General features: G+C 57.8%; 44 protein-coding genes, 1 tRNA gene and 1 pseudogene. 28 read left to right on the top strand and 18 right to left on the bottom strand.

Features of this window, described 5'->3' with window-relative positions:
• Nucleotides 1-114: 114 nt before the first annotated feature.
• From CKW19_RS12410 to CKW19_RS12390, 5 genes are read right to left on the bottom strand one after another with little or no spacing between them, the layout of a single operon-like run.
• The gene (locus CKW19_RS12410) at nucleotides 115-888 is read right to left on the bottom strand and encodes an L-iditol 2-dehydrogenase (RefSeq protein ID WP_013692788.1); all 774 of its coding nucleotides are present in this window, start codon (nucleotides 886-888) and stop codon (nucleotides 115-117) included.
• Between the two features lie 57 nt (nucleotides 889-945).
• Nucleotides 946-2,043, bottom strand: a complete 1,098-nt coding sequence (locus tag CKW19_RS12405) for an ABC transporter ATP-binding protein (RefSeq protein WP_095058131.1) — start codon at nucleotides 2,041-2,043, stop codon at nucleotides 946-948.
• Between the two features lie 57 nt (nucleotides 2,044-2,100).
• Nucleotides 2,101-2,934 (bottom strand): carbohydrate ABC transporter permease, encoded by an 834-nt coding sequence (locus tag CKW19_RS12400; RefSeq protein WP_013692786.1) that lies wholly within the window; start codon nucleotides 2,932-2,934, stop codon nucleotides 2,101-2,103.
• Nucleotides 2,935-2,944: 10 nt separating this feature from the next.
• Complete coding sequence (locus CKW19_RS12395; protein WP_013692785.1) at nucleotides 2,945-3,871, bottom strand: carbohydrate ABC transporter permease; 927 nt, start codon at nucleotides 3,869-3,871, stop codon at nucleotides 2,945-2,947.
• 59 nt (nucleotides 3,872-3,930) lie between these two features.
• Complete coding sequence (locus tag CKW19_RS12390) at nucleotides 3,931-5,241, bottom strand: sugar ABC transporter substrate-binding protein (RefSeq protein ID WP_013692784.1); 1,311 nt, start codon at nucleotides 5,239-5,241, stop codon at nucleotides 3,931-3,933.
• Between the two features lie 292 nt (nucleotides 5,242-5,533).
• Between CKW19_RS12390 and CKW19_RS12385 the strand changes: the two genes are divergently transcribed.
• The 4 genes from CKW19_RS12385 to CKW19_RS12370 all read left to right on the top strand — a co-directional run bounded on the left by CKW19_RS12385 (nucleotide 5,534) and on the right by CKW19_RS12370 (nucleotide 9,646).
• Nucleotides 5,534-6,484, top strand: a complete 951-nt coding sequence (locus tag CKW19_RS12385) for an AraC family transcriptional regulator (RefSeq protein WP_013692783.1) — start codon at nucleotides 5,534-5,536, stop codon at nucleotides 6,482-6,484.
• Nucleotides 6,485-6,545: 61 nt separating this feature from the next.
• The gene (locus CKW19_RS12380; protein ID WP_095058130.1) at nucleotides 6,546-7,454 is read left to right on the top strand and encodes a carbohydrate kinase; all 909 of its coding nucleotides are present in this window, start codon (nucleotides 6,546-6,548) and stop codon (nucleotides 7,452-7,454) included.
• A 731-nt stretch (nucleotides 7,455-8,185) separates the two neighbouring features.
• On the top strand, nucleotides 8,186-8,866 hold the full coding sequence (locus CKW19_RS12375) for a class I SAM-dependent methyltransferase (RefSeq protein ID WP_048392867.1): 681 nt from the start codon (nucleotides 8,186-8,188) through the stop codon (nucleotides 8,864-8,866).
• A gap of 48 nt (nucleotides 8,867-8,914) precedes the next feature.
• The gene (locus tag CKW19_RS12370; RefSeq protein ID WP_095058129.1) at nucleotides 8,915-9,646 is read left to right on the top strand and encodes a RibD family protein; all 732 of its coding nucleotides are present in this window, start codon (nucleotides 8,915-8,917) and stop codon (nucleotides 9,644-9,646) included.
• 81 nt (nucleotides 9,647-9,727) lie between these two features.
• Here CKW19_RS12370 and CKW19_RS12365 read toward each other — a convergent pair whose 3' ends face one another.
• Complete coding sequence (locus CKW19_RS12365; RefSeq protein ID WP_256580330.1) at nucleotides 9,728-10,177, bottom strand: LysR substrate-binding domain-containing protein; 450 nt, start codon at nucleotides 10,175-10,177, stop codon at nucleotides 9,728-9,730.
• On the opposite strand from CKW19_RS12365, the gene istA reads away from it, so the two are divergent.
• The 4 genes from istA to CKW19_RS12350 are packed head-to-tail and all read left to right on the top strand — an operon-like array spanning nucleotide 10,121 to nucleotide 15,202.
• Nucleotides 10,121-11,620, top strand: coding sequence for an IS21 family transposase (gene istA / locus CKW19_RS12360; protein WP_177336958.1), 1,500 nt, complete (start codon nucleotides 10,121-10,123; stop codon nucleotides 11,618-11,620). The genes CKW19_RS12365 and istA overlap by 57 nt on opposite strands.
• Nucleotides 11,613-12,416, top strand: coding sequence for an IS21-like element helper ATPase IstB (istB, locus tag CKW19_RS12355; protein ID WP_060540902.1), 804 nt, complete (start codon nucleotides 11,613-11,615; stop codon nucleotides 12,414-12,416). Before istA ends, istB begins: the two co-directional genes overlap by 8 nt.
• The gene (locus CKW19_RS28430) at nucleotides 12,403-12,864 is read left to right on the top strand and encodes a hypothetical protein (protein WP_143500345.1); all 462 of its coding nucleotides are present in this window, start codon (nucleotides 12,403-12,405) and stop codon (nucleotides 12,862-12,864) included. Before istB ends, CKW19_RS28430 begins: the two co-directional genes overlap by 14 nt.
• Nucleotides 12,854-15,202, top strand: coding sequence for a lipopolysaccharide assembly protein LapB (locus CKW19_RS12350; RefSeq protein ID WP_143500343.1), 2,349 nt, complete (start codon nucleotides 12,854-12,856; stop codon nucleotides 15,200-15,202). Before CKW19_RS28430 ends, CKW19_RS12350 begins: the two co-directional genes overlap by 11 nt.
• A 617-nt stretch (nucleotides 15,203-15,819) precedes the next feature.
• On the opposite strand, the gene CKW19_RS12345 is transcribed toward CKW19_RS12350, so the two are convergent.
• From CKW19_RS12345 to CKW19_RS12335, 3 genes are all read right to left on the bottom strand, one after another.
• Nucleotides 15,820-16,926 (bottom strand): hypothetical protein, encoded by a 1,107-nt coding sequence (locus CKW19_RS12345; protein ID WP_095058127.1) that lies wholly within the window; start codon nucleotides 16,924-16,926, stop codon nucleotides 15,820-15,822.
• A 55-nt stretch (nucleotides 16,927-16,981) separates the two neighbouring features.
• On the bottom strand, nucleotides 16,982-17,878 hold the full coding sequence (locus tag CKW19_RS12340) for an abortive infection family protein (RefSeq protein WP_256580329.1): 897 nt from the start codon (nucleotides 17,876-17,878) through the stop codon (nucleotides 16,982-16,984).
• A gap of 67 nt (nucleotides 17,879-17,945) precedes the next feature.
• Nucleotides 17,946-18,566: a hypothetical protein gene (locus CKW19_RS12335; protein WP_095058126.1), complete on the bottom strand. Its 621-nt coding sequence runs from the start codon at nucleotides 18,564-18,566 to the stop codon at nucleotides 17,946-17,948.
• Between the two features lie 202 nt (nucleotides 18,567-18,768).
• Here CKW19_RS12335 and CKW19_RS28850 point away from each other — a divergent pair, with 202 nt between their 5' ends.
• Nucleotides 18,769-19,509, top strand: a complete 741-nt coding sequence (locus CKW19_RS28850) for a hypothetical protein (RefSeq protein ID WP_177408805.1) — start codon at nucleotides 18,769-18,771, stop codon at nucleotides 19,507-19,509.
• Nucleotides 19,510-20,279: 770 nt separating this feature from the next.
• Here the strand turns inward: CKW19_RS28850 and CKW19_RS12325 are convergent.
• The 5 genes from CKW19_RS12325 to uvrY form a co-directional block, all read right to left on the bottom strand.
• Nucleotides 20,280-22,121 (bottom strand): integrase arm-type DNA-binding domain-containing protein, encoded by a 1,842-nt coding sequence (locus CKW19_RS12325; RefSeq protein ID WP_095058125.1) that lies wholly within the window; start codon nucleotides 22,119-22,121, stop codon nucleotides 20,280-20,282.
• 222 nt (nucleotides 22,122-22,343) lie between these two features.
• A tRNA-Gly gene (locus CKW19_RS12320) sits at nucleotides 22,344-22,419 on the bottom strand.
• Nucleotides 22,420-22,482: 63 nt separating this feature from the next.
• Complete coding sequence (pgsA, locus tag CKW19_RS12315) at nucleotides 22,483-23,043, bottom strand: CDP-diacylglycerol--glycerol-3-phosphate 3-phosphatidyltransferase (RefSeq protein WP_095058124.1); 561 nt, start codon at nucleotides 23,041-23,043, stop codon at nucleotides 22,483-22,485.
• Between the two features lie 33 nt (nucleotides 23,044-23,076).
• Nucleotides 23,077-24,900: an excinuclease ABC subunit UvrC gene (gene uvrC, locus CKW19_RS12310; RefSeq protein WP_095058123.1), complete on the bottom strand. Its 1,824-nt coding sequence runs from the start codon at nucleotides 24,898-24,900 to the stop codon at nucleotides 23,077-23,079.
• Between the two features lie 2 nt (nucleotides 24,901-24,902).
• Nucleotides 24,903-25,544, bottom strand: coding sequence for a UvrY/SirA/GacA family response regulator transcription factor (uvrY, locus tag CKW19_RS12305; RefSeq protein ID WP_032829778.1), 642 nt, complete (start codon nucleotides 25,542-25,544; stop codon nucleotides 24,903-24,905).
• A gap of 714 nt (nucleotides 25,545-26,258) precedes the next feature.
• Here uvrY and CKW19_RS12300 point away from each other — a divergent pair.
• Nucleotides 26,259-27,323, top strand: a complete 1,065-nt coding sequence (locus CKW19_RS12300; protein ID WP_095058122.1) for a 3-deoxy-7-phosphoheptulonate synthase — start codon at nucleotides 26,259-26,261, stop codon at nucleotides 27,321-27,323.
• Nucleotides 27,324-27,380: 57 nt separating this feature from the next.
• Here the strand turns inward: CKW19_RS12300 and CKW19_RS12295 are convergent, their stop codons facing one another.
• A complete protein-coding gene (locus CKW19_RS12295) occupies nucleotides 27,381-28,442 on the bottom strand; it encodes a hypothetical protein (RefSeq protein ID WP_095058121.1) in 1,062 nt (353 codons plus the stop codon).
• A 338-nt stretch (nucleotides 28,443-28,780) separates the two neighbouring features.
• Here CKW19_RS12295 and CKW19_RS12290 point away from each other — a divergent pair, with 338 nt between their 5' ends.
• The 12 genes from CKW19_RS12290 to CKW19_RS12235 all read left to right on the top strand — a co-directional run bounded on the left by CKW19_RS12290 (nucleotide 28,781) and on the right by CKW19_RS12235 (nucleotide 44,782).
• Nucleotides 28,781-29,662 carry a triacylglycerol lipase gene (locus tag CKW19_RS12290; protein WP_095058120.1) on the top strand — a complete coding sequence of 294 codons (882 nt, stop codon included), beginning with the start codon at nucleotides 28,781-28,783 and terminating at the stop codon, nucleotides 29,660-29,662.
• Nucleotides 29,663-29,770: 108 nt separating this feature from the next.
• Complete coding sequence (locus CKW19_RS12285) at nucleotides 29,771-30,052, top strand: peptidylprolyl isomerase (RefSeq protein WP_095058119.1); 282 nt, start codon at nucleotides 29,771-29,773, stop codon at nucleotides 30,050-30,052.
• Nucleotides 30,053-30,186: 134 nt separating this feature from the next.
• On the top strand, nucleotides 30,187-32,055 hold the full coding sequence (locus CKW19_RS12280) for an extracellular solute-binding protein (protein WP_095058118.1): 1,869 nt from the start codon (nucleotides 30,187-30,189) through the stop codon (nucleotides 32,053-32,055).
• Nucleotides 32,055-33,116, top strand: a complete 1,062-nt coding sequence (locus CKW19_RS12275; RefSeq protein WP_095058117.1) for a microcin C ABC transporter permease YejB — start codon at nucleotides 32,055-32,057, stop codon at nucleotides 33,114-33,116. Before CKW19_RS12280 ends, CKW19_RS12275 begins: the two co-directional genes overlap by 1 nt.
• Nucleotides 33,116-34,138 (top strand): ABC transporter permease, encoded by a 1,023-nt coding sequence (locus CKW19_RS12270; protein WP_095058116.1) that lies wholly within the window; start codon nucleotides 33,116-33,118, stop codon nucleotides 34,136-34,138. The genes CKW19_RS12275 and CKW19_RS12270 overlap by 1 nt, the downstream gene beginning before the upstream one ends.
• Nucleotides 34,139-34,152: 14 nt before the next feature.
• Nucleotides 34,153-35,730, top strand: coding sequence for an ABC transporter ATP-binding protein (locus CKW19_RS12265; RefSeq protein WP_095058115.1), 1,578 nt, complete (start codon nucleotides 34,153-34,155; stop codon nucleotides 35,728-35,730).
• Between the two features lie 104 nt (nucleotides 35,731-35,834).
• The gene (locus tag CKW19_RS12260) at nucleotides 35,835-37,250 is read left to right on the top strand and encodes a sigma-54-dependent Fis family transcriptional regulator (protein ID WP_095058114.1); all 1,416 of its coding nucleotides are present in this window, start codon (nucleotides 35,835-35,837) and stop codon (nucleotides 37,248-37,250) included.
• A 287-nt stretch (nucleotides 37,251-37,537) separates the two neighbouring features.
• Entirely contained in the window at nucleotides 37,538-38,929 is a 1,392-nt protein-coding gene (locus tag CKW19_RS12255) for a GntP family permease (protein WP_095058113.1), read from the top strand.
• A 7-nt stretch (nucleotides 38,930-38,936) separates the two neighbouring features.
• Complete coding sequence (locus CKW19_RS12250) at nucleotides 38,937-39,710, top strand: 3-hydroxybutyrate dehydrogenase (protein ID WP_095058112.1); 774 nt, start codon at nucleotides 38,937-38,939, stop codon at nucleotides 39,708-39,710.
• A gap of 44 nt (nucleotides 39,711-39,754) precedes the next feature.
• Complete coding sequence (locus CKW19_RS12245; RefSeq protein ID WP_095058111.1) at nucleotides 39,755-41,710, top strand: acetoacetate--CoA ligase; 1,956 nt, start codon at nucleotides 39,755-39,757, stop codon at nucleotides 41,708-41,710.
• A 190-nt stretch (nucleotides 41,711-41,900) separates the two neighbouring features.
• Nucleotides 41,901-44,438: a PAS domain-containing protein gene (locus CKW19_RS12240; protein WP_095058110.1), complete on the top strand. Its 2,538-nt coding sequence runs from the start codon at nucleotides 41,901-41,903 to the stop codon at nucleotides 44,436-44,438.
• Between the two features lie 68 nt (nucleotides 44,439-44,506).
• On the top strand, nucleotides 44,507-44,782 hold the full coding sequence (locus CKW19_RS12235; RefSeq protein WP_007898282.1) for a peptidylprolyl isomerase: 276 nt from the start codon (nucleotides 44,507-44,509) through the stop codon (nucleotides 44,780-44,782).
• Nucleotides 44,783-44,879: 97 nt separating this feature from the next.
• Here the strand turns inward: CKW19_RS12235 and CKW19_RS12230 are convergent, their stop codons facing one another.
• The 3 genes from CKW19_RS12230 to CKW19_RS12220 all read right to left on the bottom strand — a co-directional run bounded on the left by CKW19_RS12230 (nucleotide 44,880) and on the right by CKW19_RS12220 (nucleotide 47,435).
• On the bottom strand, nucleotides 44,880-46,097 hold the full coding sequence (locus CKW19_RS12230; protein ID WP_095058109.1) for an amino acid deaminase: 1,218 nt from the start codon (nucleotides 46,095-46,097) through the stop codon (nucleotides 44,880-44,882).
• Nucleotides 46,098-46,136: 39 nt separating this feature from the next.
• A complete protein-coding gene (locus CKW19_RS12225) occupies nucleotides 46,137-46,901 on the bottom strand; it encodes an IclR family transcriptional regulator (protein WP_095058108.1) in 765 nt (254 codons plus the stop codon).
• A gap of 144 nt (nucleotides 46,902-47,045) precedes the next feature.
• Complete coding sequence (locus CKW19_RS12220) at nucleotides 47,046-47,435, bottom strand: RidA family protein (RefSeq protein WP_095058107.1); 390 nt, start codon at nucleotides 47,433-47,435, stop codon at nucleotides 47,046-47,048.
• Between the two features lie 333 nt (nucleotides 47,436-47,768).
• Between CKW19_RS12220 and wecB the strand changes: the two genes are divergently transcribed.
• From wecB to CKW19_RS12190, 6 genes and pseudogenes are all read left to right on the top strand, one after another.
• On the top strand, nucleotides 47,769-48,923 hold the full coding sequence (wecB, locus tag CKW19_RS12215; protein WP_095058106.1) for a non-hydrolyzing UDP-N-acetylglucosamine 2-epimerase: 1,155 nt from the start codon (nucleotides 47,769-47,771) through the stop codon (nucleotides 48,921-48,923).
• On the top strand, nucleotides 48,920-51,094 hold the full coding sequence (gene nrfB, locus CKW19_RS12210; RefSeq protein ID WP_095058105.1) for a cyclic di-3',5'-guanylate-activated glycosyltransferase NrfB: 2,175 nt from the start codon (nucleotides 48,920-48,922) through the stop codon (nucleotides 51,092-51,094). Before wecB ends, nrfB begins: the two co-directional genes overlap by 4 nt.
• Entirely contained in the window at nucleotides 51,091-54,255 is a 3,165-nt protein-coding gene (locus CKW19_RS12205; protein WP_095058104.1) for a phage receptor, read from the top strand. Before nrfB ends, CKW19_RS12205 begins: the two co-directional genes overlap by 4 nt.
• Entirely contained in the window at nucleotides 54,255-55,133 is an 879-nt protein-coding gene (locus CKW19_RS12200) for a DUF4434 family protein (RefSeq protein ID WP_095058103.1), read from the top strand. The genes CKW19_RS12205 and CKW19_RS12200 overlap by 1 nt, the downstream gene beginning before the upstream one ends.
• Nucleotides 55,134-55,457, top strand: a pseudogene (locus tag CKW19_RS12195) (diguanylate cyclase domain-containing protein); the annotation flags it as partial.
• A gap of 53 nt (nucleotides 55,458-55,510) precedes the next feature.
• Nucleotides 55,511-56,734 carry an NADH:flavin oxidoreductase/NADH oxidase family protein gene (locus tag CKW19_RS12190; protein WP_095058102.1) on the top strand — a complete coding sequence of 408 codons (1,224 nt, stop codon included), beginning with the start codon at nucleotides 55,511-55,513 and terminating at the stop codon, nucleotides 56,732-56,734.
• Nucleotides 56,735-57,671 lie beyond the last annotated feature (937 nt).

Raw genomic sequence — 57,671 nt, 5'->3', positions numbered from 1 at the left:
ATCAAACTGTCAGGCTCTCATGAGTCGGGCAGCGTGATCGCGAGGAAGCTGAATCTAACCGCCGGGTGATCGGAAAATGTGCCGCTCTCCTGTCACCCGCCCCCCCTCCTGCACTCAGCTCATCCAGTTCCCGCCATCAACGTTGTACGTTTGTGCAACGATGTAATCGCTCTCCGAGCCCGCCAGGAAAATTGCCATTCCTACCAGATCCTCTGCCGTCCCCATTCTTCCATACGGAACCTCAAGGCCGACGAGCCGCTTCTTCTCACCCAGGGGTCGGTTCTCGTGTTTGGCAAAGAGCGCGTCGACACCGTCCCAGTGTTCGCCATCGACAACCCCCGGGGCAATCGCATTGACATTGATTTTGTGCTTGATGAGGTTAAGGCCAGCAGACTGTGTAAGGCTGATGACGGCCGCCTTGGTGGCGCAGTAGACGCCTACCAACGCCTCACCGCGGCGACCCGCCTGGCTGGCCATGTTGATGATCTTACCGCCATGCCCCTGACTGATCATCTGCTTCGCCGCTGCCTGAAGCGTGAACAGCGTCCCGCTGACATTGATTGCAAAAAGCTTGTCGTAGCTTTCCCGAGTGATCTCGGTGATCGGTGCAAGATCGAACAACGCCGCATTGTTCACAAGGATGTCCAGCTTTCCTGCGTGGGCAACGACCTCCGCGATCGCTGCATCAATGGACGCCTGGCGGGTAACGTCCATCTCCACCGCGTAAGCTTGCGGCCCAAGCTCGGAGGCCGTCGCTTGAGCTCTTTCCAAATTGATGTCGGCGATAGCGACCGTAGCGCCTTCACCGATATAGGCCTGGGCAAACGAGCGTCCAATACCGCGCGCGGAACCAGTGATCAAAGCGCTTTTACCTTCGAGACGTTTCATTGAATCTACCTTTGTGGTTCGTGGCGCGCTTCATCGAAAGAGCGCGCGTGATGGAAGTCAGGCCGCGCGTGATGCCGCAGGGCTTACCGAAAGACCGCTCTCATCAAATAGATGGCAATGAGCGACATCGAGGGTGAGATAACGCCGGGCGGCGTACGGCACTTCGCAATCCCCCTGGACACGTACCGTCAGGTTTTCTCCTGAATCGACATTCACGTGGCAGAAGGTATCGCTGCCCAGGCGCTCGGTGACATCCGTCGTGACCGGCACTTGGCCTTCAGCGCCCAGGGTCAAATGCTCCGGCCGTATCCCGATCGTCACGGATTGCCCAACCGACAACGCACTGCTGTCGCGTGGAATGAGCAAAGTGGTTCCAGAGGCGAATCTAACCTCCACCCCCGATGCATGCACGGCATGCACAGTCGCCTGCAAGAATCCCATTTTTGGTGTCCCAAGGAAGCCGGCAACGAACAGGTTGGCAGGGTGATGGTAGAGCTCGAGCGGCGAACCAATCTGCTCGATCCGCCCAGCGTTAAGCACAACGACCTTGGTGGCGAGCGTCATGGCTTCGACCTGGTCATGGGTCACGTAGATCATGGTCGCCTGCAGCTCCTTATGCAGTCGGGACAGCTCCAAGCGCGTCTGTACACGCAGCGCAGCATCAAGGTTCGACAGTGGCTCATCGAAAAGGAAAATCTTCGGGTTTCGGACAATCGCACGCCCAATAGCGACTCGTTGGCGCTGACCACCTGACAACTGCTTAGGCTTGCGGTCGAGCAGAGAACCAAGTTCGAGAATCCTTGCAGCCTCGGCGACCTTCCTTTCCACATCCGGCTTCTTCTCACCTGCCAGATCCAAGGCAAATGACAAATTCTTGCGTACCGTCATGTGCGGATACAGAGCATAGGTCTGGAATACCATGGCCAGGTCTCGTTTGGCAGGAGTCACCTCAGTGATGTCTCGGCCGTCGAGCTCGATCGTGCCGCTCGTGACGTCTTCCAAACCTGCAATCAGGCGCAACAGGGTCGACTTTCCACACCCCGACGGCCCTACGAACACCACAAATTCCTTGTCCTTAACCTCGAGATTGATGCCCTTGATGATGGACAGTCCCTCGAAACCTTTCTTGAGATTTTCTATTTTCAAAGTGGCCATGCGTAAAGTCCTGTATGAAATTGGAGCCTTCGCGAAATCATTGAATGCTCGACGTCGTCATTTGACGGCGCCAAAGGACAGCCCACGAACCAATTGCTTCTGACTGATCCAGCCGAAGATCAAGATAGGTGCGCAGGCCAATGTGGAAACTGCGGAAAGCTTCGCCCAGAACAGACCCTCAGGGCTCGAGTAGGAAGCGATCAGCGCGGTCAGAGGTGCGGCGCTGGAGCTCGTCAGGTTGAGCGACCAGAAGGCCTCGTTCCAGCACAGGATCATCGACAGCAGCATGGTCGACGCCAGCCCACCCTTGCTGATGGGCAGCAGCACGCGCAGCATCTCCTGCCCCAGGGTCGCGCCGTCCAGCCTGGCCGCCTCCAGAATCTCCCGGGGGATGTCTTTGAAGTACGTGTAAATCATCCATACCACGATGGGCAGGTTGATCAGGGTGTAGATCACGATCAGCGCGATCCGGGTGTCCAGCAACCCCGCCCCCTTCGCCAGAAGGTAGATAGGCATGAGCACCCCAACTGGAGGAAGCATCTTGGTCGATAGCATCCAAAGCAGCGTCTGCTTAGTGCGCTTGGTCTCATAGAACGCCATCGAGTAGGCCGCCGGCACCGCGATCAGCATGCACAACGCTGTAGCGGAGAAGGAAATCAGCACCGAGTTCCACGCGAAGTGGAAGTAGTCACTGCGCTCCTGGATGTGCAAGTAATTCTCCAGCGTAGGCATGAAGATGAACTGTGGCGGCGTAGCGAAGGCGTCGATCTCGGTCTTGAAACTGGTAAGCACCATCCAAAAGATCGGAAAGAACAACAGCAAAGCGGTGACCCAGGCCAAGGTGCCGAGCAGTACGCTTTGCAGAGACCGGGATTGTTTAAGCGTCATCATGGCGTTGTCCTCAGGCTTTGTCGGTCAGGTTCTTGCCAATCATGCGCACCAGCACAATCGCCGCGATGTTGGCGATCACCACCGCAATCAGACCACCGGCCGAGGCCATGCCCACATCGAACTGCACCAGTGCCTGGTTGTAGATCAGATAGGCGAGGTTGGTCGAAGCGAACCCAGGTCCGCCATTTGTCGTGGTGAAGATTTCTGCAAATACCGACAGCAGGAAAATCGTCTCGATCATCACCACCACCGCGATGGGCCTGGCCAAATGTGGCAGGGTCAAATGCCAGAAGATGGCCAGGGCACCCGCCCCATCCAATCGAGCGGCCTCTTTCTGCTCTTGATCGAGCGACTGCATGGCTGTCATCAGCAACAAGATCGCAAAAGGCAGCCACTGCCAGGAAACGATGACGATGATCGAGAAGAGTGGGTAATGAGCTAGCCAATCGACAGGCTGTGCCCCGAAGAACTTCCATACCGCCGCGAGGATCCCGGAGACAGGGTGGAAGATCAGGTTCTTGAAGATCAGCGAACCCACGGTCGGCATGATAAAAAACGGCGAAATGAGCAGCACCCTGACTATGCCGCGTCCAAAGAACTCGCTTGCCTCAAGCAAGGCTGCAATCAAGACACCAAAAATCACGCTGATCAGCAGCACGCTGCCCACCAATATCAACGTGTTAAGCGCTCCGGGAAGAAAACCCGAATCTGTCACGAAATAGGCAAAGTTCTCCAGGCCAACGAACTCGTTTTCCCCTGGATTGAGCAGGTTGTACCGGATCACCGAAAAATAAACGGTCATGGCCAGCGGCACGATCATCCAGAGCAACAAAAGTGCAACCGATGGCGACACCAGAAACCATCCTGGATTGATCAAACGGCGTGCGCGTGATGGCGCCGAGGCCGCAAGCTGGGCTCGAATAATGGACGTGTTCATGATTATTTACCTGTGCGGCTGTGACCGCCGGCGCTAAGCCGGCGGAGGTAAGGGGCTATTTATTTTTTGGGATAGCCCGCACGCTTCATCTCGCGCTCGGTTGTGGACTGGGCAGAAGCCAGCGCTTGCTCAACCGACATTTGTCCTGTCAATGCTGCGGAGAAAAGCTTGCCTACCGATGTACCGATCGACTGAAACTCGGGGATCACCACGTATTGAATGCCCACGTACGGAACAGGTTTGGCTGAAGGCTGCGACGGGTCAGCGTGCTTCATCATTTGCAACGTTACCTGAGCAAACGGCGCGGCCTTGAGGTAAGCGTCACTGTAGGTCGAGATGCGTGTACCGGGTGGCACGTTCGTGATGCCATCCTTATCGGTAACTAGCTGGATGTACTCTTTGGAGGTGGCCCAGGTGACGAACGATTTGGCGGCCTCTTTGTGCTTGGAGGTGGCAGGAATTGCCAATGACCAGGCGTACAACCATGAGGACCCCTTGTCGGTAACCTCAATAGGCGCAGGAGCGAAACCTACGCTGTCCACCACCCGGCTCTGCTCCTTATCGGTGGTGAAAGATCCAGCCACGCTTGCATCAACCCAAATCGCGCATTTTCCACTGTTGAAAAGGGCCAGTGTTTCGTTGAACCCGTTACTGGATACTCCCGGAGGGCCGTATTTCTTCAGGGTATCAACATAAAACGTCGCTGCTGCCTTCCACTCAGGACCATTGAGTTCAGGCTGCCATTTCTCATCGAACCAGCGCGCCCCGAAGGCGTTGGCCATCGTGGTAAGCAAGGCCATGTTTTCGCCCCAGCCAGCTTTGCCACGCAAGCACATGCCATATTGATCCTTCGAAGGATCATTGAGCTTGGCAGCGAACTCGCCCAGTTGCGACCAGGTCGGCTGCCCCGGCATCGTCAGCCCTGCAGCCTTGAACAGGTCGGTGCGGTAGTACGTGATGGTGCTTTCGCCGTAGAACGGCAGTGCGTAGAGCGTATCGTTAACGGAAAGGCCCTGACGCACGGCAGGAAAGATATCGTCGACGTCGTAGCCGGCCGGGAGGTCCTTCATCGGCTCTAGCCAGCTCTTAGCACCCCACATCGGGGTCTCGTAGGTGCCAATCGTCAACACGTCGAACTGACCACCTTGAGTGGCAATGTCAGTGGTCAGGCGCTGACGCAGAACGTTCTCTTCGAGCACGACCCAGTTCAGTTTGATGTCGGGATGCTGCTGCTCGAAGACCTTGGATAGCCGTTGCATTCGGATCATGTCACCGTTGTTGACCGTCGCGATGGTCAGCGTCTCAGCGGCATGGCTGGCAAGGGCGAATGACAGACCAGTAGAAAGAATTAGCGCATTCGTAATCTTCATGGGGCTCTCCACTCCAAGCCAGATGACCGGAGCTATTATTGTTGTTGTTCACCACTTGTGAGCAAAACAAGACCGCATTGCAGTGGTGGGCGAATTGATTAGACCACCTACCCGCCCCGCCCTCAAACGAATCGCGGACGCCGAATCGATACTTTTTTGATCGCGACAACCGGCAGCCACGAGGGTTAAAAAAGTATCAACAAGCTGCAATAGTTGGGCTAGCAGCCCCGGACGAATTCGGCGTATGGTTGGCGCATTCGATCCACCGCATAACTATAAAAAGGGGCACGAGATGCCTGATAACCGCGCTGCTTTGTTCGAGCACCGACCAGCCGACCTTGAAGTCATCCTTCCTGAACCCGATCAGAGCTTTCGATGGTACGAGCACGACTATCCATACGCCCTCGCCCGCTGGAACCACCATCCGGAATATGAAATCCACCTGATTCGACAAGGAAGTGGCAAGCTTTTGGCTGGGGATTACATCGGGCCCTTCACCGCAGGACATGTCGCACTGATTGGCCCAGGTCTTCCCCATGATTGGATGGGAGATATCGCGCCGGGGGAACAGCTCGTAGGCCGCGACGTGGTTCTGCAGTTTGACGGTGCTGCCCTGCTCGACCTCCAAGGTTCATTACCTGAGCTATCAGAGCTGAAAACGCTATTTGAGCTGGCACAACGTGGGATCGAGTTTACTGGGGGGACGGCCGTCGAGGCCGCTTTGCTGCTTGAGAGAATCGGCGAGGCGACGGGGCTTCAGCGCCTGATCATGTTCCTGCAATTGATAGGCACCCTCGCAAGGGCGCCAAAGCGCGAAATTCGGGTATTGGCCAGCGCCTGCTACTCGCCTTCGTTGAACGAGCGCAGCTCGGAGCGAATTAATCAGGCATTCGACTACTTGATCAATGAGCTCACGTCTGACGTCCGGCTATCTGTCATCGCCGAGCGAGTTGGGATGAGCGAAGCCGGTTTTTCACGCTTTTTCAAACGAATCACTGGCCACGGATTCATGGACCTGATGCGCAAGCTGCGCATCCAGCGTGCATGTCGACTACTCGTCCAGACACAGCTCTCGGTCGCCGAAATCTGCTTCGAGGTAGGCTACGAAAACGTCTCCAATTTCAATCGCCACTTCCGTCATGAAATGCATCAGACCCCGAGCGACTACCGGCGTACTACTGCCGTGAAGCTCTTCAACCGAGACAGTCTTCACCCATCGCTACCGATCACGCAGGTGCGGTGAGACCGCGCCTATTGATGTGACGCACGATAGTGTCCCCAGCCCGATACAAGAGAGAATGAATATGCAATTGCCGAGCGTTGTTGTGTTTGGTGAAGCACTGACCGACGTGGTTCAACACTCGCCCGGACGGTGGCAGGGCTATCCAGGTGGCGCGCCCTGGAACGTGGCCCGCGCAATGAGCCGCCTCGGCGTGCCCACTGCATTCGCCGGCTCGATCAGTACCGACTCATTGGGCGATGAGCTCGCAGAGCAATCGAGGGCTGCCGGTCTGGACATGAGATTCCTCCAGAGAGTTGACGCTGACCCTCTGGTAGCGATCGTGCCCTCCAGCCACCCTCCCCGGTATTTCTTTGCGGGCGAGGCCGATCTACTTTTTGATGTGGACCAACTCCCGGCAGGTTGGTTGGATGCGGTTCGACTCTGTCACTTCAGCTGTATCAGCCTTGCCCGTCAGCCATTGGGGGACAGGCTTGTTGAGGTGGCCAGGAGGGTGAAGGAAGAAGACAAGCTGATTAGCTATGACCCGAACTGGCGCAACCTGATGGACACCCGCTACCGCGAGCTGACTTTCCCGGCCATGGTGGAGCTTGCAGACATCATCAAGCTCTCGGATGAGGATCTTCGTCAGATATACCCTGGATTGAACGAAGAACAGGCCCTTCGAGAATTGCGGACAATGAATACTCGTGCCCAGATTCTTTTCACCCGTGGAGCGAAAGGCATGGTGTTGTATGACACCGACCTAAAGTTTGAACAGCCCGCGATCGCCGTTGAGGTCGCGGATACAGTGGGTGCCGGAGATTCGAGTATGGCCGGCTGGCTCGCCTCGACGCTTCTAGGCATCCAAGAGCCGCGTGCACGATTGGAGTTCTCCGCGGCTTGTGCGTCGGTGTCTTGCTCACATGCAGGGGCTTACGCGCCTAGTCGTGAAGAAGTGAACAACTTGCTGTCATACCGCATGCAACATTGACGCTGAAATTCGCATTGAACACAGCCATCTTGTCAGGTGACGGGGCTCAAGGCGCAGTGGATAGAGTACACATGCGGGTTGAGCCAGATGGACCAGTTCACCACTAGCCAGTTGAACCCGCACCAGTGTTCGTGGCCCAGGTGCAACAAACGCTCCCCCACCAGTTATTACAAGTTTTTGATCTGGCGCCCGGCAAGTCGGGCCTGCTCCATCTGCGGAAACCCCGAAGGTGAAAAGCAGCGTGCCGCCCCCAACCGCCAAACTGTTCTCTTCATCCGTCAAATCTCTTTGCTTACTTCGTCTGTCGGCGTCCCGAGCCGTCTTTCGTTCAAAGCTGAGGTCGTCAAGAATGAATACTCGTAAGTTATCAGCTGAGTAAAACTGGCATACGTCGCAGCGATTGAGACCAGAAATGAGACCTTTCAACCTCACCGGCGACGCAATGATGATATTGACGCCCAGCCATCAATTCAGCTCATGGTTATATGCAGTCACGCAGCTAGCTCTTCGTCATCCCTGTCGTAAAATCATGCCACGGTTGCGCGGTCCCCTGCCTTATCGTCAATAGGTTCCACGCCCGTCCTGATAGAAGCCATAAGGCTTCTTTTGAATGACCTGAAGCTCCCATAGGCGCGCATACCCCGGCCACTGCCATGACCGCACCAGACCAGAATGAGGATCCCAACTCATACCCTCTGGAATTTTCTGCCGCAACAAATGGAGCCCCATTGATGCCCGATCCGATCAAGCTTGAATTTTCCGAAAAGTACGACGATAAGCACGCGCAGAGTTATTTACTCAAGCATCAGGACAATCTGGCCCGCCGTTTATCCCACAAACGCGACGAGCAATTGGCGCGTAGTGCGTTGGTCGCCGCTGGCGAGCCTGGCTTGGTGCTAGACTTGCCGTGTGGGGCCGGGCGTTTCTGGCCGTTACTGGCGCAAAAGCCTGGTCGCGTGATCATCGGCGCAGACAATTCTGAGTCGATGTTGAAGGTCGCAACCATCGCCCAACCGGCGGAGGTGGTGAAACGGGTTCGCCCGTTGCAGACCTCTGCCTTTGCTATCGATTTACCGGACAACGCGGTCGACAACATATTCTGCATGCGCTTGATGCACCACATCGGCGCCCCTGAGCACAGACTGGCGATACTGCGTGAGTTTCAACGCGTTACTCGCGACAGCGTAATTATCTCACTATGGGTGGACGGCAACTTCAAGGCTTGGAAACGCAAGCGTACCGAAGTGCGTCGTCGCAACAAAGGAGAACAGGACGGTTACCAAAATCGGTTCGTGTTACCGGCTACTACTGTCGAGGCAGAGTTTGAACAGGCCGGTTTCCGTGTTCAGAAATCCCTGGACTTCATACCGCTCTACGCCATGTGGCGAGTTTATGTATTACGCAAAAAATAACAGAATGGCCATCAGCCACTTATCCAAGCTTTATGGAATTGATAGTTCATGCCCCCTCGAATCATATGCCACATGATCAGCTCGGTGGACGGGCGCCTCGTGTCTTCTCGTTGGACATCTCTACCCAACGAGGACAGTGAGCAAACGATTAGCAATCATTACGAGAGAATTGCCGACCGCTTGGGCGGCGACGGTTTCATCATAGGCCGAACGACCATGGAAGCATTCGATGGGATTTCTTCAAAACCACCGCTTGTTGCGGAACACAGCGGTGGCATGCGGGACCACTCCATAGCGCATGAACCAGGGGACCCGGTTGCAATCGTGATTGACCCCTCCGGGAAGCTGCACTACCAGACGAATACCATTGATGGCGGACATCGGATTATCTCCATTCTCGGCGACTCGGTATCGGATGCCTATTTGCAGGCGTTGCGAAACCAGGGCATTTCCTATCTCTTCGCAGGCCCTCATTGTGAAAACCTTAAGCAAGCGTTAGCGATGCTAGGCGCCCAGTTTGGATTGAAGACCCTGCTACTCGAAGGTGGCGGAGTGATCAATGGGACCTTTTTGAAGGCCGGTCTGATCGATGAGATCAGCCTTTTGATTTACCCAGGAATAGATGGTTTGAGCGGGGTACCAAGCATATTTGAATATCACGGCCAGTCGGATGAACGCCCTGCGTCCGGCCAGTCCCTGCGCCATATCAGTACGCAAACGATTGAGGATGGTTTCATCTGGGCCAGGTACCTCGTTGCGAAGATGTCACCGCACACATGACACTCGCAACAACGGCAAACCTCTAACGGCGGGAGCCCTCGCGTCAGGCTCTAGTCGCGCAAGGGCTTACGCTTCCAGTATTTAAGACGCTCGCTCCTGCATATAGGGCCGGGTCACCTGAGTGAGCCAGTTCAGCACTGCTTCCACGCGCGGAGCAACGTGCCTGCGATGAGGGAGAAGCAACGAAGCCTGTATCGGGGGCGGCCTGAACTCTGGCAGTACCTCAACCAGCTCCCCGCTATCGATCAGGCGCTGGCTTGCCGGTACGGACACTTGCATGATGCCCAACCCGTTTCTGCAGGCCGCCAGCAGGAGTGAGCCACTGTTTATGGCGAGTGCACTGACCATGGGTACTGACTGCATGTTGCCGCTGACCGAAAACTGACCCAGTAAAGGCTCTGCCGACTGAAAACTGACCCAGGTGTTCAACTGCTTCTGCTCAATTTTTGAGCAGGAGAACACAGGGTGATCAGCATGGAAATGATGGGCAAAATTCGGCGCATGTATTTTCGCGACAAGCTGTCGCTGCATCAGATAGCCAAGCGTACCGGGCTGTCGAGAAACACCATCCGAAAATGGGTCAGAGCACCCGAAGCCACTCAACCGGCGTACCTGCGGTGCGCAGCCTCCAACAAACTCAGTCCGTTTCACCAGACGCTGGAGCAAGCGCTCAAAGCCGATTCATTTCGGGCAAAGCACAACCGCAGGAGCGCCAAAGCGCTCTTCGAGCAGATCAAGGCAGAGGGTTACGACGGCGGCTACAGCCAGCTCACCGCCTTCATACGTTCGTGGCGCGGTGAGCAAGGCAAATCCTTACGGGCCTTTGTACCGTTGACGTTCGCACTCGGCGAGGCCTTTCAGTTCGACTGGAGCGAAGAAGGTCTGCTGATCGGCGGCCTGTTTCGACGCATCCAGGTCTCCCACATGAAGCTGTGCGCCAGTCGCGCATTTTGGTTGGTTGCGTATCCCAGCCAAGGCCACGAGATGTTGTTCGATGCCCATACCCGCTCGTTTGGCGCGTTAGGTGGGGTGCCGCGTCGCGGCATCTACGACAACATGAAGACCGCTGTCGACAAGGTCAACAAGGGTAAGGGCCGCACGGTCAATGCCCGGTTTGCCGTTATGTGCGCACACTACCTGTTCGACTCAGACTTCTGCAACGTGGCCTCCGGCTGGGAAAAAGGCATCGTCGAAAAGAACGTCCAGGACAGCCGGAGACGCATCTGGCTCGATGCTCAAGATTGTATGTTCCACACCTTTGAAGAACTGAATGTCTGGCTCGGCCAACGCTGTCGTGCGCTCTGGAACGAGTTGCTGCACCCACAGTACAACGGGCTGACGGTGGCGGACGTCCTGGAACTGGAACGGGTGGAAATGATGCCAATGCCCACGGCCTTTGACGGTTATGTCGAACGCACTGTGCGGGTCTCCAGCACCTGTCTGGTCAGCGTGACGCGAAATCGCTACTCGGTGCCGTGTGAACGGGTCGGTCAGTGGGTCAGCAGCCGCCTGTATCCCTCTCGGGTAGTGGTCATCGCCGATGAAACGATGATTGCCAGTCACGAGCGCCTCTTTGATCGAGACCAGGTCAGTTTTGACTGGCAGCATTACATCCCACTCATCGAACGCAAACCTGGTGCGCTACGCAATGGCGCTCCGTTTGCCGATCTGCCGAAGCCATTGCTGCTTCTCAAGCGTGGTCTGAGACGTCACACCAATGGTGATCGAGTCATGACGCAGGTACTGGCGGCAGTTCCCATCGCCGGGCTCGATGCCGTGTTGGTGGCTGTGGAGTTGGTACTTGAATCAGGCAGCTTGAGCGCTGACCACATCCTGAATGTCCTGGCTCGACTGACATCTACAGCAGCCCCTCCATCTGCCGAAACCAGTCTTCAACTCAAGGTCGCGCCTGTCGCCAATACGGCGCGCTACGACCGGCTGCGTACCACCGATGAGGAGACTCGCAATGCGTGATCTTATGGCGGAACTCAAAGAACTTCGGCTGCATGGCATGGCCAGCGCCTGGGAAGAACTGGTCTCCCAAGGCGAAGCCTCGACGGCGTCGTCGAAATGGCTGCTCGAACATCTGCTTCAGCAGGAACATGCAGATCGCGCCGTACGCTCTGTGAATCATCAGATGAACATGGCCAAACTCCCCATCCATCGTGATTTGGCAGGCTTCGATTTCAGCGCTTCCAGCGCAGACGCCCGCTTGGTCAGGGATCTGTCCAGCCTGGAGTTCACCGATACTGCACAGAATGTCGTGTTCATCGGTGGGCCTGGAACAGGCAAAACCCACCTGGCCACCGCCTTGGCCGTGTCCGGGATCACGACGCATAACAAGCGCGTGCGCTTCTACTCCACGGTGGATCTGGTCAATTTGCTGGAGCGCGAAAAATACGAGGGCAAGGCAGGCCGAATCGCTCAAGGACTGCTTCGCATAGACCTGGTGATACTCGATGAGCTGGGGTATTTGCCCTTCAGTCAGAGCGGTGGTGCCCTGTTATTTCACCTGCTATCCAAGCTATACGAGCACACCAGCGTGATCATCACCACCAACCTCAGCTTCTCGGAATGGTCGAGTGTGTTCGGTGACGCCAAGATGACCACTGCGTTGCTGGATCGGCTGACACACCACTGCCACATCGTCGAAACGGGCAACGAGTCCTACCGCCTGCAACACAGCAGCTTGGTCGACCAGACAAAGATCAAATCACGTGAGCGAAAGCGCAAGAACGATGACGGTACAGAGGACGATGAACCGTTTTGATCAACACCGGGAATTCCCTGCCGCATGCCTGTATGCGGTGGGGCTTAGTGCCTATGTCAGCAGGACACTGCTGCTAAGCTTATCCACAGTTGCTGATGCAAAAATCAGCAAACGGCCCTGGGTCAATTTTCAATCGGCAGGGTCAGTTTTCAATCAGCGCCAACACCTCAGCCAGAGCGTGCCCCTTAGTCGTCACGGATTACTATCACAGGAAAGCCACCCCATGGATCTGGATCAGCTCATAACAATCGAGCCCGCTGCGTTCAAGCAACTCCTGGAAGAAGACTATTTCGACAACAACGGCATCTACATCATCCGGGTCTACAACGCGCTGATGCGCAGTGCGCAGTGCGCAGGATCAACCTGTCCAAGTTGCATGCCTTGCGGAAGTTGCCGTCGAGGTCTATTCCGAAGCAGGGAAAGACGACGAGACAATTTTGTACCTTGAGCTGCAGATACGCGCATTGCTCTGCGATCAGAATCTCAATCAAGCAATGCCTTTAGTCGAACGTATTGCCTGTATAGACCATGGCGCCAGTGAGACAACCGTGCTGGAGCTGGCCGAGGACATCTTGAGCAGTAAGGACTCATATGGGGTTAGCGTTGACCAGCGTCCACGCATCCTCGCTCATGTTGCGCGGCTGATTCAACGCTATGGTCAACAGGAGAGAGTGGCCCATCTCTATCTGGAGGCTGCCAGCCTCTACTCAAGTCATGGTGCGTTTCAACCGGCATATCGCTGTGTGGTTGATGCCGAAGAAATCTCCCAATCATTGGACTCGTTGGCGCTTAAGGCACGTTGCTATACAACCCTGATGAGCGTCGCGTGCGAAGAAAATGATTACAGCTTTGGTGTGACCACGGGTGAAATGGCAATAAGTGCCTATCAGGCGCTTGGTGAGACATCTCCCGCCATGCTTCTTGGAAATCTAGGCGTGGCTTACATGAATTCTGATGAGGAGGATAAAGCGATCGGCTATTTCGAACAGGCCCTCGCGAGTGCTGATTGCACGGATCACATGACGATCACGGTAAGAGGCAACCTGTCCGTATGCCTGAGACGCTGCGGTCGGCTCGTTGAGGCCGAAAATGTGCTTGCCATGGCCGAAGCCGCGCTCGTGGACGATGCACAGAACCCAGAAGGACTTTTAGAGATTTCTTTGAGCGGTGCAAAGCTAGCGATAGAACGACAGGATGCACCGCTTCTGATCAAACGGCTTCAAGACGCCTCGCATCATTTCGATCGAATTCTTTCCGATGTATTAAGGCTGCACCACCGACGCGGTATTCGAGAGCGCTATATCACCAGAATTGAAGGCCTGCTGCGTGCATTGCCTCCTACTGGAAGCACTACAGATGCGCTGTTGCCTATCGTCGCTACTAGGGGCAATGCGATGGGAGACTGGCTTACGATTTTGAGTTGGGCTAGCGATGTCCGCACGTCTCGACCAGCGTTGGACGAAACCGTCCTGCAGCTTGACCGCGCGCTACAGGCCATACGAGAGATCGGCGCTCCTCATCTCTATGGAATAAGAGAAAAAGGGGATGATGCATGGAGTGTCTTCAACACCACGCGCGTATGGGACGAACTCTCAAATATCGCTGCGATCATTTACTCCCAGAGTGCCGATCGCCCCCTCGACTGCGCTAATGCTCAATATCAGGCCGCGCTTTGCCTTTCTCGCCTAAATGCTGGTCACTGCCTGATGGTAATGACTTATGCGGGGGAATCGGCGTTGCTTTGGTACTTCATCGGCGGTCAGTACAAACGGATCTCCATTCCATTAGCCCCAATGACGGAGTGGCATGCAGCTCAGCTCGATTTTGCTCAGCAGTTCATGAGCAGGAGCGATTTTATGGGGGCGATTAGCAAGCTGATCACTTCGCTAGCGCCATCGCTGGACAACGTGTTCTCTGATATTGCCGAGGCAGGCTGTAAGTCCGTCCGATTCATTGAGGACTGTTTTAATGACGTCCCGCTGATAGAGTTTGCACTGCGTAATTCCGAGCTCTGTGCGCGGATGGCGGAGGGGAAGTTTGAGGTCAGAATGGTTCCCGCCCTAATCGAACCGATTGAAGTAGAGGGCCCTCTTTTAACCACCGCCGCTATAGTTGACCGCAAGGAAGACCTTCTGCTCGCCCCCTATGAATCCACGGCTTTTACCCAGGCTGCGGGTCTGGCTCCGGCTGTGTTGATGCAAGCAGATGGGCATGCTGATCTAGAAGATCTCATGGGAAAATACGATGCGTTGATCGTCTCCACACATGGTCATTCGTTGAAGTTTTTCCAAGACGCTTATTTTGCTCATCTGGGGAGCCGTGAACACCCGCACCCTATTAGCGTTGCGGCTATGCAGGTGGCCGCACCAAATCTTCAACTGCGCTTAGCATTAATAAACACATGCTTCTCTGGCTCAAGGTCTTCGCGCAATTCCCAAAAGAGGTTTCGTACAAGTGACTCTGTTGCATTACCAAACCTCTTTTTGCTCAATCGAAAAGCCATCGCGCTTGCTGGAATTTGGAAGATATCTGACACTGCATGTTTCACACTTACATACCTGGCAGGCGAAGGGCTCAAGCTCGGGCTTGAGCCCTCCATTGCGGTGACGAGAGCGGTTGCGAAGGTTCGTATGAGCACGCTTACATCTGTGACCAGCATCCTAATAAATAACCTCCCTGCATCGCTTCATGCTGAGGCGCTCGAGCGGATATCAGGCGCTCCAGAGGTTGGAATGTTCTCTAGCCCTTATGTCACAGCAGGTTTCACCATACACGGCCTCCTATGACAGCATTCACGGTTGCCGATCGCATACTTGTCGTTTGGAAACTTCCAGCCGTTACACATCGGATACCAACAGTGACCAAAAGTAGTATGAGCTAGGAGACTTAATGGCACCACTCTGATCGAGCAGCAGTCTTCTATGTAACTCGAGAAAATCGTGATCTCGTAGATCTGTTCTCATCACTGCTAAACTCCGTTGTGCCCAATCGTGACTCTGCGCAAGCGTCCGGCCAAGTCGCCTGCCCCCACCTGAATGACAGATTGCAGGGTGGGGACACGGCTACAAGATGTGAAAGGCAAGACTGCGCAACTGAACCGCCTCTGATATAGGGCAACGCTGAGCATGTCCTGCTCAGCGCCTAAGGCCGCGATTAGCTGAGCTCTGGAGAGTAAAAATTAGGTTCAGATGCTTTCAGGCACCCACAGGATTGTCTTCACCGGACGTGTGCAGCGTCCGCTTACGTTCGACGGATCACAAGAGTGGATGGTCTGCCAACTTCGATAGAAGCGAGAATCGTCTAAGGCTGGCGCATAAGTCTCCAAGGGTCAGAACGCGTAGCTTTGCGCTACGCGTTAACTGTTTTTGAGCTCAGACGTCTTGAGGCTTATCGGCACCAGACGTCAGAACGGCCAGCGAAGCCAGTCTTCATTGCGCACACCAAATCTAATATTTGACCATTCATCCGTCATTTCACAGATTTTCTGATAGTGCTCGTGATTCGCAGGAAGGTCAGCCGTCATTCGCCAAGAAACAAATCCCTTATCACCAGCAGCACATATCAACTTATCAGTATAGTTCTTTATACCAACTTGCATGCCAAGGTGCGTCTGCTTGTTACCACCACATAATTGATGCTCAAGAGATGTGGCCTCAATGCTCTGCAGTCTGAAAAGGTGGGATGGGTAATCATCATCTTGAGTGTCATTGCGCATTGGCCGCTGAAAACTTAACGCCCAGAACAAGGAAGCAACCATGTAGATACACATGCCAAAATTTATGACGCGCAACCCACCCTCATCTCGACCAGCGTATTCCGACTCCGGAAGTAAGCATTCTCTGAGCTCGACAAGCATGAACTGAAACGCATAAGTATCAGCAATTATTTCGCGAGTGTGTGTGGCTAGCCTGTCGGCCTCACTTTCCGCCTCAGCGCTTCCTAAGGCCTCATGAACGAAGATTTCATCAGCGTCTAAAGAGGGTGAAGATTTTGAGTTCCCAGCTCGTCTGTCCCCATGCAAATTGTGAAGATGCCCTATTTCATGCAACACAAGGAATACAAATAAGCCTTCGGCAAGCATTTCAAAAGCTTTTCTATAATCATCCTGATGAATCCACCAATACCTTTCATCCGACCAATCGAATTCCGCATTCTTAAACCAAAAGCTAAGATTGTTTCTCCAAGGCTCGTAGAATTCATCCTCTGGAAATTTTTGGCGCCGCTCTGCTCCTACCATCATTGCGGAGGCACGAAATATCAGATCTAGCATCCCCTTACAAACTAAAACTGCCTGGTGGCCATGAACAGCAGCGGCTTGGACTTGCACGCTATCTAAGAGATAGAAACTCGAATCACCCTCAATATACTTCTGGCACAACAATCGACCGACAAAATCTAACTCAGAATAGATTACATCTTCTTCAATCGAAGGATCGAGAAATGCCTCACCAGTTTTCGAGAAAATGTGCCTCTGTATATAATCTTCAACCGTATCTTTATAGCTTTGCATAACAATCCCTTGTGCAAGTGATATTTCGGGTTCGAGTGTTGGAAAAATTCAGGGCTTACTTATAAGCCTGATCATGCAAGAACACCATGGCCGAAGCTGTCACGTTGAGCGCGTACTTTGCTACATGCTCGGGAACCACCTTCGCTTTCTCTCCTGCTCCGTGGGCGGAGCCAAGTTTGTTGCGAAGTGTGCCCACAATTAAGAGTGGCGACTCCCAGAAACTGTCCATTTGAGTCTGCCCCATGATCGTTCTCAAGAGCTTCGAGGTGGTGTCTCCCTGGGTATACCCGAAGCCCTTCTGGCCGCAGATAACCTTCATCACGCTTTCGTAGCTCGAATTACACTTGGTGATACAGTCTCCAAATTTCTGGTGTCTGTAGTCCTCCAGTGCAGCTATGAATTCGGCATTGGCATGGCGGAAGGCGGGCTGCCGAAGTAACTGAAGAGCCGGCTCGATCGCCGTTTCATGGATCACTTGGCTGTCTTTCGGAATTACCTTAGACTCTTCGAGCAACCGGATGGATTGGCCGCGAAAGTCGTCACTTTGCCAAGGCTCCCAAATCTGCTTGGTGATGAAATAAGGTAGGTCGTCGACACTCAAAAACTCGTTCAGCCTATCCACTACCTTCTCTTGCTGTCCGCCCAAGCAACGGTGTGCTTCTGAATGGACAACGTATTCCACAGCATCGAGAAAGTGGGCGTCACTACACGTACGGAGGAACTCCATGGCATCCTCCATAATAGAGTCAGCCTTGGACTGAGTCAGCGGAACTCGACCAACCAAATAGGCCAGCTTTCCATGAAGAAACTCGAGAATTTCATACAGACTTCCGCCATTTGCATCGCGTAGCAACATGAGCGTGCGATGCCTGAATCCGGCTGTCAGTGGTTTTCTAACCACCGTCTGGTTTTCCTTCCTTCGAGAAAAGACGTTGAAAATGTTGCCTATCACATCGTCATCCTATTGCTAGGTAAACAGGAGAGCAGCGTATATGGAATGTATCGTGAGAAGTAACCCATCAAATAGGTAGAGGCTCAGCCGGCATTGACTCATATCGCATCACGGCGCGTGCCCACACGTCGCCTTTGATCGCCGCCTTTTTAATCGAGGAAGGCGATGTCGCCAGCCACTTGCCGATTTTCGGCTTAACCAGAGGCTGCGCCATGCGGGCGTGACAGGCTGCCAGGAACGGCACCATTTTTTCGATGATGTGTGGTTCGAGATGGGCTACTTCCGGCGAGGAATAACGAGCTTCATGAGCATATCTGAGCCCTTTGGGCATGCGATAACCCGTATCCCAAAACAGCGCCGGCATCTCACTTGCCGGAAAGCTTGAGCCTATGGGCAGGTAATATGTGCCCAGATCAATGATTGCACCGTCAAGCTCTATCCAATAATGAGAGTGCCCGCCCGAATCAGATGCATATCCTTGCATGGTGGCCTGACGTTGATCCCGCGAGACGACAAAGGCCAGGAAATCCCCCCCCACGACTGCAGGGCTGCGCCCCATTGCTTGAAGGAGACCGTGCACACCAAAGGATGCGTACAGACACCGCTTGTAGTAATCGTCAGGAAACTGGCCCTTCAGACATCTATCAACCACGCAGAGGACGCGCTCAATTACGGCAGCATCAACCAAAACAAACTCCTTCTCGATAACGGCGACTCCATATAATGGCCATTACATGGCATATGCTAGGTAAAGTCCACCCTTAAGGCTCCATAATGCTCGCGCCCTCTGTGGGGCTTCTCTATGAGTAGCGGCACCGGCATTGGGACTTTTCACAGTCCACAGTCCGGACGGACACGATATGGCAAGGACATAAAGATGGGGAGGAAGTATGCAGGAGTCTGAAGAATTCATGTCGTCAACAGAGTTTGTTGACATGATGCTTGGCCAGGTTCATCCAGTGATCCTCAGCAGTGAGCACCATGACGAGCACTTTTCCCACCATGGAGTCGGAACTGCATTCGTGCTGGAGTATGCGGGAGAACTCTTCGTATTAACCGCCCAGCACGTGCTCAACAATCAAGGTGCAGCGCATAACGAATTGCGGATTCTGCTCCGGAACGCGCCTCTGTCCATCCTGTTCGATCAGCACGCAGTTTTCCGGGACAAATCTGACCCAGATCTGGATTCCGACCTAGTCATTCTGCGGGTCGTGAAATCCCAGCATGCAGCCTTGTTCGCCGCAGGGCTCGCAAGCCTGGATGCGGCCTGTTGCGCGGAAACCGAAGACTTTGGCCGAGCTGAGAGCTTCCACGTCTTCGGCTACCCAGACGAGGGCCGAGGGTACGACTACGACAACAGGGTGTTGGACGCGCAGTTGCACTGGCTTAGAGGGCAGCTCGTCGCACCAGGAACTCCAGGCCTTTCAACCATAAAAATCGTGGGTGATCGTCCAGAGGACTTTCGTGGCATGAGTGGGTCGGTGGTCATCGCCGATGTCGATGACGTCTGGAGGTTTGCCGGCATGGTCACGCTTGCAAGCGAGAAGAATGACCTTTTGAATTTCATCCCCGCAGGGAAGATTGCTTACTATTTGAATAAGATGGTGCTGACGGAAATGGTGGCGCGTTGATGACGACTCGGGAGACACGCCAGCAGGCTTTTTCCCGCCTGGTTGGCCGACATTATCACCACTCGCGGAAGCCAACCACTCCATTGCAGCCTTAACGCTTGAGGCACCTGCTACGGCTGATTGCTTTCAATGCGGTCCTCACCGCCAAGGGATCGCCCCCCCCTGAATCCCAGCAGGCGAGACAACCGTGAAAAACGCAGACTCGCTGTGAATCGTTGTGATGCCTTCGCCGTGATTGCTACTGACCCATGCCGCCGTCGGCCCCCACCTTACTTTGTTCAGGGAGCACCGCCGTTTGGAATCAGGCGATTCTTGTTGCGACAACTTGCAGGACGAGCGCTGAAATGGCTTTAGCTGTCACCGCCTACAACCTTAAGCGAGCGATCAGCGTCCTAGGCGCTCGGAAAATGATGCAGTTGATGGGCTGAAGAGCCTTCTCCAAATCGAGTAGGAGTCCGCCGCCTTGATGCCGCGCTGTCGCGCAGAGAACACGCCGATAAAGCGGCACAAAATTTATATTACTTATGAGATAGATCGCAGTTCGTAATCGCGCGTGCATCCCGTGTTACTGGGGCAAATCTGGGGGGCATATAAAGATTTTTTCAAGCTGAAAATGCCGCTTTAGAGCCCAGTCAAAATGTTCTTTGGGCATTTTGACCTCCTGCGGAACAATGACCGCTTCGCACCTACTCATCAACGAACATCAAGGGGACGGGAGCTAACCGAAAGCAGTATATTCAATGGCGAGCCCCGTCGGCTCAGATGAACCATTATGTCAGACCCAGGACACTGCAAACGATCCGCGTAGTTACGTCGAGATTCTCCAGAGTAAGTACATCAATTGGCGAACGACCCCTAAGTCGCTCATGAGGCTCACAGACCGTCCGATAGAGCCTCCACCCATCAACATCCGGAAACCGCGCTAACGCAGCAAGTACCAACTTGTGTCGCAATGGATCAAGCTGCCAATCTGGAATGCGCTGACCACGATTCCCCAGGCTCAGGGACAGAAGGCGTCGAGCCTTGATATCACGGTTGATCTGATCTCGGGATTTGCCTGCCAATTTGGCGAAGACAAGCAGCGGCAAATTACTCGAAGCTTCATAGATGGCCAGCATCTCAGCACGTTCGCGCTGGATGTCAGACACGTGAGATTTATGCGGTTTTTCAGTCGTCACCGAAAGAGGTACGACAGGCGACTGATGCGACACGACGAGAGCCGGCTCGTCGTTAACCGAAGCCTTGGGCACCGAGACGGTTGTCATTGGAAAGTTGCCGTTGAACTGGATGGAATTTGCGCTCGCGTTTTCCAGCGACGGCAACGAAGCGGCCCCCTCCAATCGGATGGTAAGCGGAGAACTTGCCGCTTTCAGATGGCCCTGCCCCCACAGATCCAAACGGTTCGCCCAATCCTGCATCATGGTCCGGCGCTGCTCGACGTACTCCGCGTGGTTGTAAGCCGCACTCACCTTATCCGGATCAGCATGAGAAAGCTGAGCATCCACCCACACCTTCGGGTAGCCGATCTCGTTCAGCGCCGTCGAGATCGTCGCCCTCATCCCATGACCCGTGAGTTGATCGGCGTACCCCATCCGGCGTAACGCGCCGTTCAGCGTGTTTTCGCTGATGCGCTTGCTCAGGTCGCTTCGATGCGCAAACAAGTAGCGCTGTGCGGGGACAACCTGGTCCAGCAAGTGACGCACGATCTCCAGCGCCTGAACCGACAGCGGGACAATGTACGGCGGCACATTTTGAATCTGCTTACCTGGCTTCCGCATCGCTAGCTGGAGTTGTTTCACCACTTCCGCCGGTATGACCCACAAGCGCTTCTCCAGATCGAACTGGTCTGGTGTCGCCAACCGCAACTCGCCCGTGCGGACACCGGTCAGCAGCAACAACCGAAGGCCAAGCCGCGTTTGGCTGGCGCCACCGTAATTTCGAAGAGCAACCATCAATCCTGGGAGCTCGTCCATTCGGAGAAATGGATTGTGCGTAACAGGAGGTTTGGGAAGTGCGACCACATCAAGGTCTGAAGCCGGGTTGTGTTCCAGTCCCTCGATTTTCACCAGCGCATAGCGGAACAATTGGTTGAACCAGGTCCGGCATTTTTCGGCGGTCGTTAAGGCCTTGCGCTGTTCGATCCTGCTCAGTAAATCCAGCAGATCGTGACGATTGATATCGTAGATAGACCGCCCGCCCAGGCTGGGCAGGACGTCTTTATTGAAGATTCTCAATATCTGCGAGAGCGTGCTTTGACGCCCTTCCTTCAGGCTCAGCCTGCGGAACTCCACCCACTGATTGAACACAGCCTCGAAGGTGTGCTCCTTCGCAGCATGAACAGCAAGCCGCTGTTGTTTGCGATGCTCATAGGGATTGATGCCTTGGGCAACCAAGGTACGGGCTTCATCACGACGGGTACGGGCTTCTTTAAGCCCAATTTGGGGATAACTACCGAGGGACATGCGCTTCTGCTTGCCCGCCCAGTAGTAGCGGAAGAGCCAGACTTTGCCGCCTCTGGCCGTCACATTGAGTGTGAGACCATCACTGTCGCCGAGGGTGTAGTCATTACCGGTGATTCGGGCGTGCCGAACTGTCATTTCTGAGAGTGCCATCGCGAGCTCCTGAACAGAGTCAGGGCCAGATGCTCGTCTCGTTGCGCAAACTGCTCCAGCAACAAACCGATTCAGTGCTCGTCAGAATCCGGGACTCAATTCTGGACTTAAACGCACCGGATAGTGCTGGATTTCAGTGGTTCCCGCTGGAACGAAAAAAGGGCCTAAAGGCCCTTATTTCAATCACTTACAGAATTCAGTGGAACTCTGTAGCGCAATATTTGGAGCGGGAAACGAGACTCGAACTCGCGACCCCGACCTTGGCAAGGTCGTGCTCTACCAACTGAGCTATTCCCGCGTCTTGGTGTGGCGCATTCTATAGAATCCAGAAGCCCCGTCAACCCCTTGATTCAAAAAAGTTTTATTTCTTTTCCACGTCGGTCTTCAGATGCGGCCAAGCGGCCCGCAAGTATTGGACCATGGACCACAACGTCAGCCCGGCGGACACCATCAGCAACGCATAGCCCATCAGAACCCAGAAGCTGAAGTTCGATGGATTGGCTAGCAGGATCACCAGCGCCAGCATCTGCGCAGCCGTTTTCCATTTGCCCAGATTCGATACGGCGACGTGGGCACGGGCACCGAGTTCGGCCATCCATTCGCGCAGTGCCGAGACGACAATCTCGCGACCGATGATGACGGCGGCGGGTAGCGTGAGCCACAAATTGCCGTGCTCCTGCACCAGCAAAACCAGGGCAACAGCAACCATCAGCTTGTCGGCAACCGGATCGAGAAAAGCCCCGAACGGCGTGCTTTGCTCCAGACGGCGGGCCAGATACCCGTCCAGCCAATCGGTGGCAGCAGCGAAAGCAAACACCGAGGCAGATGCCATGTAGCTCCACTGATAAGGCAAGTAGAACAGCAAAATGAAGATCGGTATGAGCAGAACGCGTAGAACGGTAATCAGATTAGGGATATTCATCGGCACAACTGGCTACGAGGTGAGGGGGGCATTCTACTCGCTGTGCAGATTTGCATAAATCAACTCTGCGAGCTTTTTACTGATCCCGGGGGCTTTGGCAATTTCTTCGATGCTGGCACGAGACAGCTCCTGCAATCCACCAAAATGTTTCAACAAGTCACGCCGACGTGTAGGTCCAACGCCAGCCACGCCCTCTAGTGTAGACGTCCGACGCGTTTTTCCGCGACGGGCGCGGTGCCCGGTAATTGCAAAACGGTGGGCTTCGTCCCGGATCTGCTGAATCAGATGCAATGCCGGCGAGTCGCCGCGCAAGGTGAATTCATGGGCAGCATCATTGAGATAGAGGGTTTCGAAGCCTGCCTTGCGCGTCGCACCCTTGGCCACACCCAACAAGATCAGATCGGGTACGGCCAACTCGTTGAGCACATCGCGAGCCATGGACAACTGACCTTTACCACCGTCCACCAGAAGGATGTCCGGCAACTTGCCCTCCCCGTCCTTCAATTTGCTGAAGCGTCGAGTCAACGCCTGGTGCATTGCCGCGTAATCGTCGCCTGGCGTAACGCCTTCGATGTTGTAGCGACGGTAGTCGGATTTGATCGGGCCTTCGGGTCCAAAGACCACGCAGGACGCCACGGTCGCTTCACCGCTGGAGTGACTGATGTCATAACACTCAAGGCGCTGCGGCGGCTCGTCCAGCTTCAGGACTTCTGCCAGCGCTTCAAAGCGAGCGGCGACATGCTGGCGGTTGGCCAGGCGAGCACCCAACGCCTGCTCGGCATTGGTCACCGCCAGTTGCTGCCAACGCGCCCGCGTCCCGCGCACCCGATGGCTGATGGTCAGCTCCCGACCGCGCAGCTCATCGATGGCGGTGATCAGTGTCGGAAAGTCGTCGTGAACCACGTTAACAATCAATTCACTGGGCAAATCGCGCTCGGGACTGGTGATGTAGTACTGACCCAAAAAAGCAGCCATGACTTCGGAAACGTCTTCCTCGATACCCACTTGGGGGAAGAAGTTCTTGCTCCCGAGCACCCGCCCGCCCCGCACACTGATCAGATGGACACAGGCGCCGCCCGGGTTGACGAAGGCTGCGATCACATCGACGTCGCCCGTTCCGCCTTCCATGCTCTGCTGATCCTGAACCCGGCGAAGCAAGGCGATCTGATCACGCAACTCGGCGGCGCGCTCGAACTCCAGATTGACCGCGGCGTCTTCCATCCCGGCGGACAACTCATCGGTCAGCGCATTGCTGCGCCCCTCAAGGAACATCACCGAGTGCCGCACATCTTCCGCATAGACCTCGGACTCAACCAGACCGACACAGGGAGCTTTACACCGTTTGATCTGGTATTGCAGGCATGGACGCGTCCGGTTCTTGTAATAACTGTCTTCGCATTGGCGAACAAAAAACGTCTTTTGTAACAGGCTCAAGCTTTCGCGAATGGCCCCCGCGCTGGGATAAGGCCCGAAATACTTGCCCTTACCCTTTTTCGCGCCGCGATGAATGCTCAGACGTGGAAAGTCACCGTCCGAGAGATAGACATAAGGATAGGATTTGTCGTCGCGCAACAGGATGTTGTAGGGCGGCCGCCACTCTTTGATCAGCGTCTGCTCAAGCAGCAAGGCTTCGGTTTCGTTGGCCGTGATGGTCGTTTCGACTTGCGCGATACGCGCCACCAAAGCGGCGGTCTTGGGGGCAAGGCCCGATTTGCGAAAGTAACTCGAGAGGCGATTTTTGAGGTTTTTGGCTTTACCGACGTAAAGCAGCCGCGCCTCGCTATCGAACATGCGGTACACGCCGGGACGCCCACTGACCGTTGACAGAAAGGCGCTTGGATCAAAGGTTTCGGTCATTTTCAGAGGCTGGCGTCAACCATTCCGTGTCGAACCGCCAACAGCGTCAACTCGACATCACTGCTGATCGAAAGCTTTTCGAAGATGCGGTAACGGTAGGTGTTCACGGTTTTTGGGGAGAGGCACAGTTTGTCGGAAATGATCTGCACTTTCTGGCAACCGACAATCATCAATGCGATCTGGATTTCTCGCTCCGACAGGGCATCGAAGGGAGAATCGTTGGTCGGCTGAAAAGATTTGATGGCCAGTTGCTGTGCAATCTGCGGGCTGATGTAGCGTTGTCCGGCAAACACCAGGCGAATGGCCTGGACCATTTCCGGCAACCCGGCGCCCTTGGTCAGGTAGCCCGCGGCACCGGCTTGCAACAGCCGTGTAGGAAACGGGTCTTCCTCACAGACGGTCACCGCGACGACTTTGATGTCCGGATGGCTGCGCAACAATTTTCGGGTGGCTTCAAGACCGCCAATACCGGGCATCTTGACGTCCATCAACACCACATCGGGTTTCAGCTCACGCGCCTTGATCAGGGACTCTTCACCCGATTCAGCCTGGCCGACCACTTGCAGGCCATCGATGTCAGCCAGCATTCGTGTAATGCCTGTACGAACGAGATCATGGTCATCGACTACTAGCACCCTAATCAAGCAGACACCTCGCAATATGGTCTTATTGGGTTGCCAGACACCTTAGCAAAAAGCGACTGGCAGACCTAGCGGAAAGCGTCAGATAAAAAGTTTCAATTCATCTTCAAACGCTTGTCGCAGACGCCAGGCGTCTCGCGCCTGTACAGGCACTCAAGTGATAGAAGTCGCCAACGACGATCGATAGCAATTTCTGATTGAATCTGCGTACCGGCCTCTAGTAAGCTCGGCGCATCCATTGGAGACACGTCATGCTCAACACCCGCTCACAGCTTCGTACCGCCAGCGCCCTGCGCTCGGTTGCGGCCGCCCGGGTAAATGACGCTTGTGCCCCGATCAGCTTTTATTTTGGGTATTGGTTTAGCCACTGGCGCGCCTGATACCCACACGGCGCCCACTTCAAACGGGTCGCCACCAGAGATTTCTCAACCCCCGGTCGGCCTCCCGACCGGGGGTTTTGTTTTTTCAGCCCTGTCATTTTTAGCGACACACCAGACATTCAGAGGATCAACGCAATGAACTACACCACTTATTACCGTTACGACAGTTTTACCGCCTGGCGATTTACCACCCTCCGCTCGGGACAGCCTGCCGCCTCCGATCGGTCACCCACAGGTGGCAAGCACATACACGCAGCCGATCCGGCCAATTGTCGAACACCCCAGTAGGGCCGATTGCGCGGGTATGACCCCGCCTTCAGCCCAGGAAGCCATTCATATGAACTCCTCCGTCTGCGCACTACCGCTGTCCACACTGAGCCCGGCCAATGAAGCGCTGACCTCGCGCCTGCCCAGCTCATTGCAACTCAAACAGCAACTTCCTCTGAGCAATGCGTTGATCCATCAGGTCAATGCGCACCGCCAAGCGGTTCGCGCAATCCTTAACGGTGAAGATTCCCGTCTTTTGGTCATCGTCGGCCCTTGCTCGATTCACGACCCCGAATCAGCCCTTGAATACGCCGGCAAGCTTGCCCGCCTGGCCACTGAAGTCAGCGACCTGATGTTGTTGGTGATGCGTGCCTATGTCGAAAAACCCCGTACCACTGTCGGCTGGAAAGGCCTGGCCTACGATCCGCGACTGGATGGCAGCGATGACATGGCTGGCGGCCTGACGCTGTCCCGAGAACTGATGCGTGAAATGCTCCGTCTGGGCCTGCCGGTTGCTACCGAGCTGTTGCAACCGATGGCAGCCGGCTACTTTGACGATTTACTCAGCTGGGTAGCCATTGGGGCCCGTACGACCGAATCGCAGATCCACCGGGAAATGGCCAGCGGCCTGAGCATGCCGGTCGGTTTCAAGAACGGCACCGACGGTGGCGTTGGTGTGGCCACTGATGCCATGCGTTCGGCCGCCCATCCGCATCGGCATTTTGGTGTCGATAGCCAAGGCCACCCGGCGATCATTCAAACGCCCGGTAATGCAGATACTCATTTGGTACTACGTGGCGGCCATCGTGGACCGAACTACGATCGCGCCAGTGTCGCCCAGGTGCACAGCGATCTGACTCGATTGAAAATTCCCGCCCGGATCATGGTCGATTGCAGCCATGCCAATAGCGGCAAGGACCCATTGCGCCAACCTGCTGTGTTCGATGATGTCCTTGAACAGCGCTTGCAAGGTGACCATTCACTGATCGGCATGATGATCGAAAGTCATTTGTTCGAGGGATGCCAACCCCTGGGTTCGTCAATGCAATACGGGGTGTCCGTCACCGATGGCTGCCTTGGCTGGACCGATACGGAACACCTGTTGCGCCGGGCCGCAGATCGACTGCGAGCGTAAACACTGATGCCCCGTCATCCAGCCTCATACCGAGCACTGGATGACGGCTACGGATTCTTACCCGATTTGCGGTTGCACCTGCACCAACGTCACGTCCGATTGCTGACTGCTATCGTCGAGGCGTTCGACCTGGTAGGAAACTCGAATCGTTGAGCCCGAATGCTCCCTCCAAAACCGGTAAGGAACAATGAACACCACGGCTTGACCGGCTGTTTCCCTCGTTATTTCGCGATCGTCGCGGTGAAAGAAATCGTCCCCGTCGCATTTCAGGTAAACCAGTTCGCCATCTTCGGCTTGGGCATCTTCGATCACGATGGTTACGCCATCCAGCGTGTCCTGAAGATCAAGCCAACCTTCCTCAGCTTCCAGCACGACAGGTGATGCAAGCGCACCCCGCTCCAGGCTGCCGATCAACAGCTGTGCTGGCTCCGAATAAAGGTGTGCCTGGCCTTGTTGTTTAACGCAGTAACCGAACGTCACCGTGGCACCGAGATTGGGCGTTACAAATTCCGGGCCGACCCAGAATGACAGCTCCCCCCCCACGGCAAACGCCTCGACTTTCAGCACATCACTGAAACTGGCCTCGGGCGTAACACCCGACCAAGTGAACAGAACCCAGTCTCCCGCGACCATTCGTGCGTAAGGCCTGATGGTGACGAGCGCTCCTTCCCCTACCCGCTCAGGATCGAGTGTTCCGCCAACAGCGTCATTCGCCGTCGCTGGCAGCAGATCAGACCTGATATCGCCCACACTCAGTTGTAAAACACCGGAATGCACCGGTTCGGCGAAGCGTGCAGTGCTGAGTGCGTAATGGATTTCGAGGGAACCCCCATCCAGTGCCGCAATATGCCTGTCGCTGATATTGAAGACTATTTCTTCGCCCACCCTGCTCTCACTGACGAATCGCGAGACTTGGTACTTGTAAGCAAGGCCATCCGTATCCAGGCCTGCCCAGGTCAACAGCAGTTTGTCGCCACACGCCATACCGGGATAAGGCCCCACTTTGACCACTGCCTTTCTATCCGCCGGATTCAACACGCCGTTTTGCGCTTGTACCAATTGAGGAAGGGGTAAGTGTGGCTGCGTGACAATAAGGGGATCGGTTTCGTGAGTACTCATTCTTTCTCTCCAGTCCTTGGAATAACGCCGATCGGTTGGCCGGCTTCGAATGACGACTATTGAACCCCACGCCTTTCAATTGTGATGTCGGGCGCTCGCGCTGTTTTGCTCGGAAAATCGACGTTTGCAAAGTAGGCATTTGCGTTGGAATGAGCGCTGTCGAGCCATATAGACGTCCAGATAATCCGACCAAGACCGCAAATACATGCGTGTTTTCATACCGGACCTATACCGTTTTCATCGGTTTTCAGCGGACTTTTCATACATCGCGCCAGCGTTGAGTGTTTTAGAGTGAAGCGCACTGCACCTCCCACGAACTGCTGCGAAAAGGTACGAACATGCAACGGAATGCAAACACCTGCCACCCAATCCTGCTGATCCATGGTCTGTTCGGAGTCGAACGGATCGGCAAATTCGAACTCTTCCATGACATCAAACAGGCCCTGCGAAACAGCGGCGCAAGGGTATTCGTGCCGCAACTGTCAGCCATTCACAGCAATGAAGTTCGTGGCGACCAGCTACTGGCGCAAATCGAGCGCGTACTGGAAGGAACAGGCGCAAGTAAAGTCAACCTGATCGGACACAGTCAGGGCGCACTCGCTGCACGCTATGCTGCAGCGGTTGCGCCAGGCAGGGTCGCTTCGGTGACGTCGGTCAGCGGGCCTAATCACGGCTCGGAACTGGCTGATTTCCTGCGAAAGGCGCTGACACCCGGGCGCTTGCCGGAACAAGTTGCCGAGGCGGTCGTGACCTTGTTTGCCGACTTCCTGGCAACCCTCAGCAACGACCATTACCTGGCGCGCAACGCAGTCGCTGCGCTGAATGCCCTGACCACCGAAGGCGTAGGCGCATTCAACGACAAGTACCCACAGGGTTTACCCAAAACCTGGGGCGGCGAGGGTCGAGAGTTGGTCGATGGCGTTCGCTATTACTCATGGAGCGGTGTCCTTCAGCCCAATGTGCTCGCCGAAGGTGTTAACGCGCTCGACCCGTTCCACACCCTGTGCCGCGCCTTTTCCCGCTACTTCATCACCGAAGCCGATCAGAACGATGGCATGGTCGGACGCTTCAGTTCCCATTTGGGCACGGTGATCCGCTCCGACTACGCCCTGGATCATCTGGACACTATCAGCCAGCCGGCGGGTCAACTGCGCACGAACATCGATCCGGTTGAACTGTTTGTGGAGCATGCCGAACGCTTGAAAGAGGTCGGCCTGTGACAAACACCTTGCTCCGGGTCCCGCGCAGGTTGGAACTTTTGAGGAGAAATAGCGCCCTGAATCCGGTAGGCTCAGCACTTTGCAAAACACTGAATGGAGAATTTTCCCATGGCTAAAGCCACTGCCCGTCACATCCTTGTTGCCAGCGAAGACAAGTGCAACGAACTCAAGGCCCAAATCGAAGGCGGCGCCGACTTCGCCGACGTTGCCAAGGCTAACTCCACTTGCCCATCCAGCCGCCAGGGCGGTGACCTCGGTTCGTTCGGTCCAGGCCAGATGGTCAAGGAATTCGACACCGTTGTTTTCAGCGCGCCAATCAACGTCGTGCAAGGCCCGGTGAAGACCCAGTTCGGTTACCACCTGCTGGAAGTGACCAGCCGCCAGGACTGATCAACGCTTGAGTTTTTCGCACAACGGCCCGCCATTTGGTGGGCCGTTGTGTTTCAGGTACGTTAATACGGCTGGCGAGGGACGCGCCGCTAGCGTACAAATCATCGTTTATCCCCCCGGCTTTAAGGCTGACAATGCGACTGGCTTTCCCTATTTTATTGTTCACTGCCGTGGCCCTGCTGTTGGGCGCCGTTGGTGTGAACGCAGCGCCGCAACACGCAATGACCGTCTACGGCGAACCGGCCAAGTACCCAGCCGGTTTCAGTCATTTTGCCTACACCAACCCGCAAGCCCCCAAGGGCGGCACGATGCGTCGTTCAGCGATTGAAATCGGCCACTTCGACCATGTCCTGCCCTACATCGATAAAGGCATCGGCGTCACACAGATCGATGGTTTGCTGTATTCACCGCTGGCCCAGCGTTCACTGGACGAGCCCTACACGGTGTACGGTCTGGTGGCGCAGAAGATGGAGCGTTCCGATGACCGCCTGTCCCTGCGCTTCTACCTCAATCCCAAGGCGCGTTTTGCCGACGGCAAGCCCATCACCGCCGAAGACGTGCGCTATACCTTCGACCTGCTGATGACCCAGGGCAGCCTGCGCTATCGCACTCAATTCGCCGACGTCAAAGGCGTCGAAGTGGAATCGCCACTGGTCGTTCGCTTTGACTTCAAGAACAACGAAAACCGCACCCTGCCCCTCGACATCGCAACCTTGCCGGTGTTTCCCGAGCATTGGTGGAAGACCCGGGATTTTGCCGGCGGTGGCGGTTATGAACCGCCGCTGGGCAGCGGCCCCTATAAAGTAGGCAAAGTCGATTCGGGTCGCAGCATCACGTTCGAGCGCAACCCCGATTGGTGGGGCAAGGAGTTGCCCGTCAGCCGCGGCTTGTACAACTTCGATCATTTCAGCCTCGAGTATTTCGGTGATACCGACGTCGCGCGCCAAGTCCTGCGCGGTGGCGCCTACGACTACAACCGTGAGTTTTCCGCCACCGGTTATTCCATCGGCTACGAAAGCCCGGCCTTGAGCGACGGTCGCCTGCAAAAAGCCCACCTCGCCACCGAGGCGCCGCAACCGTCTCAAGGCTTCGTGTTCAACCTGCAAAAGCCGATGTTCCAGGACCGTCGGGTACGTCAGGCGCTGGTGATGCTGTGGGACTTCGAATGGAGCAACCGGCAGATGATGCGCAACCTGTACATCCGCCAGCAAAGCTACTTCTCCAACACCGACCTCGCCGCCCGGCAACTGCCGGATGCCGGAGAACTGGCGATCCTCGAACCGCTGCGCGGACAGATTCCCGACGAAGTTTTCAGCAAAGTGTTCGAGGCGCCGAAAACCGATGGCAGCGGCGTGATTCGCGACAAGCAACTGCAAGCCCTGGACCTGCTCGAACAGGCCGGCTGGAAACCCGATGGTGATCAACTGGTGAACGCCGACGGTGAACCGCTGAGCTTCACGTTCCTGATCAGCCAGAACGGCATGGACCGTTTGCTGTTGCCCTATAAGCGCACGCTGAAGCAGATCGGCATCGAACTGAATATCCGCCGCATCGACTCATCCCAGTACGTCAATCGCCTGATGAGCCGAGATTACGACATGATCGTCACCGGCTATCCGGTGACCACTTCGCCCGGAGGCGAACTGTTCAATTATTTCGGCTCGGCCGCCGCCACCGACCCCGGCTCCAACAACTACATGGTGTTGAAGAACCCCGCGGTGGACTCCCTGATCGCCGGACTGGTGCGCGCCAACACCCAGGCTGACATGCTGCACTATGCCCATGCCCTCGACCGTGTATTGCAGTGGAATTACTACTGGATTCCCAACTACTACCCGCCTGGCACCTCCACCGTCTGGTGGAACCGCTTTGGCATCCCGAATGTGCAAGCGAGCAATGACGAAGCCATCGAGAGCTGGTGGGAAATGAGCACCACACCGTTGACCAATCAGGAAATGACGGCCGAGCGCATTCGCCGTGGCAGACCCGGAGGACCGCACTGATGTGGGCATACATACTGCGGCGTCTGCTGCTGATCATTCCGACGCTGGTGATCATTCTTCTGGTCAATTTCGTGATCGTCCAGGCCGCACCGGGCGGGCCAGTGGAACAAGCCATCGCGCACCTGCAAGGCATTGGCGGCGCCGCGGTCGGTGGCGGTTCCGGTGACTCCGTGAGCAGCACGTCCCGGGCCAGTCGCGGCCTCGATCCTCAATTGATAAAAGACATCGAAAAACAGTACGGTTTCGACAAACCCGCGCACGAGCGTCTGTGGCTGATGCTCACCAGTTACGCCCGGCTGGATTTCGGCAAGAGCTTCTTTCGTGGCGCCACGGTCACCGACCTGATCCTGGAAAAAATGCCGGTCACCATTTCCCTCGGGCTCTGGGCGACGCTGATCACTTATCTGGTGTCGATCCCGCTGGGCATTCGCAAGGCCGTGCATCACGGCAGCCATTTCGATATCTGGAGCAGCACGGCGATCATCATCGGCTACGCCATGCCGGCGTTCCTGTTCGCCATGTTCCTGATCGTGGTGTTTGCCGGAGGCACCTCGTTGAACTGGTTCCCGGTTCGCGGACTGGTCTCGGACAATTTCGACTCGTTGTCGACCGTCGGTAAAGTCGCCGATTACTTCTGGCACCTGGTACTGCCGGTGACGGCGCTGGTGATCGGTGGTTTCGCAACGCTGACCATCCTGACCAAAAACTCGTTCCTCAATGAAATCACCCGGCAATACGTGGTCACCGCCCGCGCCAAGGGCTTGAGCGAGCGCCGCGTGTTGTACGGCCATGTGTTCCGCAACGCGATGTTGCTGGTGGTGTCGGGGATTCCGCAGGCGTTTATCAGCGTGTTTTTTGCCGGCTCGTTGTTGATCGAAGTGATTTTCTCCCTCGATGGCCTGGGCCGCATGAGTTACGAAGCGGCTGTGTCGCGGGACTATCCGGTGGTGTTCGGCTCGCTCTTCATCTTCACCTTGTTCGGCCTTTTGATAAAACTCGTCGGCGACCTCTGCTACACCCTGGTCGACCCGCGTATCGACTTTGCCGCGAGGAACGCCTGATGCTCACGCTTTCCCCATTGGCGCGTCGTCGATTCGAGCGTTTCAAGAAAAACCGTCGTGGCTGGTGGTCGCTGTGGCTGTTTATCGGTCTGTTCGCACTGACCCTCGGCGGCGAACTGATCGCCAACGACAAACCGCTGATCGTCAGTTATCAGGGTCAGTGGTATTTCCCGGCGCTCAAGCGCTACACCGAGCAGGAGTTCGGCGGGCAACTGCCATTCCAGGCCGACTACCGCAGTGATTACGTACAGCAGCTGATTAAAAAGGATGGCGGCTGGCTGCTGTTTCCGCCGATTCCGTTCAGCGACGACACGCCGAATTACGACTTGATCAAACCCGCCCCGAGCCCGCCGACCAGCGTGAACTGGCTGGGCACCGATGACCAGTCACGGGACGTGCTGGCCCGGGTGATTTTCGGTGCGCGGGTGTCGATTCTGTTTGCCTTGATGTTGACGTTTGTCAGCGCCCTGATCGGTATCGCCGCCGGTGCCCTGCAAGGGTATTACGGCGGCTGGGTCGATCTGCTGGGTCAACGATTGCTGGAAGTCTGGTCCGGGTTGCCGGTGCTGTACCTGCTGATCATTTTGTCCGGTTTTGTCGAGCCGAATTTCTGGTGGCTGCTGGGGATCATGACGCTGTTTTCCTGGCTGGCCCTGGTGGACGTGGTGCGCGCCGAGTTCCTGCGCGGGCGCAATCTGGAATACGTCAAAGCCGCACGGGCACTTGGCCTGAGCGACCGAAAAGTGATCGTGCGACACATCCTGCCCAACGCCATGAATGCGACGCTGAGTTATTTGCCTTTCATTCTGACCGGTGCCATTTCGACCCTGACGGCGCTGGACTTCCTCGGGTTCGGCATGCCGGCGGGCAGTGCTTCGCTGGGCGAACTGATCGGCCAAGGCAAGCAGAACCTGCAAGCGCCATGGCTGGGCCTGACGGCGTTTTTCACCCTGGCGCTGATTCTTTCTTTACTGGTGTTTATTGGCGAAGCCTTGCGCGATGCCTTTGACCCGCGCTCTTGAAGCGGAAACTTGAAATGACCAACCTGATCGAAATCCGTGACCTCAGCGTCGCCTTCAGCGGCCAGACCGTGGTGCGCAACCTGTGCCTGGACATCCGCCCCGGCGAATGCCTCGCGCTGGTGGGCGAGTCCGGTTCGGGCAAGTCCGTCACGGCCCATTCGATCCTGCAATTGCTGCCCGAATGCGGCACCGAGACCACCGGCAGCATCCGCTATCGCGGCCAGGAACTGGTAGGGGCCGATGCCGGAAAATTGCGCAAACTGCGCGGCGACCGCATCGCAATGATCTTTCAGGAGCCGATGACTTCGCTCAACCCGCTGCACAGCATCGAAAAGCAGATCGGTGAAACGCTGCTGGTGCACAAAGGCATGGCCGGGAAAGCGGCGCAGGCGCGGATTCTTGAATTGCTGCAGCTGGTGGGCATCCAAAAACCCCTGGAGCGACTGAAAGCCTATCCCCATCAACTGTCCGGCGGGCAGCGCCAGCGGGTGATGATTGCCATGGCCCTGGCCTGCGAGCCGGAACTGTTGATCGCCGACGAACCCACCACGGCGCTTGATGTGACGGTGCAGCGCAAAATCCTGCTGCTGCTCAAATCCTTGCAGCAACGGCTGGGCATGTCGCTGCTGCTGATCAGTCACGACCTCAATCTGGTGCGCAGCATCGCCCAGCGCGTGTGCGTGATGAAGGCCGGGGAAATCGTCGAACAGGCGTCGTGCGAAACCCTGTTCACCGAACCGAAACACCCTTACAGCTGCGTGCTGCTGAACGCCGAACCGGAGGGCGAAGCCCTGCCCCGGGACGAACGCGAAAACGTGCTGGAGGTGGATGATTTGCGGGTGCAGTTTCCGGTCAGTGGCGGACTGTTTCAGCGCAAAACCTATCTGCGCGCCGTGGATGGCATCAGCCTGAACATTCAGCGCGGCAAGACGCTGGGTATTGTCGGTGAATCCGGCTCCGGAAAGTCCACGCTGGGTCAGGCGATCCTGCGCCTGCTCGACTCCGAAGGCGGCATTCGCTTTCAGGGCGAAGCGCTGGAGGAGCTGACGCAAAAGCAGCTGCGCCCATGGCGCAAGAAGATGCAGGTGGTGTTCCAGGATCCGTTTGGCAGCCTCAGCCCGCGCATGTCGGTGGCGCAAATCATCAGCGAAGGCCTTGAAGTGCACAGCCAGTTGACGACGGAGCAATGCAACGCCGAAGTGATCCGGGCGTTGCAGGAAGTCGGGCTCGACCCGCAAAGCCGCCATCGCTACCCCCACGAATTTTCCGGCGGCCAACGTCAGCGCATCGCCATTGCCCGGGCGCTGGTGCTGAAACCGGCATTGATCCTGCTCGACGAACCGACGTCGGCGCTGGACCGCACCGTGCAAAAACAGGTCGTCGCCCTGCTTCGCCAGCTTCAGGAAAAACACGGTTTGACCTACCTGTTCATCAGCCATGACCTGGCAGTGGTGCGCGCGCTTGCCCACTACATGATCGTGATCAAGGACGGCAAAGTGGTGGAACGCGGCGCCAGCCATGATGTGTTCGATTCGCCGCAGCACCCGTACACCAAAGAGCTAATGGCAGCGGCGATGTTGGGGCAGGCATAATCGCGCCTGGCAGTTGAACCGTGTCGCAGCCATCGCGGGCTTGCCCCGGGCGGCGTTCCGACGATGGGGCCCGAACAGTCAACGAGAAACAAGGATCAATACCGATGAACACCACCGAAAGCCTTAAGGACTACCAGCGCGTGCGCCTGCTGGCGATCCGCTCATTGTTCGAGATCATCGAGCAGTCGAGTGAAGGCACGGTGATCGTCGACCGTGACGCCAACATCGTCTGGATGAACGAGCGCTACGCCCGGCGCTTCGGCCTGGAGTCGGCTGAAAGCGCGATCGGCAAGGCCTGCGAAAGCGTGATCCCCGGCAGCCTGTTGCGCGAAGTGGTGCGCACCGGCCGGCCGATTTTGCTCGACATGCAAGACACCTCCAAAGAACCACTGGTGGTCATGCGCCTGCCGATTCATGACGATGCCGGCGTGGTGATCGGCGCCATCGGCTTCGCCCTGTTCGACGAATTGCGCAGCCTGTCGCCGATGCTCAAGCGCTACATGAGCATGCAGGAAGAACTGGCCTCTACCCGTTCACTGCTGCGCGCGCGGCAAACCAAATACAACTTCGCTCATTTCATTGGCACCAGCGCCGCCAGCCTGGAAGTCAAACGTCGGGCACGTCGTAGTGCGAGTACGGAATCGCCTGTGTTGCTGCTCGGCGAAACCGGTACCGGCAAGGAATTGCTGGCCCAGGCGATCCACAATGCGTCGCCGCGGGCGCACAAGGCGTTTGTCAGCATCAACAGCGCGGCTATTCCGGAATCATTGCTGGAAGCCGAATTTTTCGGCACGGCGCCCGGCGCCTTTACCGGCGCCGACCGCAAGGGGCGTGCCGGCAAACTGCAAATCGCCCAGGGCGGCACCTTGTTTCTCGATGAAATCGGCGACATGCCGCTGCCCCTGCAAAGCAAACTGCTGCGGGTGTTGCAGGAAAAGGAGTTCGAACCCGTCGGCTCCAATGAAGTGATCCAGAGCGATGTGCGGGTGATTGCCGCAACCTCCACCGACCTCGAAGCCGCGATCAAACGCGGTGAGTTTCGTGCCGATTTGTACTACCGCCTCAACGTCTTGCCGATCCAGGTACCGCCCCTGCGCGACCGTCTTGACGACCTGCCGGCCCTGAGCGAAGCGATTCTGGAGGAACTGCGCAGCCAGCATGAACTGCACCACGAAGCCCTGGCGCTGCTGAGCCAGCATGCCTGGCCGGGAAACATCCGTGAGCTGCGCAACGTGCTGGAACGCGCCGCCCTGCTCAGCGATGACTTGCGCCTGACAGCCACGGATCTGCGGGCAGCCATTGGCACATTCACACCCGTTGAACGTCTGTCTCCGCCGCCCTTCGAAGCGGTTGCTTATGAGACATTCAGTGCAGCGCGGGAACGGTTTGACCGGCAATTGATTGAATCCACCCTCGCGCAATGCGGGGGAAAGGTGGTTCAAGCAGCGGCGCGACTGGGGCTGGGACGGTCGACGTTGTACAAGAAGATGGTGGCGTTGGGGATTGCCGAATCTCATTAATGAGACATAAATCTCAACTATTGGACAATCCATCGCAAACAAGCTCGCTCCTACAGGAAGACGGAGCTTTATGTGGGAGCGCGGACCACTGTAGGAGCGAGCTTGCTCGCGATGAGGTCCTCACCCCCGCCAAAAGTCTCAATCTTGAGACAAACTATCCTCACTCACCTCAAAACAAACAACTATATCCTTATATTTCAACGCCTTAGCTATCTGGCACGAAAGTCGCTATACGCCTTTCCTACAAAAGATCCACCCTACAAAAATAACAACCCAGGAGACACACCATGAGTGTGATCATTGCCTTGGCAGCCCTCGCGCTGCTGATGCTGGCTGCTTACCGTGGCTACAGCGTTATCCTTTTCGCCCCGATTGCCGCCCTTGGCGCCGTCCTGCTCACCGACCCTTCTGCCGTCGCGCCCGCCTTCACCGGCGTGTTCATGGAGAAAATGGTCGGCTTCATCAAACTGTATTTCCCGGTGTTCCTGCTCGGTGCGGTGTTCGGCAAGTTGATCGAGTTGTCGGGGTTCTCGCGTTCCATCGTTGCCGCCGCGATTCGCCTGCTCGGCACGCGTCAGGCCATGCTGGTGATCGTGCTGGTCTGCGCCCTGCTGACCTACGGCGGCGTCTCGCTGTTCGTGGTGGTCTTCGCGGTCTATCCATTTGCTGCCGAGATGTTCCGCCAAAGCAACATTCCCAAGCGCCTGATCCCGGCGACCATCGCCCTCGGCGCGTTCTCGTTCACCATGGACGCCCTGCCCGGCACGCCGCAGATCCAGAACATCATTCCCAGCACCTTCTTCAACACCACCGCGTGGGCGGCGCCGTGGCTGGGTGTGATCGGCACGATCTTCGTGTTCAGCGCCGGCATGCTGTTTCTCCAGCGCCAGCGCAACAAGGCCCAACGCAGCGGTGAAGGCTATGGCTCGGACCTGCGCAACGAACCGGAAACCGCCGCCGACATCAAGCTGCCCAACCCGTGGCTCGCCCTGTCACCGTTGCTCGCGGTGGGCATCATGAACCTGCTGTTCACCCAGTGGATTCCGCAGTGGTACGGCAAGACCCACAGCCTGGCGCTGCCGGGCATGGCCACGCCAGTCACCACCGAAATCGCCAAGCTCACCGCGATCTGGGCGGTTCAGGCGGCGTTGCTGGTGGGCATCCTCATGGTGCTCGCGTTTGGTTTCAAGGCGATCCGCAGCAAGCTGGCCGAAGGCAGTAAAAGTGCGGTCAGCGGTGCCCTGCTCGCGGCGATGAACACTGCCTCTGAATATGGCTTCGGTGCGGTGATCGCCTCGCTGCCAGGTTTTCTGGTGCTGGCCGACTGGCTCAAGAACATTCCCAATCCGCTGGTCAATGAAGCGATTACCGTGACCCTGTTGGCCGGTATCACCGGCTCGGCATCGGGCGGCATGAGCATCGCGCTGGCGGCAATGTCCGAACAGTTCATCAGCGCCGCCCACGCTGCGAACATTCCCCTGGAAGTGATGCACCGGGTGGCGTCGATGGCCAGCGGCGGTATGGACACCCTGCCGCACAACGGTGCGGTAATTACCTTGCTGGCGGTCACCGGCCTGACCCACCGCGAGGCTTACAAAGACATTTTCTGTATTACGCTGATCAAGACCCTGGCGGTTTTCGTGGTGATCGGCACCTTCTACGCCACTGGCATTGTGTGAGGTATTCATGACGACTCTTTCGGGCAAGACCGCACTGGTCACCGGTTCCACCAGCGGCATCGGCCTGGGGATTGCCCTCAGCCTGGCCAAGGCTGGGGCCAACCTGATCCTCAACGGGTTCGGCGATGCATCCAAAGTGATTGCCGACGTGGCACAGTTCGGCGGCAAGGTCGGCCACCATCCGGCCGACGTCAGCGACCCCGCGCAAATCGCCGACATGATCGCCTACGCCGAGCGCGAGTTCGGCGGCATCGACATTCTGGTCAACAACGCCGGCATTCAGCACGTCGCGCCCGTCGATGAGTTTCCGGTGGAACGCTGGGATTCGATCATTGCGATCAACCTGTCATCGGTGTTCCACAGTACCCGGCTGAGCCTGCCGGGTATGCGTGCCAAGGGTTGGGGTCGGGTGATCAACATTGCCTCGGTGCATGGGATGGTCGGTTCGGTGGGCAAAGCAGCTTACGTCGCCGCCAAGCATGGGGTGATCGGTCTGACCAAAGTGGTCGCACTGGAAACGGCCACCACCCAGGTCACCTGCAATGCGATTTGCCCGGGCTGGGTGCTGACGCCGCTGGTGCAAAAGCAGATCGATGACCGCGCCGCGACCGGGATTGACCCGCAGCAGGCGCAGCACGATTTGTTGGCCGAGAAGCAGCCGTCGCTGGAATTCGTGACACCGCCACAATTGGGTGAACTGGTGCTGTTCCTGTGCAGTGATGCGGGGAGTCAGGTACGCGGTGCGGCGTGGAATATCGATGGTGGGTGGTTGGCGCAGTAACTGCCGCAAGCCTGTGTGAAGGCATAAAAAAGAAGAGGTATTCCATGTCCGACATCCTCTGGCAACCCAGCGCCGAACGCATCGACAAGACCCGCATGGAGGCCTTTCGGCGCTTCATCAATCAGCGCCATCGCCTGCACATCGACGACTATCCCGCCCTGCATCAATGGTCCATCGATCAGCGGCGGGACTTCTGGCAAGCCATCGTCGACTTCTTCGACATCCGCTTTCACCAACAACCCGACGCGGTGCTGCTCGAAGGTCCGCAGATGCCCAGCGCCGAGTGGTTTCCCGGTGCCACCCTGAATTTCGCCGAACACCTGCTGCGGCGTCGCGACGATGCCGTGGCGGTGGTGGCCGTAGGTGAGAACGGCCAACGCGAACACTTGACCTGGGCCGAGCTGGCGGAACATGTCGCCGGTTTTCAAAACGGTTTGATCGCTGCCGGTGTTCGTGTGGGCGACCGGGTCGCGGCGTGCATGCCCAACACCTGGCAGACCCTGGTGGCCATGCTCGCGACCACCAGCCTCGGTGCGATCTGGTCTTGCTCGTCTCCGGACTTCGGCACCCAGGGCGTGGTTGACCGTTTCGGCCAGATCGAACCGAAAGTGCTGCTGACCTGCGCCGGCTACCGCTATGCCGGCAACGACGTCGACCAGACCGCCAAGGTCAACGAAATCCTCGAACGCCTGCCGTCGTTGCGGCAATTGGTCGTTGTGCCTTACGCACGGCCGGAAGCGCACATCGAAGACTTCCACACAACGGCCAATGTCACGCTGTGGGACGACTTCTATGTGGCCGGCGGCGAACCGGATTTCGTCCCGGTGCCGTTCGCCCATCCGCTGTACATCCTCTACTCCAGCGGTACCACCGGTGTGCCGAAATGCATCATTCACAGTACCGGCGGCGTGCTGCTGCAACACGTCAAGGAACACGGTCTGCATGCCGATCTTGGCCCCGGCGAACGGTTGTTCTACTACACCACCTGCGGCTGGATGATGTGGAACTGGCTGGTCTCGGCGCTGGCGGTAGGCAGCGCCGTGGTGCTGTACGACGGCTCGCCGTTCCAGCCTGACCCGCAGCGTCTGGTCGACCTGATCGATGACGAGCGAATTACTGTCTTCGGCACCAGCCCCAAGTTTCTCGCGACCCTGGAAAGCAGCGGTGTGAAGCCCAGGGAAAGCCACGACCTGAGCAGCCTGAAAACCTTGCTGTGCACGGGCTCCGCGCTGTCGCCGCAGAGTTACGATTACGTCTACCGCGACTTCAAGCCCGACCTGTGCCTGGCGTCGATGTCGGGGGGCACCGACATCGTTTCATGCTTCGTGAACGGCAATCCGTTGCAACCGGTGCGCCGTGGCGAAATACAGGGCAAGAGCCTGGGCATGGCCGTCGAAGTGTGGAACGACGACGGGCACCCGGTGATCGGCGAGAAAGGTGAGTTGGTGTGCACCCGGCACTTCCCGGCGATGCCGATCGGGCTGTGGAATGATCCGGATGGAGAGAAACTGCGGACGTCCTATTTCAGCCAGTTCCCCGGCGTCTGGGCCCAAGGCGACTACGCGGAACAATTGTCCCACGGCGCGATGATGATCCACGGACGCTCCGACGCCGTGCTCAACCCCGGTGGCGTGCGCATCGGTACGGCGGAAATCTACCGCCAGGTGGAAAAAGTCCCGCAAGTGCTCGACAGCGTCGCCATTGGTCAGCAATGGCAGGATGACGTGCGTGTGGTGCTGTTTGTGCAGTTGCGAGGCGGCGTGGAACTCGATGAGCAACTGCAACAGCAGATTCGCCAGGTCATTCGCGCCAACACCACACCACGCCACGTGCCGGCGAAAATCGTCGCGGTGACGGACGTTCCCCGAACCATCAGCGGCAAGGTCGTGGAGTTGGCGGTGCGTAACGTGGTGCATGGGCAGAAGGTAAAAAACACCGATGCCCTGGCCAATCCCGAAGCGCTGGAGCAATTCCGTGACCGACCTGAACTGATGGATTGAAATGGGATTACCTGTAGGAGCAAGCTTGCTCGCGATAGCGGAGTGTCAGTTGACATCAATGTAATTTGATCCGACGCCATCGCGAGCAAGCGCACGCCTACATTGACCGCTCAAGCCTCTGAATCAACCCGCGCCTGTCACCTGTGCAAGAATAGCCCCAGCCAAAGCGACTCATGCGCAGGACACTTTGATGAAAGCAACACCAACCGGCAGCGACGCCCAAGCCTTGATCGCCCGACTGGACTGGGCGATCGGTCCACTGGGTGCGGCAAGCACCTGGCCGCAGAGCCTGCGAACCGCCGTGGACATCGTGATTCACTCGCCGATGCCGATGCTGTTGCTGTGGGGGCCGCAACTCACGCAGATCTACAACGACGGCTTCGCCCTGCTGGCCGGGAGCAAACATCCCCACGCGTTCGGCCAGCCGACGCACCAGACTTGGCCCGAGTTGAAAGACTTCACCGATCCGATCTATAGCGCGGTCCTGCAAGGCCAGGTGCGAACTTACAGCGAGCAACGATTCACTTTGCAGCGTGAAGGCCAGGATTCCGACTTCTGGCTCGACCTGACCTACAGCCCCATTCGCGACGAGAGCGCACAAGTCGCGGGCATTCTGGTCACGGCCATCGAAACCAATGAGCGCCGACGCATCGCCCTCGAACTCGAACAGCGTTCTGCGGCGAGCCTCAAGGCCCAGCGCGAAACCGAGGAACGTCTGCAACTGGCCCTCGCCGCCACCGACGCGGTCGGCACCTGGGATTGGGACATTGGCGAGGACCGCTTTATCGCTGACGCGCATTTTGCCCAGTTGCACGGTATCGACCCGACCATGGCCGGCCAGTTGCCGATCAGTGAGTACCTGCACGGCGTGCACCCCGAAGACCGTGCCCTGATCGCCCGCAGCATCAAGCACTGCATCACCCACGGCACCGAGTACGCCGAGGAATACCGCCTGTTGCAACCCGACGGTGAGTTGCGCTGGGTGTTTGCCCGAGGGCGTTGCTACAAGGACCACCATGGCCGACCGATCCGTTTTCTCGGTGCCGCCCTGGACCTGACCGAACGCAAACACACCGAACAGGCGCTGCGCCAGAGCCAGACCGAGCTGCAACTGATCATCAACGCCATGCCGATCCTGATCAGCTACGTCGATCGCGAAGAACGTTTTCGCCTGAACAACGCCGCCTACCTCGACTGGTACGGCCTGACCCCGCAGGAGCTCTACGGTCGCACCATTCTTGAAGTACTGGGTGAAGAAGCCTACGCGCTGCGCGCCCTGCACATCGCCGAAGCCCTGTCCGGCAGGCCCGGTTGCTTCAGCATCAGCACGCCACACCGCGACGGCAGTATTCGTCAGGCGTTGATGAATTACCTGCCGCGCCACGGTGCCGACGGCGCCGTGAACGGTTTCTATATTTTCGTGATCGACGAAACCGAGCGCAAAAAAACCGAAGAAGCCCTGCGTATTCTTAACGAAACCCTCGAGGAGCGGGTCGCCGCCCGCACCCGGCAACTCGCCGAAGCGAACGAGCGACTGCAGAGCGAAATGTTCGAACGCGAGCGCGCCGAAGACGCCTTGCGCCACGCGCAGAAAATGGAAGCGGTCGGCCAGCTCACCGGCGGTATCGCCCATGACTTCAACAACATGCTCACCGGAATCCTCGGCAGCCTCGACCTGATGCAACGCTTCATTGCCGAAGGGCGAACCGAAGAGATCGGCCGTTTTACCGAGGCGGCGATGTCCTCGGCCAACCGCGCCGCCGCCCTTACCCATCGGTTGCTGGCGTTCTCAAGGCGTCAGTCGCTCAACCGCAAACCGCTCAACGCCAATGATTTGATCCATTCGCTGGAAGACCTGCTCAGCAGGACCAAGGGCAATCACATCGAACTCCAATTGCAACTGGCCGAGAATATCTGGCGGGTCAACACCGACGTCAGCCAACTGGAGAATGCGCTGCTCAACCTGGTGATCAACGCCCGGGACGCCATGCCCGATGGCGGCGAACTGCGCATCGAAACCGCCAACGCCTATCTCGACGGCAGTGAAATCACCACCCTGGAACCGGTCAATGCCGGGGACTACGTGATGATCGCAGTCAGCGATAACGGTACCGGCATGACGCCTTCGGTGCTGGCCAAGGCTTTCGATCCGTTCTTCACCACCAAACCCATCGGCCAGGGCACCGGTCTGGGCCTGTCGATGATCTACGGCTTTGCCCAACAATCGGGTGGCCATGTCAGCCTGTTCAGCCTGCCCGGTCGTGGCACCAGCGTGCGGTTGTACCTGCCGCGCCTGCATTCGACCGAGGAAGAAAAAGAACCTGCACCGGTCGTTAGCGAAGCACCCGCGGCGATTGCCGGTGAAACCGTGATGCTGGTCGAGGACGATCCGGCGGTGCGCATGCTGGTCCTTGATCTGCTGAACGAGCTCGGTTACCGCGCCCACGCCGCCGAAGACGCCAAAGGCGCATTGCCCGTGCTTGAGTCCGGGTTGCGTCTGGACCTGTTGGTCACCGATGTCGGGCTGCCGGGCATGAATGGCCGGCAACTGGCAGAAATCGCCCGCCAGCACCGTCCGGGACTGAAAGTGCTGTTCATGACCGGTTATGCGGAAATCGCCGCCGAACGCCAGGGTTTCCTGGAGGACGGCATGGACATGGTCGCCAAGCCGTTCTCCATCGACCTGCTGGCCAACAAGATTCGTACGATGATCAGTCAACCGGGCTGACTTGAGGCATAATCGCGCGCCCCCAGCTGGCACCCACATAGCCACCACCGCTACAAGGTAACCGCACCATGAAAGCTCAAGCCCGCCACATTCTGGTGAAAACCTCGGAAGAAGCCGAGCAGCTCAAACAACGCATCGCCAAGGGTGAAGCGTTCGATGTACTGGCCAAGAAATACTCGACCTGCCCGTCCGGCAAGCGCGGGGGTGATTTGGGTGAAGTGCGACCGGGCCAGATGGTCGGTGTGATCGATGCGGTCATTTTCAAGAAACCGCTGCGGGTGGTGCACGGGCCGATCAAGAGCAAGTTTGGTTATCATCTGGTGCAGGTGTTTTACCGGGATTGAGAGCCCCCGGGATTCCGGCACTTGAATCACCCGACTCGCCAGCCGCCCCCCCCGCACATTGATATGCCTTCCTTGGCCGCACCGTGGTCTTGAACCCTTAGAAACAGGTTTCCATGGTCTCGATGACATTCAACTGGTCATCCACCAGACAGCCCACACGCCACTTGTCGAACGTCAGGCACGGGTGCGAAGTGCCGAAGGAAATGATGTCGCCCACGCGTAAATCCACACCCGGAGCCACGGTCATGAACGCATGCTGATCCATCACCGCCGTCACCTTGCAGGCGCCGACATCGTCACCCTTGGCCGGCACCACACCCGCCTTGTAACGCAGCAACGGCACCGGTAGCCCGGCGTCGTAGGCCACGTCGCGCTTGCCCAGGGCAATCACCGCAAAGCCCGGCTCCGGCAACGACTGCACGTGCGCCCAGACTTCCAGCGCCGGACGCAGGCCTTCGTGCAAGTCGCTGCGGCGGTCGAGCACGCAGCATTGCGCTTCCTTGTAGATGCCATGGTCATGCGCCACGTAACTGCCGGGGCGCAGCACGCTAAGAAAACGCCCACCCGCGTTCTGCGCTTCGAAGGACTCGGCAATCAGGTCATACCAGGCCGAACCCGACGCGGTGATGATCGGTTTAGCAATGGCGAATGCGCCGCTGTCCTGCAACTGCACCGCCAGACGCACCAATGACGAAGCGAAATAACGAATGCCGCTCACCGCATGATCCCCGTGGATCACGCCTTCATAACCTTCGATGCCCGTCAGCGCCAATGCCGGCTGCGCCGCGATAGCCTTGGCCAGATCCAGCACTTCCTGTTCGCTGCGGCAACCGCAACGCCCACCCACCACGCCGTATTCGATCATCACGTTCAGGCGCACTCCGCGCGAGGCGAAATACGCGCCGAGGTCAGCGACGTTATCCGGGTGATCGACCATGCAATAGAAGTCGAACGTCGGGTCGGCCAGCAGGTCGGCGATCAGCGCCATGTTCGGTGTACCGACCAGTTGGTTGGCCATCAGCACCCGACGCACGCCATGAACGTAGGCCGCTCGGGTTTGCGTGGCGCTGGCCAGGGTGATGCCCCAGGCGCCGGCGTCCATTTGCCGACGAAACAGCGCCGGGATCATGCTGGTTTTGCCGTGGGGCGCGAGTTCTGCGCCGCTGTTGCTGACGAAGTCCTGCATCCAGCGAATGTTGTGTTCCAACGCCTCGCGGTGCAGCACCAGTGCCGGCAGGCTGACGTCACGGACCAGATGGGCACCGGTCTGGGCAAAGCCTTTTTCCACGGCAGCAGTGTTTTTGGCAGTAGACATGGTCGAACTCCTCACAATCGCGGCAGCAGGCAGCCGCTGTTATTCGTTGATGCGTCGGGCCAGGTTGTTTGCGCTGTCGATCAGCACCCGACGATAGTCACTGTAGTTTTTCTTCGCATCGACCCGTGGTGCGACGATGCACAAGGTCGCGATGGCCACGCCGTTGGGGTCTTTGACCGGGGCGGCGAAGCAATGGGTAAAGGTGTCGGCAACGCTATCGAAAGAGAAAAAACCGTCGATGCCGGCCTGACGGATTTCCTTGAGAAACTGCTCCAGCGGCAAGCGTTCGCCATCGGGCAGGATGAAGTCGTCGGGGTCGATAAGGTCAGCGATTGCCTGGTCACTCAGGTGCGCCAGCAGCAGCCGTCCGGAAGCGGTCCAGGGAATCGGCGCGTTCTCGCCGATGTCCGAGGAAATCCGGAAATGCCGCTCGCCTTCTTTCATCAACGCCACAGTGTATTTGCGCCCGTTGAGCACGCACATCTGCGCGGTTTCACGGGTCTGGCTGACGATGTCCTGCAAGGCGTGATCGGCCTCGCGGGTCAGGTCGAAGTGACGCAGATGCGCCTGCCCGAGGAAGTACAGTTGACGCCCGAGATAGACATGGCCGTCCTTGCCCACCGGCTCCAGAATCCGCCGTTCCAGCAGCGAAGCCACCAGTTCGTAGACCGTGGATTTTGGGCTGCCGATGCCATTGGCGATGTCATTCGGGCGCAGGGGCTGGCCGATCTCCTTGAGGAAATCGAGGATATCGAACGCCCGATCCAACCCCCGTGCCCGGCGCTTGATGGTGTCTTCGGTCATTTCATGGGTTTCCCTTCAAAGTGCCAGGGGTTTACCTAGAGTGCGTCGACGACCGTCAGGTCGTCATCGCTAGCAGGCTAGCTCCCACATTTGGAATGCGTTCCCCTGTGGGAGCTAGCCTGCTAGCGATGAAGCCACCTCGGTTCAAGCCTTTTTCTTATATGCCACGCAGTCAATCTCGACCTTGCAGTCGACCATCATATTCGCCTGTACACAGGCGCGAGCCGGGGCGTGTTCGGGTTTGAAGTACTCGGAGAAGACCTTGTTGAAACTCGTGAAATCCCGCGGATCCTCCAGCCATACACCCGCACGCACCACGTCTTCCAGGCCATAACCGGCTTCTTCCAGAATCGCGATCAGGTTCTTCATGGTCTGGCGCGTCTGTTCAACAATGCCGCCAGTAATGATCTCCCCGTCCAACGCCGGCACCTGCCCGGAAACATACAGCCAGCCATCGGCCTCAACGGCGCGGGCGAAAGGGCGAGGTTGACCGCCCGCGGCGGTGCTGCCGGTGCCGTAACGAGTGATGCTCATGGGTGCTTCTCCAGATTGATAGTAGGGGTTAAAAGCGGTTGCTGTTGGCGATGCATGGCAAGCACTCCAGGACAATAGAAATTCCGCTATAGCGGAAGATGGTATCGAGTAGCGGAATAAACGAAAGAAAGTGTGCCACGGGACGCCATGGAAAAGTTGGGAATAGGGAAGCGTTTTTTGCGTAGTGGCGATGTGCATAGCAACGCTGTCAGAAATTTCCGAGTCGTCGCAGCCCATTGGACAACCCCCCATCCGACTGCTTTATTCAATGCACAAGTGATAACCGGTCTCGATAGCCGCGTCACGACGGCGTGTGCAGTCCCTGGAGGGTTCATGTCCTTTAAAGTCATGATGGTTTTCGGCACAAGACCTGAAGCCATCAAGATGGCACCCCTGGCGCGGGTTCTGCGTAACTGGCCCGGCATCAACCTGAACATCTGCTCTACCGGTCAGCATCGGGAAATGCTCAAGCAGGTGCTCGACTCGTTCGAACTGGCGGTCGATGAAGACTTGCAGGTCATGACCCAGGGCCAAACCCTCAACGGGCTCTCTGAACAACTGCTGGCGCACCTCGACAAAGCCTATGAACGCGTGCAACCGGACATCGTGCTGGTGCATGGCGACACCACCACCAGTTTCATTGCCGCCCTCGCCGCCTTCAATCGTCAGTTACCCATCGGCCACGTCGAGGCCGGTTTGCGCACCGGTAACTTGCGTGCGCCCTGGCCGGAGGAAGCGAACCGGCACCTGACCGGCGTCATCGCCGACCTGCATTTCGCACCGACCACCAAGAGCGAAGACAACCTGCTGCGCGAAGGTGTGCCCAAGGCCAACATCGAGGTCACGGGGAACACGGTGATCGATGCGCTGGTGTGGATGCGCGATCACCAACGGGAAAGCCACTGGCACCCGGCCGCCGACTCACCGCTGGCGGTGCTCGACGACAACCGGCGCATGGTGCTGATCACCGGACATCGCCGCGAGAACTTCGGCGGTGGTTTCCGCAACATTTGCCAGGCCCTGGCCACCCTCGCCGAACGTTACCCGGACGTGCAGTTCGTCTACCCGGTGCACCTCAATCCGCAGGTGCAAAAAGCTGTTTACAGTGTGCTCTCGGGTAAATCCAACATCTATCTGGTGGCGCCCCAGGATTACCAGCATTTCGTCTGGCTGATGGGACGCGCGTATTTCATCCTGACCGATTCCGGCGGCATTCAAGAGGAAGCCCCGGCCATTGGCAAACCACTGTTGGTGCTGCGCGATGTCACCGAACGGCCGTCGGTGCTCGAAGGTGGAACGGTGTTGCTGGTGGGGACCGACACTGACCGCATCGTCAAGGAATCCAGTCTGTTGCTCGATGATGACGCCACCTTCCAGCGCATGAGCCGGGTCCACAGCCCTTATGGCGACGGGCACGCCAGCGAACGTATCGCCAATCGCCTTGGTGTCTGGCTCAAACACCGTGCGGCCGCAGGGAAAGCGGTATGAGCCTGCTGTTTGTCGACTTTTTTGCCTATGTGCTGTTCGGACTCAAATACCTCGCGATCATCCTGGCCCTGCTGATGTTCATCCTCGGGCTCGATGACCTGTTCATCGACGTCGTGTACTGGGGCCGCAAACTGATCCGGCGCTGGCGGGTCTATGAAAAATTCAGCCGTGCCGATGAGGAGCGGCTGTACTCCATCGCCGAAAAGCCCCTGGCGATCATGGTTCCGGCCTGGAACGAAGTCGGCGTGGTCGGAGAAATGGCGCGCCTGGCTGCTTCGACCATCGACTACGAGAACTATCAGATTTTCGTCGGCACCTACCCCAACGACGCCGAGACCCAGGCCGATGTCGATGCGGTCTGCCTGCACTACCCCAACGTGCACAAAGTGGTGTGCGCCCGCCCCGGCCCCACCAGCAAGGCCGACTGCCTGAACAACGTGATCGACGCGATCCTGCGTTTTGAAAGCGATGCGAAAATCCAGTTCGCCGGTTTCATCCTGCACGATGCCGAGGACGTGATTTCGCCGATGGAATTGCGCCTGTTCAACTACCTGCTGCCGAGCAAGGACCTTATCCAGATTCCGGTCTATCCCTACGCGCCGGAATGGAAAGGGTTCACCGCCGGGCACTATGTCGACGAGTTCGCCGAAAACCACGGCAAGGATGTCATCGTTCGCGAAGCCCTGACCGGGCAAGTGCCGAGCGCCGGGGTTGGCACCTGCTTCAGTCGCAAGGCCATCAGCGCGCTGCTGGAGGATGGCGACGGCATTGCCTTCGATGTACAGAGTCTCACCGAAGACTACGACATCGGGTTCCGCCTCAAGCAAAAAGGCATGAAGTGCATCTTCGCCCGCTACTCGGTCACCGACCCGAAACTGGCGCTCGAACAGCCTTGGGCGTTCGGGATGAACCGCGCGTTTTCCCAGGTGATCTGCGTGCGCGAGCACTTTCCCCGGGACTTGCAACACGCCATCCGCCAGAAATCACGCTGGATTGTCGGGATTGTTTTCCAGGGCACCAAGAATCTCGGCTGGAGCCCCAAGGGTTTGCTCAATTATTTTCTGTGGCGCGACCGCCGCGGCTTGATCGCGTACCTGTTGAGCTTCCTGGTGAACCTGCTTTTTTTGGTCCTGCTGGCGATGTGGCTGGTGACAGTGATCGCGCCGAACGCCTGGCGCTACCCGTCGTTCCTCGCCGACAGCAGTTTGTTGGCGACCTTGCTGTGGCTCAACGGCTTCATGCTGCTCAATCGGCTGTTTCAACGCGGCTGGTTTGTCACCCGCTATTACGGTCTGGCCGAAGGATTGCTGTCGGCGCCGCGGATGATGTGGAGCAACTTCGTCAACTTCTTCGCCAACCTGCGAGCGTTGCGTCAAGTGATGGAAATGGGCGATTCGCGCCGCGTCGCCTGGGACAAGACCACTCACGAATTTCCAGCGCTGGCCCAGGCCCAGCGCACCCCGCTGGGTCATCGTCTGGTGGAAAAAGGCTTGCTCACCGAAGAACAACTCGAAGACATCATCACCAACCCGCTCCGCCGACGTCTGGGTCAGGAACTGCTGCTGCGCGGTCACATCAACACCACGCAACTGGTGCAGACCCTGGCCGAGCAACTGGACCTGGAATGGGCGCCACTCAATCCGTTCAAACTCGACAAACGCCTGATCGACGCCGTACCACGCAAAATCGCTACGCACTACGGCGTGCTGCCGGTCGCCGAGGAAGGCGAAACTTTGGTGCTGGCCTCCGAAGGCCCGGTGAGCCAGGTGTCTCTCGGTGCAATCAGCCGCCAACTGAAACGCCCCGTGCGCTGCCGCCTCGCACCCCAAGGCCGGGTGACACTCGGCATCCGCTACTGGTACCCCAGCCCTCGTCAAAGCCAGGAAGTTCGCGACATGCTGCGCGTGCTTGAGCAACATCAGGACGACGAAGATTTGATCGAGCGCGTCAGCCATCACCAGATACTGCTGGGCAATCTGTTGCAAGTGCGCGGCATGGTACCGCCCACCCTGTTCAATCAGGCGCTGATCGATTTCGATGCGGAAAAAATGTCGTTGGGCGAGCACTTGATTGACCGCGGCATGATCACCCAGGAGATCCTCGAACAAGCCCTGGCCGATCAGGCCAGCGAACAACAAGCCGCCTACCGCATTACACGGGAGGTCGCATGAAGCCTGCCCACCGTCGAACCTTGCTGGTTGGAAGTCTGCTGCTCAGCCTGAGCACTACGGCTTGGCTGCAAGCCGAACCGTTGACCGACTTTGAGCAGTTCCGCAGTTTCCCCTACATGGACCGCAGCTACCGCGAAGCGAAAAAAGGCAACTGGAAGGAAGTCGAACGACTGATGCGCCACCTGCTGACCAAGGTGCCGAAAAACGATGAAGCGCGGGCGCTGCTGGTGCAATCGCTGGCCAAACAACGGCGTTACAAGGATGCCGCGCAAGCACTACCGGCTAACCCGGCCAACAGCGAGGCGCTGCTCAACCTGCGCCTGACCTGGATCGAACAGGACCCGCCGGGCAGCGAACAGGTGGAGCAATGGATCGCCACCAGCAACCTGAACCAGCGCGTGCGCCTGTGGCAGGCCTACAGTTTGAGCCTGGCCAAATTCGGTGGCGCGGCCCGGGCCCATAACTGGCTGGCGCAACTGCCGCCCAAGGGTGATGAGCGCGTTCTGCACCTGGCGCGGGCCAATTGGTCCGAGCAGTTGCGCGACTGGGACGGCACCATCAAAGAGTTGGCCCCACTGGCCGCGAGCAAACAACTCGATGCCCAAGGCTGGCAACGCCTGGCCAACGCCTATGTGCAACGCCTCGACGAGCAACCCTTGCAACAATTGTTGCAAACCGCGCCAAGCCCGGAAGCGGCACGCAAGGCGCGATTGGCCATGGTCGACCGGGCAATTGCCATGGGACATCACGAGCAGGCACAACGCTGGATGCAATCGCTGCCACCCGCCGACCTGGCCGATCCGGCCCAGCGCCAGCGCCTGTGGGAACTGGCACGGCAAACCGGCGACAGCGCAACGGTAGAACGCTTGAGTGGCGAGTTGCAGCGACCGTGCCTTGAGACAGTCGACTGGCTGTCCCACCACGACCCGCAAGCCGCGCTCAGTCAGCTCCAACGTTGCCCACCCGATGCAGATCCGCAGGCCTGGCTGATTCTCGCTCAACGCCTGCAAGCCACCGAATTGCTGCAGAGCACCCGCTTGCCGGAACCGTGGGATTCGCGACGGCGTGATCGACTGCTGGACGTCTGGCAGGACGAAGGACGCAGCGACAAAGTCATGGCTTATCTCGCCGCTCAGCCGCAAACCGCCGACGTGGTCAAACGCCGGGCCGAGCTGGCTCAGGCATCCGGGCGCACGGCTGAAGCGGCGACGCTGTGGGAGCGTTATTACCAGCAGACCGGCAACCTCGATTCGCTCAACCAGGCGACGTATTTGCTGGTGAATGCGGGCCAGCGTGATCACGCGCAACGGTTGCTCGAAAACGCTTACGACCGCCACAACGGCCAGTTGCCCAGCGCCCTCTTGCAACGGCTGGCGGGACTGTATGCCTCATCGACACCGACTGCGGCGCAGCAGCAACGCATGACCACACTGGTCAATCGTGTCGACCCCGCCACACGCGGGCAGCTGCTGGCGCAACTGGCGGAAAACGGTCAGTGCGATGCGGTGCAACAGGCCATCGGCAGTCATCCGCAAAGCGCCGGTGACTATCGCGCCCTCGGTCGATGCGCCATGCCGGAACGCCCCGGTGAAGCGGTGGTGTATTACCAGGAAGCCGCCAAACTCGGCGACAAAAACAGTCGCCTGCCGTTGGCCTACGCCCTGGAAGCGGCCGGGGATTCTGCTGGTGCACTGGCCATCTGGCGCAGCCTTCCAGACGCCGAACTCAGCGACAACGCCCGCCTCACGGCTAGCCGCAGCGCACTCAATGCAGGCGACCCTCAGACTGCCGAACGCTACTGGCAACAAAGCCGCAGTCGTGGCGCCAATGAATGGGCCTTGGGTGCTGCGATTGCCGATGCCCGGGGCGATCACGCTCTCGCATTACAGCGCCAGCGCTCCGCCCTGCAACAGGCTCCCGATGCCGGGCATTTTTACGCCGCTTCGGTCACCGCGCAAAAGGCCGGCGACCTGCCGCAAAGCAGCGCATGGCTGGCCGAGGCCGTGCGCCGTGAACCGAACAACCCACGCTTTCGCGCCGACTACGGCATGCGTCTGGCCGGCGCCGACACCAAGGAGGAACGTGCCCGCGCCATCCCCTATCTGCAAGCCGCCACCCAGGATTTCCCTGAGGACTACCAACTCGGCGAAACCCTCGCCTGGCGCTATGACGAAGTCGAAGACAGCGCCTCGGCCCGCAAGGAGCTGCGGCGCGTGATCGACCTGGAACAACACCCGGTCGCGGCCGACGACGAGGATGGCAGCATGGAAGCGCGGCGTTATCGCCAGCGCCGTGCTCACGAGTCTTTGTCCCGCCGCGATACCCTCACCTTCGCCAGCACCTGGTCACCGGCCGGGGTCTCTACCAACGACTTCGTGCGCCCTGACGAGAGCACTGGCTCGCAACGGCGCTCAACGTCACAGAACGTGCAATTGGCGATGTGGGACCATGCGCTCGGCGAAGAACCCAGCCGTGCCGGCAGTTCGCTGTCGGCCTACGGACGGGTGCTGCTCGGCGGCCAGAGTCGCTCGAGCTATGCCGAGTCCATCGCCACTGGCGTGGGCCTGCGCTACAAGCCTTGGGGCACGGCAAACATCAATTTCTACGGTGAGGTCTACAAGCAGAGCCAGTTCGACGATCAGGACAACCACGGCTTGAGCCTCGGCCAAATGCTGATCCCCGACAAGGTTTCCGATCAGGCCGAAGATCATCGTGAAGACGGTAACACCACCACCGACTACCTGCTGCGCGCCACCGCGTCGTTCCTCGATCAGGGTCGATTCCGCAACGATTGGCGGGTCGACGAAAGCGATTGGGAAGAACGCTTTCTCTATCTCGATGCCGCGTGGTGGACCAAGGCCGGTGACCATCAATGGCTGTCACGCTTCCAGCAGGGGCACACCTGGAAGCTGCCGTTCAACGGCGCACAAACCCTCATGCCCTACGGTTTTCTCGAATTCGCCAGCCAGGACCCGAGCAACGACTGGCGCCAGGATCTGCGCACCGGTCTCGGCCTGCGCTGGCAATGGTGGTTCCACGACGACACCTACAACGCCTACCGCGCTCACCTGTCAGTGCGTACCGAGTACCAGCAATCGCTGGGTGGCAATCTGTATGAAGGCGGCGACGGCGTGCTGCTGGGCGTGGAGTTGAATTTCTGATGAGGCGATTTTTATTGGTTGTGGGTCTGTTGTTGAGCGCCGCAATGGCTTTCGCGGACCAGCGGATTTTCTATCAGCCGCTCAACGCCGATGCCAGCCTGAGCCAGGCGCAATGGCAACGGATCTGGCAGGACACTGCCAAACAAGGCACTCACACCGTGATCGTGCAGTGGACGGCCTATGGCGACTCGGACTTCGGCGGCGCCCAGGGCTGGCTCGCCAACAGCCTCAAACTGGCCCAGGCCCAAGGCCTGAAACTGGTACTGGGGCTGCGCATGGACCCAGCCTACTACCAACGCATCGACGAGCTGGACAGTGCGGGATTGGCGAGCTATTGGCAGGCGCAATTGGGGCAGTCGCTGGCGCAACAGAAGGCGCTACGCAAAGACTGGAAGTTACCCGTCAGCGGCTGGTATCTGCCGATGGAGCTGGATGATCTGCACTTCCTGCCAGTCGATCGACGGCAAACCCTGCACCGCCAGCTCAAGGACCTTGCCGCCAAGCTGGATGCACCGTTGCATGTCAGCGTCTTCAGTGCCGGCAAACTGGCGCCGCAGGTGAATGGGCAGTGGCTGGGTGAACTGGCGAGTGTGGGCATTCAAGTCTGGTGGCAGGACGGCGCGGGCACCGGGCGTTTACCTTCGTTGGTTCAACGGGGTTATGCCGATGCACTGCCCTGCTCCATCGGCATCGTCCGGGAAGCGTTCCGCCAGGTCAGTGCTGTCGGGCAACCCTTTAGGGCTCAACCGGCTACCCCGCAAATGTCGGCATCGGGATGTCATCCAACAGCAGTCTTTTCCCTTCGCTATCGCCCTTGGGGTCAGGTAATTCTCAATAACCAACACAACAACAAGGGCAACGATGTTCAAAACCATTGAATACGGATCGTTGCCCTGGACATCCGGTCGGTGATGGCTGACTTCGAATATGCGCGGTTGGGCGGCGAAGAATTTGCGATCTACTTGCCCGGGGTCCGCCGCGAAGACGTCGAGGCATTGGCCGGGAAGCTTTGTCGGGTAGTCCGCGAGCAACCGGCACAGCACCCGGTCACCATCAGCATCGGCCTGGCGCGGGTGCTCGATGACGACACCTTGAACCAGGCGTTGGTCAAGGCTGACGAGGCTTTGTATGCTTCAAAACATACGGGGAAGGATCGGTTTACGTTTCATCAGTCACTGCAGGGCGCTCAATTGCCTGCTTGACATTAAAGTTGACTTTAAGCTTAGGCTCCACTCATCACTTCGAGGAGCCAAGCATGTCACCCTTCCAGACATTGAAATTGCCCAACGGCCAGACCATCGGCAATCGCATCGCCAAAGCCGCGATGGAGGAAAACCTCGCCGACGCCGACCATTCGCCTGACCGCGCGTTGTTTCGCCTGTATCAAGCCTGGGCCGAGGGTGAAGCGGGATTGCTGTTGACCGGCAACGTGATGATCGACCGCCGCGCCATGACCGGCCCCGGTGGCGTGGTGCTGGAAGATGAACGTCACCTGCAACGTTTCCGTCAGTGGGCCGACATCGGCCGGGCCGGTGGTGCGCAGTTCTGGATGCAGCTCAATCATCCCGGCCGCCAGACCATGGCCAACCTTGGCCAACAGGCCCTGGCGCCGTCGGCGGTGGCGCTGGATCTGGGATCGTTCTCGAAGATGTTTGCCGAACCGAAGCCGATGACCGAGGACGACATCGAAGATGTGATCCGACGTTTCGCCACCAGCGCTGCACTGTCGGAAAAAGCCGGATTCACCGGTGTGCAGATTCACGCGGCCCACGGCTACCTGATCAGCCAGTTTCTCTCGCCGTTGACCAATCGCCGCACGGACCGCTGGGGCGGCACGCTGGAGAATCGTGCGCGTTTGCTGTTGGACGTAGTCCGCGCCGTGCGCAAGGCTGTGTCGCCTCAATTCTGTGTCGCGGTGAAGCTCAACTCGGCGGATTTCCAGCGCGGTGGGTTCGACGCCGACGACGCCCGGCAAGTGATCGAATGGCTCAACGATCAACGCATCGACCTGCTGGAACTGTCCGGTGGCAGCTACGAAGCACCGGCCATGCAGGGCGAAGCACGGGATGGCCGGACCTTGGCCCGTGAAGCGTACTTTCTGGAAATGGCCGGCGAACTGGCCAGTGTGGCAAACATGCCGGTGATGGTGACGGGTGGGATTCGACGTTTGCCGATTGTCGAACAGGTGCTCGACAGCGGCATCGACATGGCCGGGATCGGCACGGCACTGGCCGTTGAACCGCTGTTGGTCAAGCACTGGCGTGAAGGTCAGAACAGCCATCCGCAATTACCGCCGATCCGCTGGAAACGCAAACCCCTGGCAGCGCTGGCGAGCATGGCCGTGGTGAAGTTCCAGCTACAGCGCTTGAGCCGAGGCCGCACGACCCAACCGCAGGTTTCAGCGATTTGGGCGTTGATTCTGGATCGTTTATATATTGCCAGGCGCACGAAGCAGTATCGGCAGGCGATGGGCAAATGATTCAACATTGATAGTGACTGACAGACCGCTATCGCTGGCAAGCCAGCTCCTACAGTTTTTGCGTCGAACACAAATTATTCGCACGGCACTAAACCTGTAGGAGCAAGCTTGCTCGCGATGAGGCCGGACCATCCAACATCGATGTTGACTGACAGGCTGCCATCGCTGGCAAGCCAGCTCCTACAGGTTTTGCGTCGCACACAAATTATTCGCACGGCACCCAACCTGTAGGAGCAAGGTTGCTCGCGATGAGGCCAGACCATCCAACATCGATGTTGACTGACAGACCGCCATCGCTGGCAAGCCAGCTCCTACAGGTTTTGCGTCGAACACAAATTATTCGCACGGCACCCAACCTGTAGGAGCGAGCTTGCTCGCGATGAGGCCAGACCATCCAACATCGATGTTGACTGACAGACCGCCATCGCTGGCAAGCCAGCTCCTACAGGTTTTGCGTCGAACACAAATTATTCGCACGGCACCCAACCTGTAGGAGCAAGCTTGCTCGCGATGAGGCCAGACCATCCAACATCGATGTTGACTGACAGACCGCCATCGCTGGCAAGCCAGCTCCTACAGGTTTTGCGTCGAACACAAATTATTCGCACGGCACTAAACCTGTAGGAGCGAGCTTGCTCGCGATGAGGCCAGACCATCCAACATCGATGTTGGCGGACAGGCCGCTATCGCTGGCAAGCCAGCCCCTACAGGTTTTGCGTCGAACACAAATTATTCGCACGGCACTAAACCTGTAATTGGATGGACTCGCCCACGCCGAGGCGTCAATGCGCCACGGTGGCAGTCTAAGAAGCCAACGGCAGCGAGGGCGAGTCCATGAAAAAGAATACGACGCTTAAACAGTCCCTGTCTTCAACCGATGTGTCGGCCTGTACGACAGTGGCGGTCGATCTTGCCAAGCAGGTCTTTCAGGTCGCAG

This window comes from Pseudomonas sp. Irchel s3f7 (assembly GCF_900187615.1).
GTDB lineage: Bacteria > Pseudomonadota > Gammaproteobacteria > Pseudomonadales > Pseudomonadaceae > Aquipseudomonas.
The sequence above is the reverse complement of the archived record's forward strand: the minus strand, read 5'-3'. Positions and strand labels throughout refer to the sequence as shown.

Bases quoted from the DNA above. Each gene is read 5' to 3' on its own strand.
- CKW19_RS12410 (WP_013692788.1), bottom strand. From the start codon at position 888: ATGAAACGTCTCGAAGGTAAAAGCGCTTTGATCACTGGTTCCGCGCGC.
- CKW19_RS12405 (WP_095058131.1), bottom strand. From the start codon at position 2,043: ATGGCCACTTTGAAAATAGAAAATCTCAAGAAAGGTTTCGAGGGACTG.
- CKW19_RS12400 (WP_013692786.1), bottom strand. From the start codon at position 2,934: ATGATGACGCTTAAACAATCCCGGTCTCTGCAAAGCGTACTGCTCGGC.
- CKW19_RS12395 (WP_013692785.1), bottom strand. From the start codon at position 3,871: ATGAACACGTCCATTATTCGAGCCCAGCTTGCGGCCTCGGCGCCATCA.
- CKW19_RS12390 (WP_013692784.1), bottom strand. From the start codon at position 5,241: ATGAAGATTACGAATGCGCTAATTCTTTCTACTGGTCTGTCATTCGCC.
- CKW19_RS12385 (WP_013692783.1), top strand. From the start codon at position 5,534: ATGCCTGATAACCGCGCTGCTTTGTTCGAGCACCGACCAGCCGACCTT.
- CKW19_RS12380 (WP_095058130.1), top strand. From the start codon at position 6,546: ATGCAATTGCCGAGCGTTGTTGTGTTTGGTGAAGCACTGACCGACGTG.
- CKW19_RS12375 (WP_048392867.1), top strand. From the start codon at position 8,186: ATGCCCGATCCGATCAAGCTTGAATTTTCCGAAAAGTACGACGATAAG.
- CKW19_RS12370 (WP_095058129.1), top strand. From the start codon at position 8,915: ATGCCCCCTCGAATCATATGCCACATGATCAGCTCGGTGGACGGGCGC.
- istA (WP_177336958.1), top strand. From the start codon at position 10,121: ATGGAAATGATGGGCAAAATTCGGCGCATGTATTTTCGCGACAAGCTG.
- CKW19_RS12365 (WP_256580330.1), bottom strand. From the start codon at position 10,177: ATGCAGCGACAGCTTGTCGCGAAAATACATGCGCCGAATTTTGCCCAT.
- istB (WP_060540902.1), top strand. From the start codon at position 11,613: ATGCGTGATCTTATGGCGGAACTCAAAGAACTTCGGCTGCATGGCATG.
- CKW19_RS28430 (WP_143500345.1), top strand. From the start codon at position 12,403: ATGAACCGTTTTGATCAACACCGGGAATTCCCTGCCGCATGCCTGTAT.
- CKW19_RS12345 (WP_095058127.1), bottom strand. From the start codon at position 16,926: ATGCAAAGCTATAAAGATACGGTTGAAGATTATATACAGAGGCACATT.
- CKW19_RS28850 (WP_177408805.1), top strand. From the start codon at position 18,769: ATGCAGGAGTCTGAAGAATTCATGTCGTCAACAGAGTTTGTTGACATG.
- CKW19_RS12325 (WP_095058125.1), bottom strand. From the start codon at position 22,121: ATGGCACTCTCAGAAATGACAGTTCGGCACGCCCGAATCACCGGTAAT.
- pgsA (WP_095058124.1), bottom strand. From the start codon at position 23,043: ATGAATATCCCTAATCTGATTACCGTTCTACGCGTTCTGCTCATACCG.
- uvrC (WP_095058123.1), bottom strand. From the start codon at position 24,900: ATGACCGAAACCTTTGATCCAAGCGCCTTTCTGTCAACGGTCAGTGGG.
- CKW19_RS12300 (WP_095058122.1), top strand. From the start codon at position 26,259: ATGAACTCCTCCGTCTGCGCACTACCGCTGTCCACACTGAGCCCGGCC.
- CKW19_RS12295 (WP_095058121.1), bottom strand. From the start codon at position 28,442: ATGAGTACTCACGAAACCGATCCCCTTATTGTCACGCAGCCACACTTA.
- CKW19_RS12290 (WP_095058120.1), top strand. From the start codon at position 28,781: ATGCAACGGAATGCAAACACCTGCCACCCAATCCTGCTGATCCATGGT.
- CKW19_RS12285 (WP_095058119.1), top strand. From the start codon at position 29,771: ATGGCTAAAGCCACTGCCCGTCACATCCTTGTTGCCAGCGAAGACAAG.
- CKW19_RS12280 (WP_095058118.1), top strand. From the start codon at position 30,187: ATGCGACTGGCTTTCCCTATTTTATTGTTCACTGCCGTGGCCCTGCTG.
- CKW19_RS12275 (WP_095058117.1), top strand. From the start codon at position 32,055: ATGTGGGCATACATACTGCGGCGTCTGCTGCTGATCATTCCGACGCTG.
- CKW19_RS12270 (WP_095058116.1), top strand. From the start codon at position 33,116: ATGCTCACGCTTTCCCCATTGGCGCGTCGTCGATTCGAGCGTTTCAAG.
- CKW19_RS12265 (WP_095058115.1), top strand. From the start codon at position 34,153: ATGACCAACCTGATCGAAATCCGTGACCTCAGCGTCGCCTTCAGCGGC.
- CKW19_RS12260 (WP_095058114.1), top strand. From the start codon at position 35,835: ATGAACACCACCGAAAGCCTTAAGGACTACCAGCGCGTGCGCCTGCTG.
- CKW19_RS12255 (WP_095058113.1), top strand. From the start codon at position 37,538: ATGAGTGTGATCATTGCCTTGGCAGCCCTCGCGCTGCTGATGCTGGCT.
- CKW19_RS12250 (WP_095058112.1), top strand. From the start codon at position 38,937: ATGACGACTCTTTCGGGCAAGACCGCACTGGTCACCGGTTCCACCAGC.
- CKW19_RS12245 (WP_095058111.1), top strand. From the start codon at position 39,755: ATGTCCGACATCCTCTGGCAACCCAGCGCCGAACGCATCGACAAGACC.
- CKW19_RS12240 (WP_095058110.1), top strand. From the start codon at position 41,901: ATGAAAGCAACACCAACCGGCAGCGACGCCCAAGCCTTGATCGCCCGA.
- CKW19_RS12235 (WP_007898282.1), top strand. From the start codon at position 44,507: ATGAAAGCTCAAGCCCGCCACATTCTGGTGAAAACCTCGGAAGAAGCC.
- CKW19_RS12230 (WP_095058109.1), bottom strand. From the start codon at position 46,097: ATGTCTACTGCCAAAAACACTGCTGCCGTGGAAAAAGGCTTTGCCCAG.
- CKW19_RS12225 (WP_095058108.1), bottom strand. From the start codon at position 46,901: ATGACCGAAGACACCATCAAGCGCCGGGCACGGGGGTTGGATCGGGCG.
- CKW19_RS12220 (WP_095058107.1), bottom strand. From the start codon at position 47,435: ATGAGCATCACTCGTTACGGCACCGGCAGCACCGCCGCGGGCGGTCAA.
- wecB (WP_095058106.1), top strand. From the start codon at position 47,769: ATGTCCTTTAAAGTCATGATGGTTTTCGGCACAAGACCTGAAGCCATC.
- nrfB (WP_095058105.1), top strand. From the start codon at position 48,920: ATGAGCCTGCTGTTTGTCGACTTTTTTGCCTATGTGCTGTTCGGACTC.
- CKW19_RS12205 (WP_095058104.1), top strand. From the start codon at position 51,091: ATGAAGCCTGCCCACCGTCGAACCTTGCTGGTTGGAAGTCTGCTGCTC.
- CKW19_RS12200 (WP_095058103.1), top strand. From the start codon at position 54,255: ATGAGGCGATTTTTATTGGTTGTGGGTCTGTTGTTGAGCGCCGCAATG.
- CKW19_RS12190 (WP_095058102.1), top strand. From the start codon at position 55,511: ATGTCACCCTTCCAGACATTGAAATTGCCCAACGGCCAGACCATCGGC.